Source organism: Azospirillum cavernae (genome assembly GCF_003590795.1).
In the GTDB taxonomy this organism is placed as follows: Bacteria; Pseudomonadota; Alphaproteobacteria; order Azospirillales; family Azospirillaceae; genus Azospirillum; species Azospirillum cavernae.
Genome location: NZ_QYUL01000002.1, coordinates 675,001 through 731,525 on the forward strand (window position 1 = coordinate 675,001; position 56,525 = coordinate 731,525).

Below are 56,525 nucleotides of genomic sequence, written 5' to 3' on the forward strand. Positions count from 1 at the left end.
ATTTCCAGCGCGACCTGCAACCCGGCGACCGTTTTGAGATTCTGTATGAAAAGCTGGTCACGGTGGACGGCAACACGGTCGGTGACGGCGACGTGCTCTACGCGTCCCTGGTGTTGAGCGACGAGGAGATGCCGATCTACCGGCACAAGACCCGCGATGGCCGGATCGACTATTACAACCGCGACGGCGAGAGCATCCGCCGCGCCCTGCTGCGCACCCCCATCGACGGCGCCCGGATCACCTCAGGCTTTGGCATGCGCCAGCACCCGATCTTAGGCTTCAGCAAGATGCACCAGGGCGTCGATTTCGGCGCGCCGAAAGGAACGCCGATCTACGCCGCCGGTCGCGGGGTGATTGAGGAGGCCGGACCGCACGGCGCTTATGGCAATTACATCCGCATCCGCCACAACACCGACACATCCACCGCCTACGCCCATCTCAGCCGTTTCGCCAGCGACACAAGGCGCGGCGCGCGGGTCGATCAAGGCGACATCATCGGTTATGTCGGGGCGACCGGACGCGTCACCGGCGCCCATCTTCATTACGAGGTGTTGAAGGGCGGCCATCAGGTCAACCCGCGCTCGGTCGATCTGCCGACCGGGGAAAAGCTGGATGGCCGCGAACTGCAAGAGTTTGTGCAAACGGTGCGGTCGCTCGACAAGGCTTATGAGGAGACGCGGGGCGGCCTACAACTGGCGCGCAGCCCTGGCGGTCCGCATTCCGGGCTGTCCAGCGACAAGAGCTGCAAGACGACAAGCTGCTGATGGGGAGCGGCTGTCGGCGCAGCGGCCCCGATCAATCCTGGTGCATCATCCGGCGCAGCGCGCCGACGAATTGTTTGCAGTTGGCCTCGTCGTCCAGCATGCGTTGCAGCTTTTCGCGCATCAGCATGGCCTTTGGTTTTTGGTTCATCGCGCGTTCGATGGCGAGTTCGGCCTCGCCCTCTTTCATCGCTTCATTGTCCGACATGGCGCACGCCCTGATTCTTCCTGAACGGATGCTCAGGCCCCATCCTGCGCCAAGCGGCGCGCCGCCGCAATCACCACGCGTTCAGCGGTATTGACCGACGGTTTCCACCGCTTGGCCGCCGGTTCCGAGCTTGAACTCGGTCACGCCCGGCGCGCTGTCCGGGTTGACGCCACCCAGATCCAAACGGCGGACGCCGCGTTCCTTCAGCGCCAGAATGGCCCGCCACAGCACAAAACGCATCGCGCCGCTCTTGCGGCCAGCCTCGTTCGCCCAACTGATCTGGCTGGTGGCCGCCGCCCCATGGCGGAAGAACAAACCGCTGGCCACCGGCGACCGCTTGTCCATCGCCGTCACCATCAACGCGCCGGACTCGGCCCCTCCCGCTTTCACCAGAGCGTTGCGCAGCCGCACCGCCAAGGCGCCGGTCATCGGACGGAATCCCTTGCCCAGCGCTTGGTCATGCTCCTGCTTCATCAGCCACGGGAGGTTGTCGGCCTGCCAATCCGCGTCGATCACCAGGGCGCTTTTCTCGGCCCCCCGCAGACGCTGTCGCCAATCCCGCGCCAGACCGGCGCGCAACGCCTCCTCGCTCATCCCAAGATCGAGCCACACCGTCTGATAGCCCGGACCATGGCGATGAAAGCCGCAGCGCTTCAGCAGGTCTTCGTTCTCCGGCGAGACGGAAAGCTCAGGCAAGACGCTGGCGCGGCTGAGCAGAGAGCGCGGGCAAGCCTTGCGCAACAGGCGGAAAGTGGCTTCCAGCGTTTCCGAATCCGGCTCGATCCCGTCGAGCCAGAGGGGGCCACGATGGAACTGCCGGTCGTGGAAGATCTTCAACAGGCGCCGTTCGAGGATCTGCGCCAGCCCGATGGGAACGCCGTCGCGGCGGATCACCCCCAAGAGGGGCAAATAGCCGTAAGTCCGCCCCATGGCCCGGCCATAGGCGAAGCTTTGCAGCAGGGTCGAATAGGAGGCGCGGGCGAACAGGGAATCCCACTCGCCGACCGTCCCCTCGTTCCAGGCGATGGAGATCTCCGCCATGACGCTGGATCGTTCAATCAGGCGGGCGGCAAGGCGCCGGTCGCCTCTTCCACCTGGGCGAAGGTTGGTCGGTATTCGGGTTCCAGCACGTTTCGGGCGTATTCCACGGAAATCGCCGGAGCGTAGCCGGAGAGATGGGCGATCATCCCGGTTTTCATCGCCTGATAATATTTGCCTTCGGCGTGGTAGATGCTCTTCAGGCCGCTGGCCATCGGGGCGAAAAAGCCATAGGCCACGAGAATGCCGGTGAAGGTGCCGACCAGCGCGCCGCCGATCAGCTTCCCCAGCACTTCCGGTGGTTCGGAAATCGATCCCATGGTGTGAATCACGCCCAGCACCGCCGCGACGATGCCCAGCGCCGGCACCGCGTCGGCCACGGCCTGGATGGCGTCGGACACGCGTTGATGTTCGTGGTGCATGGTTTCGATGTCCTCGTCCATCAGATCGACGAGTTCATGCGGATTGTCAGCCCCCAACGACATCAGCCGCAAATAGGTGCACAGAAACGCGATGGCGTGATGGTCGCTGTAGAATTTTGGGAATTGCTGAAAGAGTGGGGAATCTTCCGGTTTTTCAATGTGCTGTTCCAGCGCCAACAACCCCTTGGTCTTGGCGATCTTGAAGACCTGATACATCATCGTCAGGGCTTCGAGATAATCCTCTTTCTTATATTTTGGCCCTTTGAAGAGATGGCCGATTTCTTTTCCGGTGTGCGATATGACGGATTTTGGGTTTGCGATGAAAAAGGCGCCCGCCGCCGCTCCCAGAATAATCATGAACTCGAACGGCATCCACAGCACGCCCATGTGGCCGCCGCCCATGACATAGCCGCCGAACACGCAGAAGATCACGACGCCGAAACCGATCATCACAAACATGGGGTCTCTTTCCTCCTGAAATCCGGCGCCATCGCCTGCCGACGCCCAGCGTCAACCTGCGCCAATCTTATGGCGGCCTTGTGGCGGGAGACTCCATGCTCGGCCCGAAAATCCCCCAAACGGCCTACCGCTTTCGCAGAAGGCCCGTTTGATCCTAAACGCGCCGGAACCTCCTGTCACGACAGGACTGGCCAATCAGGGTTTGTCGGGGGGCAGCAGCGCTTTGATCCGGTCGCGCAACGGTCCAACCTCGTCCAGCGGCACGGCGAAGTGACAGGCCAGCGTGCGCGGAATCGACAGGGCCGATTGGCGCAGAGCCGTTCCCGCCTCGGTCAAGGCCACGATCACACGGCGTTCGTCCGCCGGGTCGCGGCGGCGCTGGACCAGACCATTCGCCTCCATCCGCTTCAGCAGCGGCGTCAGGGTGCCGGAATCGAGATCCAAGGCATCCCCCAATTCGCCGACCGTGCGGGGAGCGCGCTCCCACAGCACCAGCATCGCCAGATATTGCGGGTAGGTCAGGCCAAGCTTGTCCAGCAAGGGCCGGTACAGCCGGGTGATTCGGTTGCTGGCGGAATAAAGGGCAAAGCAAAGCTGGCGGTCGAGCCGCAACAGCTCGCCGCCAGCCGCGTCATCCGCGTCGGTCACGGTGGGGAGCGGCGCCGCCGCCCCCCGGTCCTGCATTTGGTCCTGCTCGTCGATCATGCCGCCTGTACGGTGAGAGCCACGTCGATGTTGCCGCGCACGGCGTTGGAATAGGGGCAGACGCGGTGCGCGGTGGCAACCAATTCTTCCGCCGCCGCCTGGTCCAGCCCTGACACGGTGACGGCCAGCGCCACGCCCAGATAGAAGCCGCCCTCGGCGTTCTGGAACAGGCTGACGCTGGAGGCGACCGAGGCGTCGGTCACGGGCAGCTTTTGCGTGCGGGCGACGTGACGCACCGCGCTTTCAAAGCAAGCGGCGTAGCCCGAGGCGAAAAGCTGTTCCGGGTTGGTGGCGTCGCCCTTGCCGCCCAGGCTCTTGGGCATGGCGAGCTTGAGGCTGAGCAGACCGTCGTCGGTCTGGACATGGCCATCGCGGCCACCGGCGGTGCGGGCGTGGGCGGTGTAGAGAGCGGTCATTGGGGTGATCCTTATGTGTGGGAGTGTGGGGTGGTTCGTGCTGGGGCTATTGATAGCGTCATATTTAATTGTGTGCAATATAATTGAGCGTCATTGAGGTGCGCGGCGGGAGGATGGCAGGGATGCGCGGGGATCGGGGGGTGGCGTGGTGTCGGCTTGCGATGCCCCCACCCCGACCCTCCCCCGCTGACGCGGGAGAGGGGGCCTGTCACAAAGGCCGCGCCGATTCCCTCCACCTCGAAGAGGGGGAGGGTTAGGGAGGGGGCATCGCAAGCCGACGCCGCGCCACAACGAAAAAGGGGCCGCCTCACGGCAGCCCCCTTCTCAACCCTTACCGCTTGAACCGGCGGATCAGCCGATGCGCCAGACGTCCGGGCTGCTTTCCAGACGCTTCAGCACGGCGACGCGCTGCTGTTCAATCTCGTTCGGCAGACGGTCGCCGAAGCGGTTGAACAGCTCTTCCTGGTCCTTGGCTTCCGCCTCGGCTTCCTTGCGGTCGATGTCCATGATCTTGCGGAACTTGTCTTCCGCGAAATCCAGGCCGCTCCAGTTCAGATCGGCGTAGCGCGGCGAATAGCCGAACGGCGACTCGGCGACGTCCGTGGCCCGACCGCGCGCGCGATCAACGATCCATTTCAGGACGCGCATGTTGTCGCCGAAGCCCGGCCACACGAACTTGCCGTTCTCGTCCTTGCGGAACCAGTTGACGCGGTAGATGCGCGGCAGGCTTTCAACCTTGCCTTCCATCGACAGCCAATGGTTCCAGTAATCGGCCATGTTGTAGCCGCAGAAGGGCAGCATGGCGAACGGGTCGCGGCGGATGGCGGCCTGGCCGACGGCGGCGGCGGTGGCTTCCGACCCCATGGTCGCCGCCCAATAGACGCCTTCGCGCCAGTTGTACGACTCGAACACCAGCGGGAAGGTCTTCGACAGGCGGCCACCGAAGATGAAGGCGCTGATCGGAACGCCGGCGGGATCCTCCCACGCCGGATCGATCGACGGGCATTGCGCCGCCGGGGCGGTGAAGCGCGAGTTGGCGTGCGCGGCCACGCGGCCACAGCCCGGCGTCCAATCCTTGCCCTGCCAGTCGATCAAATGATCGGGCGGGGTGTCGGTCAGCCCTTCCCACCAGATGTCGCCGTCGTCGGTCAACGCGACGTTGGTGAAGATGACGTTGTGGTCGAGTGTCTTCAGGGCGTTCGGGTTCGACTTCACGCTGGTGCCCGGCGCGACGCCGAAGAAGCCAGCCTCCGGGTTGATGGCGCGCAGCGTGCCGTCGGGCTGCGGCTTGATCCAGGCGATGTCGTCGCCGATGGTGCGGACCTTCCAGCCCTCGAACTCCTTGGGCGGAACCAGCATGGCGAAGTTGGTCTTGCCGCAGGCCGACGGGAAGGCGGCGCCGACATAGGTCTTCTCGCCGGTCGGGCTTTCAACGCCCAGGATCAGCATATGCTCGGCCAGCCAACCCTGCTCACGGCCCATCGACGAGGCGATGCGCAGGGCGAAGCACTTCTTGCCAAGCAGCGCGTTCCCGCCATAGCCCGAACCATAGGAGACGATGGAATGCTCTTCGGGGAAATGGACGATGTATTTGTGATCGGCGTTGCACGGCCACGCCACATCGGCCTGACCGGGTTCCAGCGGCGCGCCGACCGAATGCAGGCAGGGCACGAAATCGCTGTCGCCCAGCACGTCCAGCACCTTCTGGCCCATGCGGGTCATGATGCGCATGTTGACGGCGACATAGGGGCTGTCGGAGAGCTGCACGCCGATGTGAGCGATGTCGGACCCCAGCGGACCCATGCTGAACGGCACCACATACAGGGTGCGACCGCGCATGCAGCCGTCAAACATGCCGTCCAGCTTGGCCTTCATCGCGGCCGGGTCCATCCAATTGTTGGTCGGACCGGCTTCCTCCTTGGTCTTGGAGCAGATGTAGGTGCTGTCTTCGACGCGCGCGACGTCGCCCGGATCGGAGCGGCAGAGGAAGGAGTTCTGGCGCTTGGCCTCATTCAGGCGAATGAAGGTCCCGGCCTCGACCATTTCATTGCACAGGCGGTCATATTCCTCCTGCGACCCGTCGCACCAGTGAACCCGCTCCGGCTTGCATTTCAGGGCGATTTCCTCGACCCAAGCCAGGAGCTTCTTGTTCCGCGTCCGCGTGTTTCCAGTCATCGTCGTTCTCATCCGTTGCGCGCCGGTCTCGGTCCATGCCCGCCATCCGTCAACCCGCCTGTTGCGTGCGGCGACGGGTCGCGCCACGCGCTGATTGCGCGTGACGGTGCGGCGGCGGCCGATCCGGCTTTGATCGTTGTGTCCTGTGTGAAAAAGCGGCGTCAGCCGCCGGTTCAGCGGCCCGGCGCGGCGGCGAACCGGAGGAAGCCGAAGCCCCCCGCGATTCCCGCTGGGCCGGAGCCGAGACAAAACGGTGCAAAGGGCGGTCCGAGGGCGAAAGGCCCGGACGGAAAACGGGTCGATCCGTTATGGTCCACTGAAGTGATCTCCTGGTTGCGCTGGTCATGCGCCGCGTTGTTTTTTTTGGTGCGGCGTCTGCTGGTGTCGAACTGGTTTCCGGCTGTGCTTTCTTGTTGTTGGGCGCGGCGCGCCTTCAGACGATCGTTGCGTCGGAAGGCCCGGCGCCGGATCGTCCCGGATCAACCGAAACGACGGGGCCATCGGATGCTGGGCCATCGGATTGGGAGCCGCCTTGGCGGACCCATAGCGGAAGACCAGCCAAAGCCAGTCTAACCGATTCGGAATCATTTACGCTCTGATTGAAATCAATCCGCGCCACCGCCCCGCCGCGACGCAGGTCGCAGCCGTCAGGATCGATTCCGGTCACGGTCCAGGGGCCGCCCGCGCTCGCCCCTTCGGACGCGGCGGCCAGCGCGCCGTTGACCTCGTCGAGAAGCCCGGCTTCGTCCTGCGCCAGCGCGGCGGCCAGCGCGGCAGGATGCTCCGGCAAACCCAACTCGTGGGCGGTCAGCCAATGGATGCGCCCGAACCCGGCGACCAGATGGGCGCGGTCAATGGCGACGCGGTACAGCGCGAAATCGGCGAAGTCGGCGTAAAGGGCGGCGTCGGGGTGGCGGCGCAGGAAGCGCGCGCGATGGCGCGGTTCGTCGGAACGGGCGACGCGACCCAGAACCGACAGGCGGGCGCCGGTCAAGGGTTGGTCAAGCCCGACCGTGCCGTCGAACAGCAGGCCGATCCGAGGGTCGGCGGCCAGATTGCGGGTGTGTTCGGCAAGGGTGGACATCAGCAGCAACGGGCTGCCGTCCAGATCGAAGGCGACAAGGACCAGCGACGGATAAGGCCATCCGGCGGACGGGTCGCCGTCGTCCGCGCCGCGCCGCGCTGTGGCCAGAGTCGCGCGGTCGCAGGCGCGCATCAGGCGGCGCGCCGGATCGGCGTGTGGCTTGGCCGCCCCCATGGGCGACGCGCCGTCCGTCCCGCCTGGGGAGGACGCGCCAAGGGCTTGCGTGAAACTCATGCCAAAAAACGAGTGCGCTCTCCCGCGCGGCGCCGTTGTTCAGCGCCGCATTGCCGCCATATTGGACCAGAAAAATACCCTGGGAAAAGCGAAAACTGCCTTAAGAGGCTCCTGTCTGTCATAATCTGCCGGAATGGCTCCTTCCTTTTTCCGGCGCCCGCCACCCTAGAGAGACTGACCAACGACCATGGCCCACACCGTCGCCTTGGTGGATGACGACCGCAACATCCTGACCTCCGTCTCCATCGCGCTCGAAGCCGAAGGGTTCGAGGTGCGGACCTACACCGACGGGGCCGAGGCCCTGCGCGGCCTGACCCAGCGTTTGCCCGATCTGGCTGTGCTGGACATCAAGATGCCCCGCATGGACGGGATGGAGCTGCTGCGCAACCTGCGCCAGACCTCGCAGATCCCCGTCATCTTCCTGACCAGCAAGGACGACGAGCTGGACGAGCTGATGGGCCTGCGCATGGGCGCCGACGACTACATCAAGAAGCCCTTCTCGCAGCGCCTGCTGGTCGAACGCATCCGCGCCCTGCTGCGGCGCGAGGCGCTGCGCGGCGACAGCGCCGCCGTCGCCGATCCGGGCCAGATCATCACGCGCGGGCCGCTGCTGCTCGACGGGGCGCGGCACGCCTGCTTCTGGAACGACCAGCCCATCGACCTGACCGTGACCGAATTCCTGCTGGTCAAGGCCTTGGCCCAGCGGCCCGGCCATGTGAAGAACCGCGACCAGTTGATGGACGCCGCCTATGGCGAGCATGTCTATGTCGATGACCGCACCATCGACAGCCACATCAAACGGCTTCGCAAGAAGTTCAAGGCGATTGACGCCGATTTCTCGCAGATCGAGACCCTCTATGGCGTCGGCTATCGTTACAAGGAATAGCGCCTCCCCCTCGGCGGCTTCGACCGAGGGCCGCCCCCACCGGCGGCGGCGGATCTCGCCGCTGACGCTGCGCATATTGGCGGTCAACGTCCTGGCGCTGGCGCTGCTGGTGGTTGGCCTGCTCTATCTGGGCCGCTACCAGGACCGGCTGATCCAGGCGGAGATGGAGGCGCTGGCGACGGAGGCCCGCATCTTCGCCTCCGCCCTGGGCGAAGGCGCTGTGAACCGCATCCTGACGCCGCCCGCCCCGGCTGGCGAAAGCGTCGGCGAGGATGTCGGGCGCGAACGCTTCGAGCTGGAACCCGAACTGGCCCGCCCGATGATCCGCCGTCTGGCCGAGGCGACCGCCACCCGCACCCGCCTGTACGACATTGATGGGCGCATGCTGTCCGACAGCCGGGTGCTGACCGGATCGCAGGGGCGGATCGAAATCCGCGAGCTGCCCTCCCCGCCCGCCGGAGACGCGCTCTCGCAGGCGATCAACAGCTTGTACAATCGTCTGATTGACGTGGTTCCCAGCCGCGAGGGATTGCCGGTCCACCGCGAGGAACGGGGCAAGCCCTCCTCCGACGTCGAGCGCGCCCTGACCGGCGAAACCGGGGCGACCGTCTGGCGCGTGGAGTCGGCGACGGGCGATCCCGAACTGCTGCTGACCGTCGCCGTCCCGGTCCAGCGTTACCGCGAGGTCCTGGGGGCGGTGCTGCTGACGCGCGGCGGCGGCGAGATCGACCGGGCCATCCGTTCGGTGCGCTTCGACATTCTGAAGGTGTTCGCCGTGGCCCTGCTGGTGACGGTGGCGCTGTCCGTCTATCTGGCTGGAACCATCGCCCAGCCCATCCGCAAACTGGCGCAAGCCGCCGACCGGCTGCGCACCGGCCATGGCCGCCACACCGAGATTCCCGACTTCACCCACCGGGGCGACGAAATCGGCGAGCTGTCGGGCGTGCTGCGCGACATGACCGCCGCGCTGTGGGCGCGGATGGACGCCATCGAACGCTTCGCCGCCGACGTGGCGCACGAAATCAAGAATCCGCTGACCTCCCTGCGCAGCGCGGTGGAAACCGTGGTCCGCATCGAGGATCCGGGCCGTCGCGCCCGGCTGCTGGCGGTCATCGCCGACGACGTGCAGCGGCTCGACCGGCTCATCAGCGACATCTCCAACGCCTCGCGCCTGGACGCCGAACTGTCGCGGGCGGAGCTGGAGCCGGTGGACATCGGCGCGATGCTGGCGATGCTGGCCGACCTTCAGCGCAGCGTGGAGGAGACGGACGGGGAGAAGACGCCGGAGGACGCGGCCGACCGCGCCCCGCCGCGTCTGGTCATCGACGCCCCCCCAGACGAACGGCTGATCGTGCCGGGTCTGGAAGGACGGCTGACCCAAGTGTTCCAGAACCTGATCGCCAACGCCCTGTCCTTTTCGCCCCCCGGCGGCGAAGTGCGGGTCCGCGCCCGACGGGTCGGGCGGGCGATCGAGGTGGTCGTGTCCGACCATGGCCCCGGCATCCCGGAGGGCAAAGAGCAAGCGATCTTCGAGCGCTTCTACACCGAGCGCCCGGCAGGCGAGAAGTTCGGCACCCACTCCGGTCTTGGTCTCTCCATATCACAACAGATAATCAGTGCCCACAATGGTTCGATACACGCACAGAATAGACGTGTAGCCGATGGTCGCATTGACGGCGCTGACTTTCGCGTCACGCTGCCGTTGCTGTGAATTTTTGCGGAAAAGTTGTAGGCCCTCGCGCTATGCTGTGGACAAAGCCCGAGTATAGGTCAATTCTGTTGACGGTCATTCTTCGTGCACGCTCGTTTCTCGCTTTCGCTTGCGCGCGCCTGACCGTGGCAACTGTGTGAGGTTTCCATGTCCGGATCCGCTCAAGTCATTGATATTCGCCGATATCGCCTCGCAAAGCTCATCAGCGACGCCGGTCGTCAGCAAGGTGAGCTGGCCCGCATGATGCGCGATTCCGCGCAGGAACGGACCCAACTGGCCGAGGCGCTGAACGGCGCGCAAAAGCATCTGGCGCGGATCGCCGACAGCTACAAAGTCCTGCTGGTCCGGTTGAAGCGTGAAAAGGATTTCCGCGACGCCTGCCAGGAGGCCGCCGAACTGGAGGATCTCGACGAAATGATCCGCCGACGCGACGCGCTGGTTCGTGAGTTGGAATCCATCCGCCGCGCCCCCCGCGAATCCACCGGAACCTGACCCGGACGCTGACCCCGGACGCGTTGACCGGCGATCCCGGATCGGATCGCGCGGTCTGCCCTTCGCCCCCCTCCCCACATTCGAGTCCATTGACAGACGACGCGGCACGTCTCACCTTCGATGGATCATGGTGACGATGCACGGCACCTGCGTTCTGATCTCCACCATCGGCGTTTTGCTGAGAGGGGATTCGGGAAGCGGGAAATCCGATCTGGCTTTGCGACTGATCGACGAAGGCGCACGGCTGGTCGCCGACGACCAAGTTTCGGTGCGTGTGGAGGGGGATCGCTTGATCGCCGCCCCACCGCCGTCGTTGGCTGGATATCTGGAGGTGCGGGGCGTTGGAATCATGCCGGTTCCGTCCGTCGCCTCGGCTGAAATCGGCCTGATCGTCGATCTGGTCCCACGCGACCGGATCGAGCGTCTGCCCGATGTGGAACATGAGACGATCCTGAGCGTTGCCCTGCCCCATCTGAACCTGCACCCCTTCGACGCCTCGGCCACGGCCAAGCTGCGTCTTGCCGTCGTCGCCGCGCGCGACGGCGCTCTTGGGAGCGTTCCCGCCAGCATGGCCGCTTTTCCATGACCATGGCGCCCTCCCCCCCTGCCCCCGCCGCCGAACCGCCCGGTCGGGTCGTCCTGGTGACGGGCCTGTCTGGGGCCGGCATGTCGGTGGCGTTGAAGGCGCTGGAGGATCTGGGGTACGAGGCGGTGGACAATCTGCGCCTGTCGCTGGTTCCCGCCCTGCTGCGACAGGCCGACCCCCGCCGCCGCCCGCTGGCCCTGGTGATCGACAGCCGCACCCGCGATTTTTCGGCGCAAGCCTTCCTGGACGAGTTGGAGGATCTGCGCGCCCGCGACGATCTCGACGTCCGGATGGTCTTTCTGGATTGCGGCGACGAGGTGCTGCAACGCCGCTTCACCGAAACCCGCCGTCGTCACCCGCTGGCGGAGGACCGGACGGTGCCGGACGGCATCGCGCGCGAACGCACCCTGCTGTTTCCGCTGAAGGAGCAGGCCGACGTCACCATCGACACAACGCAACTGTCCATTCACGATTTGCGGCGCATGCTGTCGGGGCATTTTCAACGCGACGCGCAGGCGGCCCTTCAGGTGTTCGTGACGTCCTTCTCGTTCCGGCTGGGTTTGCCGCGCGAAGCCGATCTGGTGTTCGACGTGCGGTTCCTGACCAACCCCCATTACGACCCGGCCTTGCGCGCCTTGACCGGGCTTGATCCCGCCGTCGCGGCGCGGGTGGCGGGCGACGCCGATTTCCCGGCCTTTTTCGCCAATCTCACCGGCCTGCTCCGCCCGCTCCTGCCCCGCTTCACCCAGGAGGGCAAAAGCTATTTGACCATCGCCGTCGGCTGCACCGGCGGAAAGCACCGCTCGGTGTTCGTCGCCGAACAATTGGCGGCGTGGCTGACGGAACTGGGCATCAGGGTCAATCTCAGCCACCGCGACCTGAATCGTCAGAACGCCCGGCCCAACGGAACCGGGTGATGCAATTTGCACCTTGACGACCCAGAGCCAACGAACGATCCAGATGATCGAACGATCCACACAAGCGACACAAAATTTCCTGGGGAGGATCCAACCTTGAAGGATGTCCCATGATCGGTATGGTTCTTGTCACTCATGGGCGGCTCGCCGAAGAGTTCATCGCCGCCCTGTTCCATGTGGTCGGCGAACAGGATCAGGTGCGCGCCGTGTGCATCGGTCCCGAAGACGACATGGAGCAGCGGCGCCAGGACATCCTGAACTCGGTCGCCGAGGTGGATGACGGGTCCGGCGTGGTGGTTCTGACCGACATGTTCGGCGGCACCCCGTCCAACCTCGCCATTTCCATCATGGACAAGGCCAAGGTCGAGGTGATCGCCGGCATGAATCTGCCGATGCTCATCAAGCTCGCCAGCGTGCGCAAGACCGAAACGCTGGACAAGTCGGTGATCTCCGCCCGCGACGCCGGGCAGAAATACATCAACGTCGCCTCCTCCCTGCTGTCGGACTGACCCCTGCATGAGCCATTCGGACGACGCCCTGGCCCCTGGCGAGCTTCGCCGCGCCGCCACCATCACCAACCAGCGCGGCCTGCACGCCCGCGCCTCGGCCAAATTCGTCAAGCTGGTCGCCACCTTCGACGCCGAAATCATGGTGCGCCGGGGCGAATCGATGGTCTCGGGCGAGTCGATCATGGGGCTGATGATGCTGGCCGCCGGTCCCGGCACCTGCGTGGAACTGCGCGCGCAAGGCCCGCAGGCCGACGACGCGATGACCGCTTTGCTGGACCTGATCAACCGCAAATTCGATGAAGAGTGATTCCAAGCACGACGGATCGGGAGGCCACGCCGCCACCGGCCCCAACCGTTGCCTGCGTGGTCTGGGCGTGTCGCCCGGCGTCGCCATCGGTCCCGCCCATGTGGTGGAAAGCGGTTCCGTCACCATCCCCGAATACACGCTGGCCCCCGACGCGGTGGACGGCGAGGTCGCGCGCTTCAACGAGGCCGCCGCCAAGGCGCGGCGCCAGATCAAGAAGCTGAAAAGCAAGGCGCTGGTCCTGCCCGACTCGGCGTCGGAGGAGATCGGCTTCCTGCTCGACGCCCATCTGTCGATGGTGACGAACTCCCGCCTGACCCGTGGGGTGGAGCGTCGGATCAAGCAGGACCACATCAACGCCGAGGCGGCGATCCAGGCGGAAATCGCCAGCATCGCCCAGACCTTCGCCGAGATGGACGACGCCTATCTCGCCGCCCGCATCGGCGACATCCGCGAGGTTGGGCGGCGGCTGACCCGCAATCTGCTCAAGCACGAATACCGCGCCTTCTCCACCCTGCCGCCCGGCAGCATCATTCTGGCCGAAGAGCTGACGCCCGCCGACACCGCCCTGCTCGACCCCAAGGCGGTCGGCGGCTTCGCCACCGTGCTGGGCGGGGCGGAGGGCCACACGGCGATTCTGGCCCGCTCGCTGGGGCTGCCCGCCGTGCTGGGGGCCGCCGGGCTGCTGGCCGGGGTGCGCAACGGCGTGACCGTCATCATCGACGGCGTTCAGGGCCGCGTCGTCATCGACCCGGCGCCCGAGGTGCTGGACGAGTACCGCAACCGCCGCGCCGCCCGCGAGCGCGAGCGCGAGCAGTTGAAAAGCCTGCGCAAGCTGCCCGCCGTGACCCGCGACGGCATGGCCATCACGCTGATGGCCAATCTGGAAATGCCGCGCGACCTGGAACACGCGCTGGAGAACGGCGCGCAGGGCATCGGCCTGCTGCGCACCGAATTCCTGTTCATGAACCGCGATCAACTCCCCGACGAGGAGGAGCAATACACCGTGCTCCGCGCGATGGTGGAGGGGATGGGCGGGCGCACCGTCACCGCCCGCACCATGGACGTCGGCGGGGAAAAGCTGGCGGGCTGGATGGCCGGGCGCTATGGCGAACCCGCCAACCCGGCCTTGGGCCTGCGCGCCATCCGCCTCAGCCTGCGCGAGCCGAAGCTGTTGGAAACCCAGCTTGCGGCGATGCTGCGGGCGGGCGCGCACGGGCCGTTGCGCATCCTGCTGCCGATGATCTCATCGGTGTCGGAGGTGCAGCGGGTGCGCGACATCATGGGGCAGGTCGCCCGCCGCCTGCGCCGCCGGGGGGTGGCCATCGCCGATCCCCTGCCGCCGGTCGGCGTGATGATCGAGGTGCCGGGCGCGGCGCTCGCCGCCGACGCGCTGGCCTACGCCGCCGATTTCTTTTCCATCGGCACCAACGATCTGACGCAATACACGTTGGCCATCGACCGCGCCGACGAACAGGTGGCGACGCTGTACGACCCGCTGCACCCGGCGGTGCTGCGCCTGATCCAATTCACCATCGAAGCGGCGCTGCGCTCGCGCATTCCGGTGTCGGTGTGCGGCGAAATCGCCGGGGATCCGCGCTACACCGCCCTGTTGCTGGGGTTGGGCGTGCGGGAGTTGTCGATGTCGCCGCCGTCGGTTCCGGCGGTGAAGAAGCGCATCCGGGGCCTGGATTTGATGGAAGCCAGCCGCCGCGCCCGCGTCATCATGGACCAGAGCGACACCGGACGCATCGCCACCCTGCTGGATGATTTCAACAGCATGGCGTGAGGGGGCTGCGTTCGCCCCCTCCCTAACCCTCCCCCGCTCACGCGGGAGAGGGGACTGCCGCTCTCTTCCCCTCCACCGCCAAGGGCGGGGGAGGGAGGGACCTGCGAAGCGGGAGGGTGGGGGCCGTCGAAGCCGACGCCCCCGCCCCACTCACTCCCCGTCGTGGCTTTGGATGAAGCTGCGGATTTCCGGCAGGATGCTTTCGCGCCAGCGGCGGCCGTTGAAGATGCCGTAATGGCCGACACCCTTCTGGAAATGCGTCTTGCGCATGCTGTCCGGCAGGGACGAGCAGAGACGCTGCGCCGCGATGGTCTGGCCGGGGGCGGAAATGTCGTCCAGCTCGCCTTCCACCGTCATGACCGCCGTCTTGGTGATCGCCGCCGGGTCGATCTTGCGCCCACGCGACACCCAGGTGCCGTTCGGCAGGGCGTGCTTCTGGAACACCGTCTCGATGGTTTGCAGGTAAAATTCCGCCGGCAGATCCATCACCGACAGATATTCGTCGTAGAAACGCCGATGCTGTTCGGCGGAATCGCCGTCGCCGCGCACCAGATGGCGGAACAGGCCGATGTGCTCGCCAATGTGGCGATCAAGATTCATCGACATGAAGCCCGACAGCTGGATGAAGCCGGGATACACGCGGCGGAAGGCGCCCGGATAATAGACCGGCACCGTGGTGATGACGCTGCGCTCGAACCATTTCAGCGGGCGTTCGACCGCCAGCTTGACCGGAGTCGTCGGGTTGGCCATCGGGTCGATCGGGCCGCCCATCAGCGTCATGCTGCGGGCCTGCACCGGCTCGTTCGCCGCCGCCATCAGCGACACCGCCGCCATCACCGGAACGGCGGGCTGGCAGACGGCGACGATGTGGGTGCGTTCGCCCAGAAAGCGGACCAGCCCGGCGACGGTCTCGATGTAATCGTCCAGATCGAAGCGGCCCTTGGCGCCCGGCACCAGACGGGCGTCGATCCAGTCGGTGATGAAGACGTCGTGATCCTGGATCAGCGCCTCGACCGTGCCGCGCAGCAGGGTGGCGTGGTGGCCCGACATCGGGGCGACCAGCAAGACGCGCGGCTGCCGGGGCGTGCCTTCGGGCTTGGCGAAATTCAGCAGATTGCAGAAGGGCGTCGCCGTCACGATCCGTTCGGTGATCGCCACCGTCTGGCCCTGGACCGTCGTTTCCTTCAAACCAAAGCTCGGCTTGGCGAAGCGCCGGGTCGTCCGCTCCATCAGCTCGGCGCCAGCGGCGACCGTGCGGCCCAGCTTGGTGTAGGACAACGGCACCAGCGGATTCTGAAAGGTCTGTTGAGCGGCTTCGGCCCAGAAACGCATCGGCCGCATGGCCGCGTGTTGCATGTCGTACAGGTGGTACAGCAAATCCCGTCCTCGCGTCGTGCTAATCCCGGCGACCTTGGCCCTCTGGGCGTCCGGCTGATGGGGTGGCGTATTGATCGTATGACCAACTGTATCTTGCAGTGCGGTGTTCGTATAGGTCAATAGCCCCTATGATGCGCGCAAGGCTCTGTTGTGCAAAGAACATTGCGAGGCGCCATTTTGCTGTCCTGCACAAGACCTAGGGGCCAGCCCCTATCACCATAGGTCTAAATGACCAAACCATACGGATCGGTCAGGTCAAAGCCAGGGTGGCGCGCACCGGCAGATGGTCCGACGCCCGCCGGGTCAGCGCGGTGCGGACGCTTTCAAAAGCGGGAATTTGCAAGCCTTCGGACACGTAAATCCGATCCAGCCGCAGGGTGGGCAGGCGGGCGTGAAAGCTGCGCGGGTCGGCGACGTCGGCGAAGAACTCCCCCAGCGTCCGCAGCCGGGGCGAGGTCGGCGTCCATTCGTTCAGATCGCCCATGAACAGGGTCGGCAGGTCCGGCTGCGCCGCCACCCGCGACAGAATGACGCTGATTTGCTCGGCCCGCTCCCACGGGTCCAAGCCCAGATGGGCGACGATCACCCGCACCGGACGCCCCTGCGCCTCCACCACCGCGTCGATGGCCCCGCGCGGCTCCCGCCGCCCGATGGACAGATCGACGCCGGTGAAGGAGCGCACCGGCAGCCGGGTCAGCAGGGCGTTGCCGTAATGGGCGCGGTCGTTGTGCTTGGTCGGCGCGGCGTATGCGGTCAGGCCGGTGGCGCGCTCCAGATAGTCGAACTGGTCCAGCCCCGGTTCGCCACGATGGTGCCAGCCGATTTCCTGCAAGCCGATCAGATCGACGTCGAGGTCGCGGATCACCTGGGCGACGCGGTCGGGGGCGAAACGGGCGTCCAACCCGACGCAACTGTGGATGTTCCAGGTCGCCACCGAAAAGCCGACCAGCCCATCGGGAACCGGGTTGAAGCGCCCTTCGGGACGGCGGCCCGGACGGCGCGCGCCAGCGGCGCGCAGGGCGGAGGCGATGCGCTCGACACGCTCACGGCTGAATCGGATCACGGCAGGTCGCTTCCCTTCGTCGTCTTCGTCGCGGCGGCCCGCGCCGCCCAGCGCGCCAGCCACCCGACAATCAGCAGCAGCGCGGCCAGCGCCAGACCATACTCGGCCAGCATACGACCCAACCAGCCTTCAACCATGGTGACGGCGCGCAGAAACCGCGCCAGCCCGACCATGGTCGCGACGCTGTCCTCGTCCCACCCCTCGGCGGCGGTGGGGGCCAGCGCCAGCAGCAAGGTCAAAAACCCCAGCCCCAAAATCAGCCAGCGGTGACGGCGGGGAATGCGCGAGGGCAACACCCGGCGCAGAATGTCCACCGCGTCCACCGGACGTTCGGGGTCGAACACCCGCGCCTCGGCCACCGCCAGGGTCAGCCCGTCCAACTCCGGTTCGACCAGCGGCTCCAGCCGCCGCCCGTCGGGACGGCGCAGCGCCTCGATGGCGGCGATCAGCGAGCCGCGACGGCGGAACTCCCCGGCGACAATATCCGGCGTAACGCCCAGATGCTCGGCGACCAGATCGTCGCGGCTGTGGGCGATGGCCCGGCGCAGAGCGGCGTCCGCCGGATCGTCGGGCCGCGCCTCCAGCGCCAGATCGCATTCGGTGTCCAAGCCCATGGAGCGGTTGTTCAGATTGGCCGAACCGACGCGCAACAGCCGGTCATCGACCACCATCACCTTGGCGTGGACGGTGATGGCGGTTCCGTCGTCGGCGCGCGGGCAATAGAGGGCGAAGCGGCCATGACGGTCCGCCGCGCGCAACGCCTGGGCGATGGTGGCCCGCGCGCCCAGCATCACCGTGTTTTCCAGCCAACTGGTGGAGCGCGCCGGGTTGACCACCACCACCTCCGGCCCGTCGTCCTCCCCCAGCCGCGCCGCCAGCGCGTCGGCCACGGCGGTTGAGGCGAGATATTGGCTTTCCAGATAGATCACCCGGCGGGCCTGGGCGATGGCGGCGAGGAACAGCGCCTCGACCTCCCGCACCTCCGCCCGTCCGTTGCAGGCGGGGTCGGTGCGGCTGAGGCCGACGCGGGCGCCCGTCACCAGCGGGGCCAGACCGGGCGGCCAAGGGTCGGCGGGCGTCCGCCGCAGCAGAAAGCGCCGGTAGGCGAAGCGGCGCGGCGGCGGCAACGGCGCGGCGGGGGGCGTCAGTTCCTCCCCCGTGGCGCGGAGCCAGCGCGCGCGGAACAGATCGCCCAAGGCGCGGGCGGCGTCGCCGTCCACCGCCATCATCACGTCGTGGAACGGCTCATAAGGCGCGCCGTCGGGCTGGCGGCGCAACCGCTCCTGCCCCCGGTGGGCGCGGGTGTCCCAACGGTTGGCGGTCAGATCCAGCCCGCCGCAAAAGGCCAGGGAATCGTCGATCACCAGCAGCTTTTGATGATGGCAGGCCCCGGTCGGGTGGTCGCCGTCCAGCCGGTATTGCAGACGCGGGTGAGTCAGCCAGTTGCGCAACAGAAAGGGATGGGTCCAACGCGCCAGATCGAACAGTTCGGCGTAATCCCATTTCAACACATGGATGCGCAGATCCGGGCGGCTGGTCGCCAACCAGTTCAGCAGATGGCCCAGCCGGTCGGGGCGGTGGGCGCGGCGGCTCTGCGGCGTCAGCCGGATGCGCGCGTCGAAATCCCAGGCCGACAGATACACGCTGCGCCGCGCCCGGCGCAGCGCCGCCTTGGCGTGGAGGAAATACGCCTCGGCGTCGACGATCACCGACAGGCGGTTCGTCCGCTCGATCCGCCAGCAGGTGCGCCCCGGCTCCAGAATCGCCGCCGTCTCCAACGACGACGGCGCGATCCCGGACAGCCCGGCGGCGTCGGGAGGCGGGGCGAGCGAGGAAGGTGGGTCAACGGTCATCCGGGCGGGTCCAGGGCGGCGAGGAACGACATCCTGCCTCATGTGGGGACGCGCGCTCCATCCTGCCGCAGGGCGAGCGGGGAAAATTGCGCGCGCCCGCGTCGCGCCCGCGCCAATTTCGTTGCCCCGCCGGGGTGGGCGCGCTTACGGTTCGGCCTTGAGCAGAGTTGCGCCGGTTTGGCGACGCTTTGCCCCCTCCCTAGCCCTCCCCCGCTTGCCAGCGGGAGAGGGAACTCCGCCGAACGCCGACAAGGCTCCAGGCTCCCTCTCCCGCCACCGGCGGGGGAGGGTCGGGGAGGGGGCAAACAAGGCCGAACCTCCACATCTTTGCCCCGTCCCACCCCCGCCTTTTCCGAAGATCGCCCCGCCCCCGATGCCGCGCACCGTCGCCTCCCGCCTGATCGACACGCTGCCCGCCACCCTTCTGCCCATCGCCGCCGGGACCGCCCTGGCTTCGGCGCTGGCCTGGGCGACGGGCCTGGACGCGCTGGGCGCGGCGCGTGCGCTGTTGGCGGCGCTGGGCCTCTCCTTCCTGCTGATCGCCCCCGCGCTGTTCCTGGGCGCCGCGCTGGGCGCGCTGGCCGGGGCCTGGGCTGGGCTGGCCCCGCAAACGGGAAGCGGTCTGGCGGGCCGCGCCCTGATCGCCGCCGGGCCGCTGCTGCCCGGCTTTCTGTTGGCCGCCTGCGCCGCCTTGGCGGTGCGCGCCGGGGCCGCCGCCGCGCCGCTCGCCTGGGCGGCGCTGGCCCTGCCCGCCGCCTGCCAAGCCGCCCGCCTCGCCCGCCCGGCGATGACGGAGGCGCTGACCAGCGACGCCCTGCGCATGGCCGAAGGCTTCGGGCTGGACGACCGCGCGGTGTTGCGCCACCACGCCCTGCCCGCCGCGCTGGCCCCGGTGCTGGGCGGCTTCGCCAACGCCACGCTGGCGGCGCTGGCCGGAGCGGTGGCGCTGGAAAGCCTGCTCGACCTGCCGGGATTGGGCGCCCGGCTGATCGACGCCGCCCGCGCCGGATCGACCTCCGGCGCCCTGCCCGCCCTGATCGCGCTCGGCGGCTTGACCGGGCTGCTGACCGCGCTGGGAACCGCCCTTGGCGCGTGGCTCCAGCCGCTCGCCGGTTCCGGCGGGAGGGGCCGATGAACCCGCGATCCGACCATCACACGCGCCGCCATGGCCGGGGCGCCGCCGGGCTGGCCCTGCTGGCGGCGCTGGCTCTGGCCTGCACCGTCGCGCCGCTGCTGAGCGACGGCGCCGCCCCGCTGCGCGCCGACAGCGATCCGGTTCTGACCGCGCTGACCGACGGGCGCGGCAGCCTGTCCTTCGCCCTGTTGAGCGGGTTGTTGGGCGCGGGGCTGGGGCTGGGTTGGGCCGTGCTGGCCACCGCGCTGGGGGAACGGACGGAACGCCGCCTGATGGCCGCCGCCGCCCGGTTGGCGGGGCTGCCGCTGGCGCTGCTGGCCCCGCTGGGGGCCGGGTTGATGGGCGGCGGCTTGCCGCTTCTCGCCCTGCTGGTGGCGGTCAGCGCCGCGCCGCTGGTCGCCGGGCTGGCCCATGGCGAGTTGCGCGACCTGCTGCGCCGGGAGTTTCTGATCGCCGCCCGCGCCGCCGGGCTGTCGCAGGGGGCGATCCTGCGCCATCACCTGATTCCCAACGCCGTCCGCCCGCTGCTGGCCGCCGGGGCCGTCGCCCTGCCGCGCGCGCTGGCGGTGGAAAGCTTCGCCAGCCTGCTCGGCCTTGGCCTGCCGTCGCCGGTGGGAAGCTGGGGGGCGACGATCGGCTTGGCCGCGCGGCTGGGCGACGGGCTGGCCTTGATCCCGGCGGCGCTGCTGCTGTCCCTGTCCCTGTGGGCGCTTCACGCCGTGGCGGACGAAGCGCTCAGCCTCGCCGCCGAAGGGCCGCACGGCGGCGCGGCCACGGACGCCCGCGCATGACCACCATCGCCCCCGCCCTCGCCGACCCGCCGACGACCAACCCGCCCGTCGCCGCCGATGGGCTGACCCTGCTGGCGGGCGACCGCGTGCTGATCGACCGCGCCGACTTGCGGCTGGAGGCGGGCGCGGTGCTCGCCCTGACCGGCGGGGCCGGAGCGGGCAAAACCCTGCTGCTGCGCGCCCTGGCCGGGCTGCCGCTGCCCGGCGTGGCGCAGGCCGGACAGGCCCATGTGGATGGTCGCCGCCTGCTGATCGCGCAGGGCGGACGGATGGCTCCGCAACGCCCGCTGGCCTTGCAGGCGGCGGACGTCATCGGCCATCATCTGGGGCTGGACACCAGCGCCGCGCTGCGCCGCATGGCCGACGCGCTCGACCGCATGGGGGTTCCCGCCGCCGCCCGGCGCTTCGACCTGCCGCCCGACCGCCTGCCCGACTCGCTGCGGTGGGCGGCGCTGTTCGCCTTGGCCATCGCCGTCGGCCCGGCGGTTCTGCTGACCGACGCGCCCGCCGCCGGGCTGGATCCCACCGTGCGCCTGCGCCTTCTGCACCGGCTGGCCGATTGGGCGCGCGAGAGCGCCGTCGCGCTGATTGTCGCCGGGCGGCCCGAAGACGGGCTGGACGGCCCCGCCGACCAGCGTTTGGCCCTGCATGGCGGGCGGCTGCTGCCCACCCCCGCCGACCCGACCCCGCTGCCCGCCCCCAACCCAGCGCGCGGGCGGGCGGGAACCGAGGTGATGACCGCGCGCAGCGTCACCGTGTCCTTTCCGCTGGGCGTCAGCCCGACGGGGGAGGAACGGCGCCTGACCGTGGTCCATCCGTTGGATCTCGATCTGGCCGACGGCGAAACCCTGGTCCTGCTGGGCGAAACCGGCAGCGGCAAGGCGATGCTGGCCCGCGCCCTGCTGCACCTGCCGCCGCCCACCAAGGGCCATGTCGCCTGGATGGGCCGCGATCTGGCCAAGGCCGACGCCGCCGGGATGCGGCGGATTCGCCGTGACCTGCAACCGCTGTTTCCCGACCCGGCGGCGGCGCTCGATCCGGCGATGACCGTTGGCGGCCAACTGGCGACGGTTCTGGAATCCCTGCGGCCCGAGATCCCCGCCGACCGCCGCGCCCATCGGGTCGCCGACGCCCTGCGGGCGGTGGGTTTGTCCGCCGACACGGCGACGCGCTGGCCCGCGACCCTGAATCCGCCCGAAGCCGCGCGGGTCGGGCTGGCCCGCGCCCTGATTCCGGAGCCGCGCGCGCTGGTCTGCGACGAGCCTCTCGCCACCCTGTCGGCGGAGGAGCGCGCCGATTTCTGGGACGATCTGCTGACCGCGCGGGACCGGCGGCGGCTGCCCGTCATCCTGACGACGGAGCGGGTGGAAGAGGGCTTGCGCCACGCCGACCGCGCCCTGGTTCTGTTGATGGGCCGGGTGGTTGAAAGCGGCGACGCCGACGCCCTGCTCCACCACGCCCGCCACCCCTACACCCAGGCGATGCTGAGCGCGGCGCGCGGCGAGGCCCCGGCCTTGGACGGCGACGCGCCATCGGCCTTGCGCCCGCCCGACGGCTGCGCGCTGCGCCTGCGCTGCCCCAAGGCGCGAAGCTTTTGCGCCCAGGCCGTCCCGGCTTTGGAACAGGTCGCACCCGGCCATCAGGTCGCCTGCCATTACTGGGACACGCCCTAAACAAGCGGCGGACGTCGCTCCACGCTTTGCCCCCTCCCTAACCCTCCCCCGCTTGTCAGCGGGAGAGGGAACTCCGCCGCGCGCCGACAAGGCTCCAAGCCCCCTCTCCCGCAGCGCGGGGGAGGGTTGGGGAGGGGGCAAACGGCGCCGAACTCGCGCAACGCTGCTGAAGCGCAACACCATCGCATGGCTGTTTTCCCGGCGGCGACGTAGTAGACTGCGCTGACCGCTGGATTGATGGGACGCCGATGGCCTTTCCCCAGATCGAAGACTCCGGGTGTTTGGGTCTCGACCTTTTGGCCGGGCTTGCGGTTCCTTTGTGGCTGGCGCAGCCGGATGGCTTGGTCGTTTGGTTGAACGACTCGGCGCGCGGCTTGCTCGATCTGCCGGACGCCGCCGACGAGTCCGCGATCCGCCTGCGCGCCGACGCCAAGGCCAGCGCCGCTTTGACCTCCTGCCTGACCAACGGACGGGCGACCAACGCCACCATCGCCTTCCAAACCTGCTCGACGGCGCCGCTCTTGGATCTCGACGTCCGCGTCACCCGCGCGCCCGCCAGCCGGTTCGGCACGGCGACGCCGCTGCTGTTGATCGAGGCGACCGCCGACCACGTCGCCCGGCAGGAACTGGCGCGGCTGACCGAGCAGCTTGTGGCGCTGTCTTACGCCTACCCCGATGTGCGGTTCGAGCTGCGGCGCGACGGCTCCATCCTGGATTTCGCCACGGCCAGCCCGGCGGAGTTGAACATTCCGGCGGAGCGCTTTCTCAACGGTCGGGTGCAGGATGTTCTGCCCGACCCGGCGGGCGCCCTGGTGGCTGACGCGTTGGAGCGCCTGTCCGCTGGCGAAACCGTCGTCGGCGTCGAATTCACCCTGCCCGCCCCCTCCCCCCGCCAGAATGACGCCACCTTTGAGGCCCGGTTGGTCGCTTTGATGGATGGCGACCGGGTGCTGTGCAGCGTCCGCAACGTCAGCGAACGGGTCCGCGCCGAACGGGACGCCCGGCAGTCGCACGCCCGACTGCTCGACGCCATCGACAGCGTGCCCGACGGTTTCGTCCTTTACGACGCGCAAGACCGGCTGGTTTTGTGCAACCAGCGTTACCGCGCCCTGTTCGCCACGCACCCGGACCTGCTCGCCCCCGGCACCCCGTTTGAGACAGTCCTGCGCGAAACCGCCCGTCGCGGCGTCTACCGGATGCCGCCCGAGGCGCTGGAATCCTGGATCGCCCAGCGCCTCGCCCTGCACCGCGACGGCGGCCCGCCGGTCGAGGTGGAGTTGCAGGATGGCCGCTGGCTGCGCATTGAGGAACGGCGGACCAGCGACGGCGGCGCCGTCGGCGTGCGCACCGACATCACCGACCTGAAAAACCGCGCCCTGGAGTTGGCCACCGCCCGCGACGAGGCGCAGCGGGCCAACCGCCACAAATCCGATTACGTCCATCATTTGAGCCACGAGCTGCGCACCCCGCTGACCGCCGTGATGGGATTCGCCGAGATCCTGCGGGACGAGGTGATGGGACCGCTGGACAACCCGCGTTACCGCGACGCGGCGGCGCAGATCGCCACCGCTGGCGAGTATATGTTGGAGCTTATCAACAACCTGCTCGACCTCGCCCGGATCGAAGCGGGCAAGATGGAGCTTTATGAGGAGCCGTGCAATTTGCCGCTCATCATCGACGCCACCACCGCAATGCTGGGCGCGCGGGCGCAAGGGGCCGGGCTGGCGCTGAACAGCAGCGTGGCCGATGACCTGCCCTGCCTGTACGGCGACCCGACGCTGATCCGCCAGATGCTGACCAATCTGGTCGGCAACGCGGTGAAATTCACCCCGCCCGGCGGACAAATCGGGGTGGCCGCCCATCTGAACGACGGGGGAAGCCTGAGCCTGTCGGTCAGCGACACCGGGCGCGGCATGGCGCCGGAGCAAATCCCCCTGGCGCTGACCGCCTTTTCGCAGGCGCATGACCGGATGACAACGACCGAGCACGGCTCCGGCCTTGGCCTGCCGCTGACCTGCGCCCTGCTGGCCCTGCACAACGGGCGGCTGGACATCGACAGCGCGCCGGGCCGGGGAACGACCGTGCGCTTGACCTTCCCCGCCGAACGGGTTGGGGTGGAAGAGCGGGTCTGACTCCCCCTAAGCAGGTTTCTCCAGATCGGGCCACACATGGCCCGGCCTGGAGAAACCTGCGGACTCAATGTTTTGCAGGTTTTCCGAGCCTGCCCATGTGTGGGCAGAGTTCGGAAAACCTGCTTAGACGACGACGCGGCTTTATCCCGCCCGCAGCGCCGACAAAAAGCCGTCGACCTCGGCCCGCATGCGGGCGGTGTCGCCCGACACGGTTTCAACCGTGCCGACCATCACCGACGAGGCCTGTTCGGAGGACGCGGCGGCGGCGGTGACGGCGGCGATGTTCCCCGACACGTCGCGGGCGCCGTCGGCGGCGTCGTGGATGTTGGCGGCGATCTCGCCGACGGCGGCGGTTTGCTGCTCCACCGCCGCCGCGACGGCTCCGGCGATCTCGTTCAGCTTGGCGATGGTGCGGGTGACGGCGTCGATGCTGTCCACCGCCGTGCCGGACGCCGTTTGAATCTCGGCGATGCGCGCCTGGATCTCGGCGGTCGCCTTGGCGGTCTGCCCGGCCAGAATCTTCACCTCCGACGCGACCACGGCAAAGCCCTTGCCCGCCTCGCCCGCCCGCGCCGCTTCGATGGTGGCGTTCAGCGCCAACAGATTGGTTTGCCCGGCGATGCCGGAAATCAGATCGACCACCTTGCCGATCTCCGCCGCCGCGTTGGCCAGACTGCCCATCACCACGGTCCCGCGTTCGGCGTCGCGCGTCGCCGTGGCGGCGATGCCCGCCGAATCGCCGACCAACCGGGCGATCTCAGCGAAGGACGCCGACAGCTCCGCCGTCGCCGCCGCCACGCTGTCCACATTGGCGGACGCCCGGCCCGACGCCGCCGACACCGCGTCGGCGTGGGCGGCGGTGTCCGCCGCGCTGGTCGCCATGCCGCTGGCCGCCGTCGCCAAGCTGGCGGTGGAGTCGGCCAGCGCCTCGACCAGCCGCTTCACCGTCGCCTCGAAGCCCTGGGCCAGTCTTTGCAGCTCGCGGCGGCGCTCTTCGGCGGCGGCGGCCTTCAAGCGCTCCTGTTCGGCCTGGAGCCGTTCGGCCTCCAACATGTTGTCCTTGAACACCCGCGCGGCGGCGGCCATCCGGCCAATCTCGTCCCGCCGTCCATCGTCAAAGGACGCCGAGAAATCGCGCGCGGCCAACCGTTCCAGCGCCGACGCCACCGCCAGGATGGGCCGCGACACGCTGCGGACCAGCGCCCAGCCAAAGGCCAGCGACAGCAGCGTGCAGAGCGCCACCACGCCCATCACCTGGGAATGCGCCGCTGTGTAGACCTCGCCCCCCCGGTCGGCGACCGTTCCGGCTTCCTGGATCGCGCCGTCCACCAGAGCGGTCAGGGTTTCCTGAACGCGGGCGAAGGCGACCGCGCTGGGGCGTTTGAAGACGCTGGCGGCGGATTGGCTTTGGTTGTCGCGGACCAGACTGCGCACCCGGTCGGCGGCGGACGCGTAGTTTTTCCACGCCTCGTCAAAGGCGGTCAGCCGCTCCGCCGTGTCGCCGCTGGAAAACAGCGGCCCGGCGGCGGCGCGCAGGCGGGCGACGTTCGCCTCGGCGGCCTTCAGGTTGGTTTCCACCTGATCGATCTGCATGGCGTTGGTGGAGAGCGCGTAAGCCGCCTCGGCGATGCGGTAGCCCTGCGCCGCCGCCGTCAATTGCCCGGCCAACTGGGTGCTGGGCAGCGAGCGGCCCCGCATGGTTTCCGCCGCGCTGTTTAGAATATCAAGTCGATCCAGCGTAAACAGACCAAAACCACCGGCCATCACCACGGTCCCGAGAACCGCGACTATGATTTTCGCGCGAATGGTGAATCGTGAAAATGCCTGCATTTTAGCCATTCTCAAGACTCCTCCGCGCGCCCGTCAGGGCGGTGATTGTGGGAAATATCCGATCATTCGGTGTCTAATTTTCCTACGGGATACGTTTAAAATTATCAACACAGATCTTTCACGCAAACGCAAAACGACCGCCGCGCCCGGGGCGCGGCGGTCGTTCAGCAACCGCAGATGTCAGATGGCGTGAAGCGGTCAGGCCGCCGCGCGCAGAGCGGCGGATTCGCCGAACAGCTTGACCACCGCCTCAACGAACTCGGCGAGCTGGTCCTGGCCCAGCGCGCTGACGGTGATCTCATCGACCACCAGAGCCTCGTCGCTGATCTTGCCGCCAGCGGCGATCAAATTGGCGCGGTAGGCTTCCGGGGCGGCCAGCAGACGGCCACGCAGCTTGCCGGGGATGGCGAGCAGTTGGATTCCGTGGTCGATCGCGGCGATCGGCTTCCCGGCGTCCAGGAAATGGCCGACGATGCGGCGGGTGTGGGCCGATTGCTGGAGCTTGGCGACGCTGCGCTCGCCACCCGGCAGCAGCAGCATGTCGAAATCGGCGCCCAGCGCCTCGCCCAGCTGCTTGTCGACCGGGAAGTAGTGGCCCCAGGATTTGCCGTGCCAGCCGTTCACCAGACCCGTCTCGGTCGAAATCGTGCGCAGGGTCGCGCCGGTCTTCAGCAGAGCGCGTTGGGGTTCGGTCATCTCCGCTTCTTCAAAGCCGTTGGAGACGAGAATAGCAATGGTCTTTCCTGTGAGCGAATAATCCATACTGCACTGTCCTTTCATCATGTCGATCAAAAGCGCCGAGGCCGGAGGCGACGGGGCGGCAATCACCGGGGTGAACATCCACGCGGAAAGACGCGGGGGCGAAGTCGACCGTCACGGCGCGACAGGCGTCGCGCAGAGGCGGGACCCGCCGCCGGACTCCGCGTTGGGCGCCCGGCGTGGAGGGACCGTTACGTCCCGGATCGGTTTGTTTTCAGCATGCGATGTAAGTGGTCTTGAAGCGTTCTCAAGTCAACAGGGGATTCCGCGCCGCAGCGGAAGAGATACGGACGGAACAACAACACCAAATCGGCGTTTTCCCGTGCTGTTCAAGACTTTCGGCCCAGTTTACCGACGACCCTGAATTGAGGCCGCGCAAGGCAGCCATACCAGGGGGGCGGGGCTATGACGGCGAACGGCGAGCGTTTGTCACAAAAAAGCGGCCGGAGGTTTCCCTCCGGCCGTTGAAAAGTCAAAGCATCAGCCGTTCAAAACGATCCGGCTCGCACACCGGATCACGGACCAACTCCCGATCAATGGAACTGGTCAGCCTCGGTGGAGTCCTTGTACGCGGTGGTCGAGGAGGTGCCGCCCGAGATCGCCGTGGCGACCGCGTCGAAGTAGCCGGTGCCGACTTCGCGCTGGTGCTTGGTGGCGGTGTAGCCGTCCTTCTCGGCCGCGAACTCGGCCTGTTGCAGTTCGGAGTAAGCGGCCATGCCGCGCTCGGCGTAGCCCTTGGCGAGCGTGAAGGCCGAGTAGTTCAAGGAGTGGAAGCCCGCCAGCGTGACGAACTGGAACTTGTAGCCCATGGCGCCCAGCTCGCGCTGGTACTTCGCGATGGTCGCGTCGTCCAGGTTGGCCTTCCAGTTGAAGGACGGCGAGCAGTTGTAAGCCAGCATCTTGCCGGGGAATTCCTTGTGGATCGCCTCGGCGAAACGACGGGCGTCGTCCAGGTTCGGCTTGGAGGTTTCCCACCACATCAGATCGGAATACGGCGCGTAGGACAGGCCGCGAGCGATGCAATGCTCGACGCCCAGGCCCTTCTTCAGGCGGTGGAAGCCCTCGGTGGTGCGGCCCGACTCGAAGTCGATGAAGGGATGATCGCGCTCGTCGATGTCCGAGGTGATGAGCTGCGCCGACTCAGCGTCGGTGCGGGCGATCACCAGGGTCGAGGTGCCGCAGACGTCGGCGGCCAGACGGGCGGCGTTCAGGGTGCGGATGTGCTGCTGCGTCGGGATCAGAACCTTGCCGCCGAGATGGCCGCACTTCTTTTCCGAGGCGAGCTGGTCTTCCCAGTGCACGCCCGCCGCGCCAGCCTTAATCATGGCCTTCATCAGCTCGAACGCGTTCAGCGGGCCGCCGAAACCGGCTTCGGCGTCGGCGATGATCGGCGCGAACCAATAGGTGTCGCCCTTGCCTTCGGAGGTCTGGATCTCGTCAGCGCGCTTGAACGCGTTGTTGATGCGCTCGACGACCGCCGGGACCGAGTTGACCGGGTACAGGCTCTGGTCGGGGTACATCTGACCGGCGCTGTTGGCGTCGCCGGCGACCTGCCAGCCCGACAGGTAGATGGCCTTCAGGCCGGCCTTGACCGCCTGCATCGCCTGGTTGCCGGTCAGCGCGCCCAGCGTGTTGATGTACGGCTCGGTCTTCAGCAGTTCCCACAGGCGTTGCGCGCCGAGTTCGGCCAGCGTGTGCTCGATACGGACCGAGCCGCTCAGACGCTTGACGTCCTCCTCGGTGTAGTCGCGGCGGATGCCTTCGTAGCGGGCGGCGCGGAGGGCGGTCTTGGTCTTTTCGTCGAGCGACATGGTCGGTGTCCTTCTGTCCGTAAGCCCCGGTTCAGGGGGCAAGTCAAGAATTCTCGGGGCGGGCCTTGTTCGGTCCCAACGCTCGTTGTCCAGATTTTGTCTGGGCCGAGCCTTTTGTCTGGCGCCGTTGGCTTTACAGCGCGGCCATGGACAGAGTGTTACGCCGGGCTTCTGTGCGTTGCAATAAGCCCTTGTTTGTAAAAAGGTCGGTTTGTAAACTGTCGTCGGAAAAACTCTGTAAATCGGTAAAGTTTGTAAAGTTTACAGGCGCCGGGACGCCGGGGCCGGGCGGTCGAGGGCAAGGGCATGGACAAGAAGGCGATGCTGGGGCCGAAGGTGCGGCGGCTGCGCCGCGACCAGGGGCTGACCCAGGCGCAGATGGCCGACCAGTTGGGCATTTCCCCCAGCTATCTGAACCTGATCGAGCACAACCAGCGCCCGGTGACGGTGCCGCTGCTGCTGAAGCTGGGGCAGAATTTCGGCGTCGATCTCCAGGCCTTCGCCGAAGATGAGGAAAGCCGTCTGGTCGCCGGCCTGCGCGAGGTGTTCGCCGATCCGCTGTTCAACGGATCCGACATCAAGAACCAGGATTTCCGCGAATTGGCCGCCGTCGCCCCCACCTTGGGGCAGGCTGTGGTCGCGCTCTATCGCGGCTTTCGCGGCGCGCGCGACGATCTGCAAGCCCTGTCGGAACGGGTGGCCGACCGGGAAAAGCTGCATCTGGTGCAAAGCAGCGGCTTTCCCCAGGACGAGGTGCGCGACCTGTTCCAGGCCCATTCCAACCATTTCCCGGAGTTGGAGGACGCCGCCGACGCGCTGTGGAAGGACGGCAATCTCGAAAAGGGCGATCTCTATCGCGGGCTGGTCGATTGGCTGAACACGCAGCACAGCGTCCGCGTCCGCCTGTTGCCGTCGGAGGTCATGGGCTACGCCGTTCGCCGCTTCGACCGCCACAGCCGCCGGGTGCTGCTGTCGGAGATGCTGGCCCCGTCGGGCCGCAATTTTCAGCTCGCCTGCCAAATCGCCCTGCTGCGCCACCGCGAGCTGCTGAACCGCATCGTCGAGGCCGCCAACCTGTCCGACGACGAGGCGCGGCGGCTGGCCCGCATCGGGCTGGCCAACTATTTCGCCGCCGCCGTGCTGATGCCCTACCAGCGCTTCCACGAGGCCGCCACTCAGGTTCGTTACGACATCGAAATATTACGGAGGCGGTTCGATGCTTCGTTTGAGCAGGTGTGCCAACGTCTGACCACCCTGCACCGCAGCGGGGCCAAGGGGGTTCCCTTCTTCTTCATGCGGGTGGACAGCGCGGGCAACGTGTCCAAACGCTTCTCCGGCGCCGGATTCCACTTCGCCCGCTTCGGCGGCGGTTGTCCGCGCTGGATCGTTTACGAAGCGTTCCGAACGCCGGGCAAGGTTCACAGCCAAGTCGCGCAGATGCCCGACGGGACCACCTGGTTCTCCATCGCCCGCACCGTGGTCAAGGCGGGGGGCGGCCACCGCAGCCCGCCGCAGCAATTCGCCATCGCGCTGGGCTGCGACGCCCACCACGCGGCGCACGTCACCTATGCGGACGGCTTTGATCTGGGCAACACCGAAGCGGCGACGCCAATCGGCGTGAATTGTCGGCTCTGCCCCCGGCTGGATTGTTCGCAACGGGCGTTTCCGCCGCTGAATCATCGGCTTATCGTCGATGAAAATCTGCGCGGCCTGTCGCCCTATCTCTTCGCCCCGCCCAGCGCCGAGTGAGCAGCCATTGATCTGCGTCAATGTTCTACTTTGATTTTTGTGTTGTTTGTCCGCAGACTCGTCAGATGGACTGGTATAAAGCCATGGCCTTCTGACGGAATTGTTGCTAGGTTTTCGACCGTCGCGCGGCGGCAGCCTGTTCACAGCCACCTGAACGCGCCCCGAACCCGAAAGCCGGCTCTGGCATTGCTACTGTCTTTGGAATCTCCATGAGCAACCTCATTCAGGAGCGCGTTCTGCGCGTTCACCACTGGACCGACACGCTGTTCACCTTCACCACCACGCGTGACCCGTCCTTCCGCTTTCTGCCGGGCCAGTTCACGATGATCGGGCTTGAGGTGAACGGGCGCCCGCTGCTGCGCGCCTACAGCCTCGTCAGCGCGCATTACGAAGAGACGCTCGAGTTCTTCAGCATCAAGGTGCCGGACGGCCCGTTGACCTCCCGCCTTCAGCATCTGAAGGAAGGCGACACGGTTCTGGTCAACCGCAAGGCGACCGGCACGCTGATTTCCGACAATCTGCTGCCGGGCCGGAACCTCTATCTGCTCAGCACCGGAACGGGTCTGGCCCCCTTCCTCAGCATCATCAAGGATCCCGAACTGTACGAGAAGTACGAGCGGGTGATCCTGACCCACGGCACGCGCACGGTCGCCGAACTCGCCTACGACGATTTGATCCAGCACGAGCTGCCGGAGAATGAGTTCTTTGGCGAACAGGTGAAGGAAAAGCTGCTCTATTACCCCACCGTGACGCGCGAGCCGTTCCGCAACAGCGGGCGTCTGACCACGCTGATGGAAAATGGCAAGCTCTACAGCGACCTTGGCCTGCCGGAGCTGGATCCGGCGCACGACCGCGTGATGATCTGCGGCAGCCCGGCGATGCTGACCGAAACCACCAATATGATGGACCGCAAGGGCTTCGTCATGGGGACGAACGGCGAGCCGGGCAATTACGTGATCGAAAAGGCGTTCGTCGAACGCTGATGGAATAATGCGGCGCCCGCCGCTGTTTGATCGGGGAAACCATCCTCAACCTTGCGACAGGCGCGTTTTCCATGATGGGGAACGCGCCTTTCTTTTGGTCAACCGTCGCCCTTGGCCCCCTCCCCGACCCTCCCCCGCTCACGCGGGAGAGGGAGACGATGGTCGGCCCGCACCCGTCCCCTCTCCCGCTGACAAGCGGGGGAGGGTTAGGGAGGGGGCAACGCGAATCACCAACCCCGTTCAACCCGCCCCGCCTTTGGTGTAGACATCCCGCCCATGCGCCTGATCCCGATCCTCGCCGCGATTCTCGTCGTCGGCCTTGCGAACCTCGCCGTGTGGTCCTTGCCGAACCGGCCGGTTCCCCTTGAACCGCCGCCCGGCGGCAAGCTGCGAAGCGTGTCCTTCGCCCCCTTCCGCGACGGGCAAAGCCCGTTGACGCAGATCTTCCCCAGCCCGGCGGAGATTGAGGAGGATTTGGCGGCGCTCGCCCCGCAGGTCGCCGGAATCCGCACCTACACGTCGCTGGAAGGCTTGCAGATCGTGCCGGAACTGGCGCGCAAGCATGGGCTTCAGGTGACGATGGGGGCGTGGCTGTCGTCGAAGTCGGAGAAGAACGAGGCGGAAATCGCCTCGCTGATCGATCTGGCCAACCGCTTTCCCGACACCATCACCCGCGTCATCGTCGGCAACGAGGTGCTGCTGCGCCGCGAGCTGACGCCCGATCAGGTCGCCGGTTACATCGACCGGGTCAAGGCGGCGGTGAAACAGCCGGTGTCCTACGCCGACGTCTGGGAATGGTGGCTGAAATACCCGCAGATCGCCGACCATGTCGATTACCTGACCATCCATCTGCTGCCCTATTGGGAGGACGTCCCCGCCGGGGTCGCGGGCGCGACGGAGCGCATCCGCTCCTCCTACCACGTCATCGCCCAGCGCTTTCCGGGCAAGCCGATCCTGGTCGGCGAAACCGGCTGGCCGACGGCGGGCCGCTCGCGCGGGGCCGCCGTTCCGGGGCTGGTCAACAAGGCGACCTTCGTCAACGGCTTCGTGCGCATGGCCGCGCAGGAGGGCTTTGACTACAACATCATCGAAGCCTTCGATCAGGATTGGAAAGCCAAGCTGGAAGGCACCGTCGGCGGTCATTGGGGGCTGTATGGCGCCGACCGCGTGGCGAAATTCTCCCTGGCCGGGCCAGTGGTGGAGAATCGCGACTGGCCGCGCCTCTACGCCGTCTCCGGCGGCCTCGCCCTGCTTCTGCTGGCCGGGCTGGCGCTGCGCGGCGGGCGGCTGACCAACGGCGGGTGGACCGGCGTGATCCTGTTGACGCAAGCGCTGTCCACCTTGTTCGTCCAGGCCGTTCACGCGGCGTTTCACGGGAAACATTATTGGCACGACACCGCCTTGGCGGGCATCATGCTGGCGTTGACGGCGGCGCTGTCGCTGGCCGTTCTGCTGACCGCGCAACGGACGCTGGCGGGCGGCGGGCTGGCGCGGGAGCCGCTGGCGGGCCTGCGGGTCAACCGTCCGTCCCTGTCCGCCGTCGAGTCGGTTGGCCGCTGGTCGGCGCTGGCCCTGACCGGGCTGACCCTGGCGTGGGCGGTCTTGATCGTCTGGGATGGCCGTTACCGCGACTTCCCCAACCCCTATGTCATCATCCCCGTCGTCGGGCTGTTGGGGCTGGGGCTGGTCCGCGCCGCCCGCCGCCCCGTCGGCGCCACGCGGGGTGCGGCCAGCGCCATCGCCGGTCTGTTCCGTCCGGCGGTGCCGATGACCGACGCGCCCGCCCGCTGCCTGTGCGGGGCCGCCCGCCGCCTGCCCGTCGAGTCGCTGCTCGCCGCCGGGCTGCTGTTGACCGCCCTGCTGACCGTTCTGGCCGAGGGCTTCGTGCCGCTGGAATCGCTGATTTACGGCCAACTTCCCGTCCGCGAGGCCCTGCACGAGGTCGATTGGACCCTGCCGAACTGGGAGGCGCTGGGCTGGGCCGCCCTGCAAGCTCTGCTCGCCCTTCCCTACGCCGCCGGAGTGCTCAGCGCGCGACGTTGACAAACTCTCATTATTAATCCGAAAATTGTATCGGTTGCGGCGCAACACACGCCGATGGATCCGATGTGATCCGCCGACAAGAAACAATCTGACCGGCGGGGGCCGAACTCATGACAGGGGCGGTGGAAACGACGGGCGAGATCATCAGCGACGATCTGCTGTTCGCTGATGAAAGCACCGACGAAGCCGCTCTGGCCGCCCTGCGCAACCCGCCTTGGCTGGTCCTGATCGTCGATGACGACCACGAGGTCCACGCCATCACCCGCGTGGTGTTGGGCGACGCCAGTTTCGAGAAGCGCCATCTGCGCTTTCTGTCGGCCTATTCGGCCAAGCAGGCCCGCGCCCTGCTGGCCGAGCATCGGGACATCGCCGTCATCCTGCTCGACGTCGTGATGGAAACCGACGACGCCGGGTTGACCCTGGTCCGTCATATCCGCGAAACGCTGGGCAACCAACAGGTGCGCATCATCCTGCGCACCGGCCAGCCGGGACAGGCCCCCGAACGCGCGATCATCGCCACCTACGACATCAACGACTACAAGGCCAAGAGCGAGCTGACCGCGCAAAAGCTGTTCACCGCGACCGTCGCCGCCCTGCGCTCCTACCAGCACATCACGCTGATCGAGCGTGGACGCTTGGGGGTGGAGGCGGTGATGGACGCCGCTGACCATTTGTTTGAACAGGCGAGTCGCGCCGATTTTCTCCGCGCCCTGCCCGAACGGATGGCGGCCTTGCTGCCCGTCGCCGGGTCGGTCCTGCTCTGCGTCGGCGCGCCCGATGGCGCACCAGATGGCGCGCCGCGTGTGCTGTCCGCCGCCAGCGCGGGTGGCGAACCGCTGGACGCGCCCCTGCCCGACGCGGTGATGCGGGACGTCCGCGCGGCGTTGGCCGATGGCCGCTCCCGCTGGGGCGACCGGCACGGCGTCGCCCTGCTGCGCAGCCGCAGCCAAGCGCCGCACGCGCTGTGCGTTCTCGCCGACGCGTCGTTGCCCGAGGTGGAACAGCGCCTGATCGAGCTGTTTTGCGCCAAGGCCGGGACCGGATTCGACAATCTTCATCTGGTCGAACGGCTGCAAGAGGCGCAGGTGGCGACCGTCCACGCGCTGGGCAAGCTGGCCGAATACAAGGACGAAGTCACCGGCGACCATGTGAAGCGGCTGGGCCGCTGGGCCACCGCCATCGCCCATGAGCTGCGCGCCCGCGACCTGTTCCCCGATGAGTTGGACGAAGAGTTTTGCGGCATGATCGGGCTGGCCAGCGTCCTGCACGACGTCGGCAAGGTCGCCATCCCCGACGCCATTCTGCGCAAGCCGGGGCGGCTGGACGCGGAGGAAATGCGCCACATGCGCGAACACGCCGCCATCGGCGGCGCCATCCTGCGCGACGCCGGGGGCGACGGGCCGCGCAACTGCCTGTCGATGGGCGCGGAAATCGCCGAAAGCCATCATGAGAGGTTCGACGGCGGCGGCTACCCCCACGGCTTGAGCGGCGACGCCATCCCGCTGTCGGGCCGCATCGTCGCCGTCGCCGACGTCTTCGACGCCCTGCTCCACCGCCGCCCCTACAAGAAGGCGTGGGAGATCGAGGAGGTGTTGGACCTGCTGCGCGCCGAGTCGGGCCAACATTTCGACCCGCGCGTGATCGACGCCTTCCTGGCCGTTCTGGCGCGCGACGGGTTGCCGCTGGTCGCCTGACCGTCAACTGTTCCTATGCGGAGGTCGGAGGTTGGTCGGCGTTTTGCCCCCTCCCTAGCCCTCCCCCGCCTGTGGCGGGAGAGGGAACTCCGCCGCAAGCTGAGCCACAAGCTGACAAAGGTCCGGCCCCCTCTCCCGCAAAGCGGGGGAGGGATGGGGAGGGGGCCAGCAGCGCCGAACCAGCGCGACACGGCTTGGAAATGGTTACAGCCCCAGCACGTCCTTCATGCTGTAGAGGCCCGGCGTCTTGTCACGCGCCCACAACGCGGCGCGCACGGCGCCCTTGGCGTAGATCTGACGACCGGATCCCTTGTGGGTCAGCTCGATCCGCTCGCCGTCGCCCGCGAACATGACGACATGGTCGCCGATGACGTCGCCGCCGCGCAGGGTGGCGAAGCCGATCTCGCCGCGCGGACGGGCGCCGGTGATGCCGTCGCGGGTCTTTTGCCAGACATCCTCCAGCGCGACGCCGCGACCCGCCGCCGCCGCGCGGCCCAACCCCAGCGCGGTGCCGGACGGCGCGTCCACCTTGTTGCGGTGGTGCATCTCCAGGATTTCGATGTCGTAGCCGTCATCCAGCGAGCGGGCGACCTGCTCGACCAGCGCCAACAGAAGATTGACGCCCAACGACATGTTGGGCGATTGCAGGATCGCCGTGTGGGTCGCCGCCTGGGCGATGGCCGCCTGTTGCGACGGGTTCAGGCCGGTCGTGCCGATGACCAGAACGGTTTCCGCCTGGGCGGCCAGCGCGGCGTGACGCTCCGTCGCTTCGGGGTTGGAGAAGTCGATCACCGCGTCGGCCTGGGCGAAGAGCGCCACCGGATCGTCGATGGCGACGACGCCCAGCGCGTCCAGCCCGGCCAGCAGCCCCAGATCCTTGCCGATGGCCTCGCCGCCGACCTTGTCGGTGCCGCCGATCAGCGTGCAACCCGCCGTCGCCGTGATTTCCCGCACCAACATCTGGCCCATGCGCCCCGCGCAGCCGATGACACCGATCTTCATGACGCCTCACTCCCTGACCAAACAGCCGGACATTCCCGTCAAGCCTTTAGCACAGGGACAGGCTTCGCTTAAGCGCCAAGACACGCGCGCAGCGAGGCCGCCAGATTGCGCATCAGGGTCGGGTAGAGCGCCGGGCCTTCGGCCAAATCCGCGCCTTCGGGATCCAACACGCCGGTCTTGGCCTTGGTTCCTTCGGCCACCGTGCGGACCAGGGCCGGTTCAAACTGCGGTTCGGCGAAGACGCAGGCCGCTTCCAACCCGGCGATCTTGGCGCGGATCGCCGACAGGCGCTTGGCTGAGGGGCGACGATCCGGGCTGACGGTGATCGAGCCGACCGCCGACAGGTTGTAACGGTCCTCGAAATACTGGTAGGCGTCGTGGAAGACGACGAAGGGCTTGCCCGCCACCGGAACCAGCGCCGCTTTCAGCTCCGCGTCGAGCGCGTCGATGGACCCAAGCGTCTTGTCGGCGTTGGTCCGGTAGGCTTCGGCGTTGGCCGGATCCTTGGCGGTCAGCGCCTCGGCGGTCAGGGTGACGATGCGCCGGGCGTTGGCCGGGTCGAGCCAGATGTGGGTGTTCACCTCGTCATGGTCATGCTCGTCGCCATGATCGTGCTTGGCGTCGTGGCCCTTGGCCTCATGCTTATGCTCGCCGCCTTTGTGCTCATGCCCATGGTCATGGCTTTCCCAGGCCCCGCCCTCGCGCGCGTCCAGCAGGTGGAGGCCCTGGGCGTCCATCAGCGTCAGGATTTTCGCCTTGCGGGCGTTGCTGGAGAGCGGCTTTTCCAAAAAGCCTTCCATCTCCGGCCCGACCCAGACCACCAGATCGGCGGTGGACAGGCTTTTCGCGTCCGACGGCTTCAGCGTGTAGGTGTGGGGCGAGGCGCCGCCGCGCACCAGCAACGCCGGTTCGCCAACCCCCTGCATCACCGACGCCACCAGGGAATGGATCGGCTTGATCGACACGACCACCTTCGGCGCGTCGGCCAAGGCCGGAGCCGCCGCCAACATCAGGGTGACGGCGGCCGCCGGGAAACACGCGATACGGCGCATGGGTGCAATCCTCTTTGTCATTCTGGACAGGATGAAGCTTTGAGAGCATACGGATGAACCGGCCCTCATTTGTCACGTTATAACATAACATGTCAATCACCCACCCACACGCTCCCACCACGTCCCCCGCCCCCGATCCGCTGGTGTGGACGGAGAATCTCTCTGTGCGTCTCGGCGGGCGGCTGGTGCTGAGCGGCGTCACCATGGCCGTCAACCCTGGCGAGGTGGTGACGCTGATTGGCCCCAACGGGGCGGGAAAGACCACGCTCGCCCGCGCCGTTCTGGGGCTGGTCCGCCCGTCGGACGGGCGCGTGACACGACGTCCGGGTCTGCGCGTCGGCTACATGCCGCAAAAATTGACGGTGGACGCCACCCTGCCGCTGACCGTCCGCCGCTTTCTAACGTTGTGGCGCCCAACCACGCCCGAGCGGATCACAACAGCCCTGGAGGAGGCGGGCGTCACCCGGCTGGCCGACGCGGCGGTGCAAACCCTGTCGGGCGGTGAGATGCAGCGGGTGCTGCTGGCCCGCGCCCTGCTGAGCGATCCCGATCTGCTGGTGCTGGACGAACCCGACCAGGCGGTGGACGTCCATGGTCAAGCCGAACTGTTCGCCCGCATCGAGCATGTCCGCCGTCATCGCCGCTGCGGCATCCTGCTGGTCAGCCATGATCTGCACACGGTGATGGCGCGGACCGACCGGGTGATCTGCCTGAACGGCCATGTCTGTTGCCACGGGCGGCCCGAGGACGTCAGCCGCCACCCGGAATACCACGCGCTGTTTGGCCGCCACGCGGCGGAACTGGCGGTCTATCTGCACCATCACGACCACGCGCACGACCCGGAGCGCGGCGTGGTCAGCGGCCAGGACGGGGGTTGCTGCCATGGATGATTTTTTGATCCGCGCGCTGGCCGCCGGTTGCGGCATCGCCGTGCTGGCCGGGCCGCTGGGATCCTTCGTGGTCTGGCGGCGCATGGCCTATTTCGGCGACACCCTGTCCCATTCGGCCCTGCTGGGGGTGACGCTGGGCTTTCTGCTGGGCGTCAACCCGATGATCGGGGTGATGGTCGTCTGCGTCGCGCTGGCGCTGGCGCTGGTCGGGCTGCAACGGCGGCGCACGCTGGCCGCCGACACGGTGCTGGGCATCCTGTCGCACGGCTCGCTGTCGCTGGGGCTGGTGGCGCTGGCCTTTTTGGAAACGCTGCGCGTCGATCTTATGGCCTATCTGTTCGGCGACATCCTGTCGGTGACGGCCAATGATCTGGTCTGGATCTACAGCGGCGGCACGGTGGCGCTGACCGGGCTGGCCCTGCTGTGGCGGCGTCTGCTGGCTGTGACGGTGGATGAGGATCTGGCGCGGGTGGAGGGCATGCCGGTGGACGCCCTGCGTCTGGCCTTCATGCTGCTGATCGCGCTGGTGATCGCCATCGCCATGAAGATCGTCGGCATCCTGCTGATTACATCGCTGCTCATCATCCCGGCGGCGGCGGCCCGCCGTTTCACCCGCACGCCCGAAAGCATGGCGGCCTTGGCCTCGGTCTTTGGCGTGGTCGCTGTGGTCGCCGGGCTGCTGGCCTCGCTGACCTGGGATCTGCCGGGCGGCCCCAGCGTGGTCGTGGCGGCGGCGAGCCTGTTCCTGGTTGGATCGCTCATCCCCATGCGGGGGTGACGCGCGCGGGCGACACCCGCCGGTGGAACACAATTGTATTTTTGCGCGCTTTTGTCAGAATCACCCGGCGGACGCGATGGCGGACTGGCCGCCATCGCCGCCGCACTACCGGGAGGTGCTGAGGATGGAAAAGATCCTCGCTCTCCTGATCCTGGTGCTGGAGATCGTCAAGCGGTTGCTTGACCTTCTGCACTAAGATCGGGCGGGCGGACAGGGGCCTTCATCCCCTGTCCGCCTACCCCCAATATTGGTGAGCGGACCGGCGGCTGTCAATCCACGCTCCGACGAATCACTCGTCGATGTTGCGGGCGAGAACCTCGCGCTTGCCGGAATGGTTGGGTTTGCTGACCACGCCCTCCGTCTCCATCCGCTCGATCAGGCGGGCGGCGGAGTTATAGCCGATGCGCAGTTGGCGTTGGATGAAGCTGGTGGACGCCTTGCGCTCGCGGCAGACCACGGCGACCGCCTTGTCGTACAGATCATCGCCCGACCCGCCGCCGTTGGCGGCCAGCGCCCCGCCCTCGTCAAAGCTGGTGTCGCCGTCCTCATCCTCGGTGATCGAGTCGACGTAATTCGGTTCGCCCTGCGACTTCAGGAAACGAACGATTTGCTCGACCTCATGGTCAGAGACGAAGGGGCCATGAACGCGGGTGATGCGTCCGCCGCCCGCCATGTAGAGCATGTCGCCCTGCCCCAAAAGCTGCTCGGCCCCCTGCTCGCCCAGAATGGTCCGGCTGTCGATTTTGCTCGTGACCTGGAAGCTGATGCGGGTGGGGAAATTCGCCTTGATGGTGCCGGTGATGACGTCCACCGAGGGGCGTTGCGTCGCCATAATCAAATGGATGCCCGCCGCGCGCGCCATCTGGGCCAGGCGTTGGATCGCCGCCTCGATGTCCTTGCCGGCCACCAGCATCAGATCGGCCATCTCATCGACGATGACGACGATGTAGGGCAGTTCGGTGAGGTCGAGCGGCTGTTCCTCGAACAGCGGCTTGCCGGTATCGGGGTCGAAGCCGGTCTGCACCCGGCGGGTCAGCGACTCGCCATCCTCGCGGGCTTCGCGCAGGCGGGCGTTGTAGCCCTCGATGTTGCGGACGCCCAGCTTGGACATGTTGCGGTAACGGTCTTCCATCTCGCGCACCGCCCATTTCAGGGCGACCACCGCCTTTTTCGGGTCGGTGACGACCGGCGTCAGCAGATGCGGGATGCCTTCATAGACCGACAGCTCCAGCATCTTGGGATCGACCATGATGAAGCGGCAGCGTTCCGGCGGCAGACGGTAGAGCAGCGACAGGATCATCGTGTTGATCGCCACCGACTTGCCCGACCCGGTGGTTCCGGCGACCAGCAGATGGGGGAAGCGGGCCAGATCGGCGACCACCGGATGCCCGCCAATGTCCTTGCCCAGCGCCAGCGCCAGCTTGGCCCCGCTCTTGTCGAAGCTGTCGGACGCCATCAGTTCGCGCAGCAGCACGGTTTCGCGCCGGGCGTTGGGCAGCTCGATGCCGATGACGTTGCGCCCGGACACCACGGCGACGCGCACCGACACCGCGCTCATCGAGCGGGCGATGTCGTCGGCCAGTCCGATGACGCGGGATGATTTGGTGCCGGGGGCGGGTTCCAACTCATACAGGGTGACGACCGGGCCGGGATGGACCTTCTGCACCTCGCCACGCACGCCGAAATCGCCGAAGACGCCTTCCAACTGGGCGGCGTTGCGCTGCAACTGGCCTTCATCGACCTGCTCGCCGCGCGCGCCCTGCGGCGGCGCTTGCAGCAAATCGAGCGGCGGCAGCTCGTAACTCTCCTCTTCGTCCTCCTCCTCGATCATCTCCAGCGGCAGAGCGCGTTGGGCGGGGAGCGCCGCGTCCTCGTCCGGCTTGCGGGCGACGACCGGAATCGGGCGCGGCGGTTTGGCCTCCGCCGCGCCGTGGGGCGGGTGATGGAGGATCGGCGCGGCGTCCAGCCCGGCGGGGTGGACCTGCGAGGGGCCATGCGCGCCCGAGTCGAAACGCGGCGCGTCGTCAAAGCTCGGCACGGCGCGGCCCCGGCGGTCGATGCCCGGCGTCCGGCGCAACAGCGCGTCGTCCACCGCGCCGCTGGCGGTCTGGGCGGCGGCTTGCGCGGCGTTGCGGGCGGCGATGACGCCGCGACGGCCCAACGTGTTGACGGCGTAATGACCGCCGCGAACGGCGAAGCGCGTCGCCGTGACGGTGCCCGACCCCAACGCCTTGAAGCCCGTGACCCATTCGGCGATGGACAGACCGGCGGCGAGGAACAGAACGAAACCGCCGGAAAAGGCGGCGACCGTCGCCACCATCGGCGTGCCGCCGAACAGGTTGCTGACGCCGTGCAGCATGACGTCGCCGACGCTGCCGCCGGGCAACGCCGCCAGCGGGTCCGACGATTCGGTGGTCAGCCCGGCCAGCGCCATCGCCACCAGGATCACCCCCCACAGCGCCAGCACGGTGCGGAACATTGGGTTGCCCAGGCCGCGCTGAGCGCCCAGACGCCAGCCCCAGAACATCGGCACCAGCGCGATGACGAAGGACGCCCAGCCCAAGGACTGGATCAACACGTCGGCGAGGTAGGCGCCGGGAACCCCGAACAGATTGTGCGTCTTGCCGACGCTGGCCGGAACCGAGTTCCAAGAGGGATCCGCCGGGTCGTAGCTGCCCAGCAGCACCATCAGCATCAAACCAAACAGACCAAGAACGAACCCCATGGCCTCGCGCGCGCGGGCCACCACCAAGCGCCGCGTGGCGGGGGAGAAGAAGGGCGGTTTTTCCTGGCGGGCGGTGGGCGGACGGACCCGGTCCTTGCCCGTGTCCTTGCCGGTGATCTTTTCCTCGCGCGCGCCAAGGCGCGCGGTGGCCGTCCGTCCCAGACTGGGCCGGGGGCGCGCGGAAGGAGGACCGGCGGGTCGGGCCATGGGTCGAAACCTCGTTCTCGGTCCACCCCGGAAGCGGGGCGGAGGCGGCGGTCAGAAAAGCTCAGCCAAGAATGCGGACGATGGCGGCGCAGGCCTGGCCGACGGTTTCGGCGTCCTGCACCAGCGCCACCCGGATGAAGGCGGCGCCGGGGTTGGGTTCCCCCGGCACGGAATGGGCCAGATAGCCGCCGGGCAGCACGCGCACGGCGCCCTCCGCCCACAGGCGCTTGGCCGCCTCCTCGCCGTCGCCGACCTCCAGCCACAGGAAGAAACCGCCGTCCGGGCGGTAATAGCCGTAACGGCCCTGCAACTCGGCCTCGGCGGCGGCGAATTTGGCGCGGTAGAGGCGGCGGTTTTCCTCGACATGCGCCTCGTCCCGCCACAGCGCCGTGCTGGCCGCGACCACCGGCAGCGGCATGCCCGCGTTGGCGTAGCTGCGCAGCCGCGAAAAGCGCCCGATCAGCGCCGGATCCCCGGCGACGAAGCCCGACCGCAAGCCCGCCGCGCTCGACCGCTTGGACAGGGAATGGAAGACCAGCAGATTGGACCAAGGCGCATCGCCGTGCGGCAGGGAGGCCGCGACCTCAAGCGCGCCGATGGGCGGGCGGTCCAGGTAAATTTCGGCGTAGCATTCATCGACCGCCAGCACGAAGCCATACTCCCGCGCCAATCCGATGGCCTTGGCCAGATAGGCGGCGGACGCGGCGGCCCCCTGCGGGTTGGCCGGGGTGCAGAGGTAGAACAGCGCCGTGCGCTCCAGCAGCTCCGGCGTCAGCGCGTCCAGATCGGGCAGGAAGCCGGTGGCGCGCGTGCCGGGCAGGAAGACCGGCTCCGCCCCCGCCATCACCGCCGCCCCCTCGTATGGCGCGTAAAAGGGGTTGGGCATCAGCACGGCGGGTTGCTTGCCCGCCTTCTGCGGCGGAACCGCCAGCAGGGCCAGCATGAACAGCGCCTCCCGCGTGCCCGACACCGGCAGCAGCGAGGAGTCGGCGTGCAGCAGCCCGGCGGGCAACCCATAGCGGCGGGTCAGCCAGTCACCGGCGGCGGCGCGGAATTCCGGGGTTCCGCCGACCGGCGGGTATTTGCCCCACCCGGCGGTGTTGGCGCGCAACGTCTCGTCGATCAGGGCGGGGGGCGTGTGCTGCGGCTCGCCGACCGTCAGCACGACGGGCGCGACGTTGGCGCGCGGCGTGACGCCCGCCAGCAAATTGGCCAATCGTGTGAATGGGTAATCGCTGAGCCGGTCAAGCCGGTCGTTGCCAATCGCCGCGCTGAACGCGGCGCCGGAATGAACGCTGAAATCGGCAGACACCATAACGCCGCGCACCTTCCCCAGTAAGCGCCCCAATCGCTGCGCAGCCTCCCGATTATCGAGACAACCGCATCCGCAAGAACGCGGACGATCCTATCGGCGGAATCGGAAGGCGACAAGCATGGACCACGCTAGCAGGCAGTCATCTGTACGCGTAGGTTAAATTACACCTTAGAGCTAGCCGCTTGAGTTATATTTTTAACAACCTCAACAACTTTAGCACCACCTTCAATAGATACATCATTGCTATCAAGATAACCACTGGGCGTTATAGCAAAGATTGAACGCGTTGTTTCCATAAGAATTGCTTCGCGTATTGGCTCTGTCCCCGCCGCTTGAACAAAAGCCTGAAACGTTTTCAAGGCATTTGCACGATGGCGATTAGTGGCTTCTTGGTGCTTGGCAGCTTTATAAAGGCGACCGCACCATATCGTCGCCGCAAGGAAAAGCCCAAGAAAAACAAGTTTTGATGAAATTCTATTAATGAAAAATGCAACAGATGCATCGTGAGAAATTTCTATGAAAAAAGACAAAAACGCAAATATTGCAGTCAAACAAGCAATTATCCCTGTAGCAATCAACCAATTTTTAGCGGCATTTCCGTGCATTTCAGCAGCATCGTTAAAATCATGCGTAAAATGTGCTACACCGGCCTTGACCGAAGCTTCACGCGCCGCCGCCACAATATTATCAATTTCTGATCTTTTAATATCAAAATCAGACCTAGCCTCAGATACTATTTTATTTCCTTTTTCAACAGAACGAACCAATTCTTCAATATTGCGCTGAACGTCAGCCCGAGCATACGCCATAAAAGGAATATGTGGCGTTATAATGGGATAGGCATTGTCAATTTGCACTTCTATTTCATGACATATATTATCACGATTACTAGTTGGGCTGTCATTGACAATTGAAAAATTTCTAATTCTATTGATTGAACTTTGAAGCCCCTGAAGATGAGGCAACATTCCTTCCGCCACCCTCTGGGGAAGAATATCCAAAGGAAGAACTTTCAGAGGAGCAACTAGAGATTGCAATCTCTCAAGACTCTGTATTGCTTTTTCAAAGTCAATTTTTCCCCATTCTGGATTGTGAACAAGATTTTCAATTTTATCAGAAATAATATCACTAGCACATTCCTGTATTTTTTCGACTATTTCTTTGTTTGCCATTGGGAAATCCTTTTACATTATAATTTTATCTATTTTAATCAAACCACAATTACAATAATGCTCGAAATTTCCTTGACTTTCCCCATATCAATTCAAGTGAACAGATGTATTTAAAAACTTTTTGGTAAACTTCTGCAAGAAAAAATTAACTCAAGCGCCGTCCGGGTCCGTCCCCCGCAGAGACGAACCCGGACCAAGGCCGGAACCGCCCGCCCGGACGAACCGGGAGGGGCGGCTGTCAGAGCGCCTCGCCGTTGGTCTCGCCGGTGCGGATGCGCACGGCTTGGGCAATCTCCAGAACGAAGATCTTGCCGTCGCCGATGCGGCCGGTGTTGGCGGCCTTCTGGATCGCCTCGACCACCTGCTCGAACTGGTCGTCGGACACGGCGACCTCGACCTTCACCTTGGGAAGGAAGCTCACCGAATATTCGGCGCCGCGATAGATTTCCGTCTGGCCCTTCTGCCGACCGAAACCCTTGACCTCGCTGACGGTCAAGCCCTGAATCCCAAGCGACGTCAGCGCCTCGCGCACTTCGTCCAGCTTGAACGGCTTGATGATGGCCATAACCAGTTTCATGTGGCTTCCCCTAAAAAGCGTTGTTCCGGTCTTGGCCGATCAGATCGACCCTTCGCGGTTCTTCCCCGTCGCCGGGTTGGCGACGGCGATCCCGTTCAGGTGCAAGCCTGTTCGTCTCGACCGCAAAAATCAATGACTTCAAGAATCGTGCCGGTTGATTTCTACCGCAACCGCGAGGGTATGCCTGCGGATTGGGCGCTTAAAACGGCAGCATGTGCCTATTAATTGTTCAGCGACAATCTGTCCGTCGCCGAAGCGGCGCGGCGGCACTGGACATCGGCCCGGCGGAGGACAATTGTCCATCGCGACCCCGGCGGCGGCGACCCGTCGCCGGGCAGGATTGCGAAGCGAAGGACAGCGCATCATGGCCGAATCGGGCAACCCGACCGCGAACACGCCCCCCTCCCCCACCGCTGACGGCGGCGACCTCGCCGCCGAGGTGGTGATCCTGGGCGGCGGTCTGGCCGGACTTTCCATGGCGGCGGCGCTGGCGACGGCGGGCGTCCCCGTGGTCTGCATCGACCAGGACAGCCCCGACCGGCAGGCCGACGACGGATTCGACATCCGCACCACCGCCATCGCCTACGCCTCGATGAAGGTGCTGGAGGGGGCCGGGGTGTGGAAGCACATGGTGGACAAGGCCGGGCCGATGCTTGACATCCGCATCGCCGACCAGTTTTCCCCGCTGTTCGTCCATTACGACCACACCGAATTGGCGGTGGACGGCCAGCACCGGCCCTTCGGCTGGATCCTCGACAACAAGGACATGCGCCGCGCCCTGTTCGCCCGCGTGGCCGAGCTGCCCGGCCTGATCCATCTGGCCCCGGCCAAGGCCACCGCCATCACCCGCAACCGCAGCGGCGCGTCGGTGAAGCTGGCCGACGGGCGGGTGGTGCGGGCGAAGCTGGTGATCGGCGCCGATGGCCGCAAGTCGCTGGCGCGCGAAGGCGCGGGCATCAAGGTGCGGCGCTGGTCCTACGACCAGAGCGCCATCATCTGCACGATCCACCATTCCGAACCGAACAAGGGAATCGCGGTCGAGCATTTCATGCCGAACGGCCCCTTCGCCGTCCTGCCGATGACCGAGAACCGCTGTTCCATCATCTGGAGCGAAAAGCGGTCTCTGGTGCAAACCTACCTGGATTTGCCCGACGACCAGTTCATCGAAGAGCTGTCCCGGCGGTCGGGCGGCTATCTGGGCGAAATCACGCTGGCCACCCGGCGCGAGGCGTGGCCGCTGTCGGTGCTGCTGGCCGAACGCTTCATCGCCGAACGCCTCGCCTTGATCGGCGAGGCCGCCCACGCCATCCACCCCATCGCCGGGCAGGGCCTGAATCTGGGGCTGCGCGACGTCGCCGCGCTGGCCGAGGTGATTGTGGACGCCCACCGTCTGGGGCTGGACGTCGGCGGGCCGGAGGTGCTGGCCCGCTTCCAACGCTGGCGCCGCTTCGACACCGTGCTGTTGGCGGCGGTGTGCGACGGGTTGGTCCATCTGTTCTCCAACAACATCCCGCCGATCCGCCTGGCCCGCGATCTGGGCATGGGCTTGGTCAACCGCCTGCCGCCGGTCAAACGCTTTTTCATGAAGCACGCCATGGGCATCGTCGGCGATTTGCCCCGGATGATTCGCGGGCAACCGCTGTAAGGCGGGCGGGATCGGACGAGAGCGGGGCAAGGGCGCGCCACGCCCCGCTTTCCCCCTTGGATTTCCCCCTTGGATTTTCTGGGCATCCGCCTTATGTCCGCCACAACGCCCGGTTATGACGGTCGGGTTCACGCTGTCCAGGGATGACCGCCCGTGCTTGCCCGCTTCTTCGCCGCCCTTCCGCTGACCGCCGCCGCTCTGGCCGCCGCGCTGACCATCGCCCCGCCGAACGCCAGCGCGGCGCCCGCCACCGCGACGCTGTCGGCGCAGGACAAGGCCACCATCGCCCAGGTCGAGCAGTATCTGAACGGCGTGCAGAGCCTTCAGTCGAAATTCATCCAGGTGGCCCCCGACGGGCGGCAAGCGTCCGGCACCTTCTATCTGTCGCGCCCCGGCAAGATGCGGCTGGAGTATGACAAGCCGATCAAGGATTTCGTCGTCGCCGACGGCAGTTTCATCTTTTACTGGGATGGCGAGATGCGCCAGCAGTCGAGCGCGCCCATCGGCACGACGCTGGCTGACGTCATCCTGCGCAAGACCATCCACCTGTCGGGCGACGTGACCGTCACCAACCTGTTCCAGACCCCCGGCGTCGTCGAGGTCAGTCTGGTCGAAACCAAGGAAGCGGGCAAAGGCACGATGACCCTGGTGTTCGAGGATCACCCCTTTCAACTGCGCAAATGGCGCGTGCTGGACGCCCAAGGGCTGACGACCGAAGTCGCTCTCCTCAACCCGCGCACCGACGTGACGTTCGACTCAAACCTGTTCTATTTCAAAGAACCCAAGACCGGGTCGGATTACGGCAAGAACAACTGATCCGCCCCGCCCCCACCCTCTGGGCAAGAGCTGGGCGAGCGCGCAGAATGGCGGCGGGTCCGCGCACCGGAGGACATCCATGACGCAAAAGCCGCTGATCGGCATTCCCGCCTGCACCCGCCTCATCGGCGAGCACCCGTTTCACGTCTGCGGCGACAAATATGTCCGCGCCGTGTCTGACGGGGCGGGCGGCGTGCCGCTGCTGATTCCGGCGTTGGGTGGAACCCTCGACATTGATGATCTGATTGGGCGACTCGACGGCCTGCTCATCACCGGCAGCCCGTCCAACGTCGAGCCGCAGCGTTACGGCGGCGAACCAAGCGAACCGGGAACCCTGCACGATCCCGCCCGCGACGCCACCACCCTGCCGATGATCCTCGCCGCGCTGGACATGGGGGTGCCGCTGCTCGGCATCTGCCGGGGGTTTCAGGAGTTGAACGTCGCGCTGGGCGGGTCGCTGCACCAGCGGGTGCACGAGATCCCCGGCTACACCAACCACCGCGAGGACAAATCCGCGCCGCTGACCGTCCAGTACGGCCCATCGCACCGCGTCCATCTAACGCCGGGCGGAATTCTCGCCGGGTTGGCCAACGGCGCCGACTCGGTGGCGGTCAACTCGCTGCACGCCCAGGGGCTGGACCGACTGGCCGACGGCCTGACCGTGGAGGCGCGGGCCGAGGATGGCTTGGTGGAAGCCGTGCGGGTGACGGCGGCCCCGGCCTTCGCGCTCGCCGTCCAATGGCACCCGGAATGGCGATTCTGGGACGATCCGCTGTCGGCGGCCCTGCTGCACAGCTTTGGCGCCGCCGCCGCCGCGCACGCGCGACGCCGCCTGCGCTGAGGCCCACACGCAAACAGGGGACCGCGCGCGTCGCACGGTCCCCTGTTCACGAAACTCTTCAAGCCCAGACCAATCGGCCTTACTTCGCGCGGGAAACCCGGCGGAGGAAGTCGATGAACTGGCCCTGCTCTTCCGGAGTCAGATCCTTGACCATGCCTTGATCGTGCGCCTGAACGCGGGGGATCAGGTCATCCATCATGGCTTGGCCTTCCGGCGACAGGCGCAGGGCGTAGGACCGGCGGTCGTTCGGCGAGGGGGCGCGAACCACCAAGCCACGCGACTCCAGACGGTCGATCACCGCGACCATGGTCGAACGGTCGATGCCGACCGCCGTGCCCAGATCGGATTGCGACAGCCCTTCGTTTTCCCGGATCATGATGAGGACGCCGAACTGGCCGGGCGTCACATCCTGCGGGGAAACCGCGTTTTGGAAGCTCTGGAACAGCGCAACCTGAGCCTTGCGCAGGTTGTAACCCACGAGGTCGGGAAGAGGGCCAAGGGCGAGCTTGCCGTTTTTGCCAGGACGCAGGCGCGAACGCCGGTCGGCGGGGGTGGAACGCTCGTTGTCAGTCACCGCGAATGCCGTAGTTGAATGAGACTGTGGGATGAACGGATAAAATGGGGCCGAAGAGTCGCTTTGTCAGCAAGAACCGTACGGCCCACAGCGAATGCATACCAATCATGCGTTTTTTACATTGGTTGTGCATCAAACAAACGCCACCTTGATGAATCAAGAAGCGATCGCCCCCGGTTTCGGCAATGATCGCCCGCCCAGCGGTTTCCCCTGCCGCCTGCGGGTTCCGGAAACGGAGCTTCCGACGCCCGGTTCCCCCAGACCGGGCGTCTTCGTGTCCGCCTTGCCTCTACCGAGTCGGCGTTCCGGCGCGCGGGTTGGGGGCTTGGTCGGGCGGGCGCTTTCGGGTACCTGTGGGTGACGCATTCCCCACCGCAAGAGCCGCCCCATCATGGCCTACGCCGTTCCCCTGTGGTCCCAGCCGACCGTTCCCGTGACGGGCGGCGATCCGTTTCCCGTCCGCCGCATCTATTGCGTGGGCCGCAACTACGCCGCCCACGCCCGCGAGATGGGGGCCGACCCGACCCGCGAGCCGCCGTTTTTCTTCATGAAGCCCGCCGACGCGGTGGTTCCCGACGGCGCGACCATCCCCTACCCGCCCAAGACCGCCAACCTGCACCACGAGATCGAGCTGGTGGTGGCCATCGGCGGCGGCGGGCGGGACATCCCAGTGGATCAGGCGTTGGGGCATGTGTTCGGCTACGCCGTCGGCCTCGACATGACCCGCCGCGACCTGCAAAACGCCGCCAAGAAGGACGGCAAGCCCTGGGACATGGGCAAGGGCTTTGACCAGTCGGCCCCCTGCGGGGCCATCCGCAAAGCCGCCGACATCGGCCACCCCGACAAGGGCGCGATCACCGTCGCGGTGAACGGCGCGTTGCGGCAGAGCGGCGACCTGTCCGATTTGATCTGGTCGGTGGCCGAAACGATTTCCTACCTGTCCGGTCTGGTCGAGCTGCGACCCGGCGATTTGATCTACACCGGCACGCCCGAAGGCGTCGGCCCGGTGGTCAGCGGCGACGTGCTGACCGGCGCGGTCGAGGGCGTCGGCGCCCTGACCATCACCATAGCCCCCTTGACCAAAACGTGAGCGGCGGCACGATGCGCATCGCAACCTGGAACATCAATTCGGTCCGCATGCGTCTGGACCTCCTCCTCCGCCTGATCGCGGAGGAGCAGCCGGACGTGATTTGCCTTCAGGAAACCAAGGTGGTGGACGCCGATTTCCCGCTGGCCCCGCTGGTCGCGCAGGGCTACGTCCACACCCACATCCACGGGATGAAGAGCTACAACGGCGTCGCCATCCTGTCGCGCCTGCCCTTCGCCGCGCAGGACGTTCAGCATTGGTGCGGCAAGGAAGACCGCCGCCACGCGCACGCCACGCTGGCGAACGGGATCGAGCTGCATTGCGTCTACATCCCGGCGGGCGGCGACATTCCCGACCCGGCGGTGAACGACAAATTCGCCCACAAGCTCCAGTTCCTCGACGAGATGACGGCGTGGCTGGGCGGCCAGCGCGCGGCGGATCAAAAGATGGTGCTGGTCGGCGACCTGAACATCGCCCCGCTGGAACAGGATGTGTGGAGCCATAAGGAGTTGCTCTCCGTCGTCTCCCACACGCCCATCGAGGTGGAAAAGCTGCTCGCCATGCAGGCGTCGCTGGGTTGGGTGGACGCCATGCGCCATTTCGTGCCAGCGGACGAAAAGCTTTACACGTGGTGGAGCTACCGGGCCAAGGATTGGGCGGCGTCAAACCGGGGCCGCCGCCTGGATCATGTCTGGGTCACGCCGCCGTTGAAGGACGCCTTGCGCGGCCATCGCGTGCTGCGCGACGTCCGGGGCTGGGAGCCGAAACCGTCCGACCATGTGCCGGTTCTGGTCGATCTGGACGCGTGATTTTAGGAATGGGGGGAGCGGCGGCGACGGCGTTCCCCTGCCCTTACGGCTGCGGCTTCTTCTTCGCCGGCGCAGGTCCGGGCTGTTCCTTCAGTTGGGCGAGCACCGCCCGCACCTGGACCAGATCGGGCGGAACCGGGGCCTTGGCGACCGCCCGCTTGTTGAGTCCTGGTTTTGTCCCCACCGTCTCCTTGACCGGAACAGCCCGCGCCGGGGTCGGCTCCGGCGCCAGAATGCCGGGCGGCAGGACAATCGGGCCGGTGGGCAACGGACGGTGTGGAACCGGCGCCGCGTCGGCCATTACGATCCGCTCCGGCGCCCGGTCCGGCGCCTTCGGCGGCGCGCGTTCCGGCGCTCTGGCCTCTTGCAGAACCGGGGCGCCGCGCGGTTCCCCGCCGCCGCCCTTCGGCGTCCAGGTGCGGAAGGGGCCGGTGTCCACATGGACGTGCCCGGTGCTGGGGTACATCGCGTAGCCGCCGCGCCGCATCGTCGCCGCCTCCTCGGCCAAACGGGCCGGGGAAACGCCGGGAATCGAGAAATCCGCCGCCTGACCGCGCATGTGATAGGAGTTGTCGGCCACATTCGCGTTGCTCCGCGCCAACAGCGCGTTGCTGGCGGGCGAACGATAGCCGGAGGTCAGACGGATCGGCGCTTCGGGCGGCGCGCCCGTCCGTTGACGCAACTCGACCAGCATATCGACCAGCGCCGGATCGACCGGGATGACCTCGCCGCTGCGACGGTCGCGGAACAGCATGGAGATCTCACGCAGCGCGTCGGCGTCATACCCGCCGCCGGGCCGCCAATAGGTGACGGCGACGGTTTCGCCGCTGGGATGGTTCAGCACGACGGAGCGCGGCCCGTCCCCCAAACCCATCGGTTGGGAGGCGCAGCCCGCCAGACCGGCGGCGACCAGCAGAAGCGGCGCACACACCCGAACGGCACAAGCACGCTTCACAGCGGCACGCAGCATCATCCGCATCGCTTCCCCCGGAGCGCCGCCGCGCGGCCCCACCCGCATCATTCCGCACGGACTTGATTGGAGTCGTTTCTACCAGAATTGTCACAGCCTGAAACTGTGACATCGACTCCCGTTTGGGGGGAAATGAGCAGAAAGACGACGGCTGTGGCCCCGCCGGTTCGCTCAGACCGTCAGCTCCATGCCTTCGCGGGCGACCAGGGAGCCGGGCCGCATCGCCTCAGCCTCGGCGGCGATGACGTCCAGTTCGGCGTCGGTGCGGGCCGGGTCATGGTGGAAGATCACCGCGCGGCCAACTCCGGCGGCCTCGGCCAGCCGCAGGCACTCCTGCCACGTTGAATGCCCCCAGCCGACGCGGGCCGGGTATTCGGCGTCGGTGTAGGTGCTGTCGTAGATCATCAGATCGGCGCCGCGCAGCAGCTCCAGAATGATCGGGTCGCGGCCCTGCGCCGGGTGTTCGGTGTCGGTCAGAACGCACAGGCTGCGCCCGCCGAACTCGACCCGATAGCCGGTGGCCCCGTCGGGGTGGTTCAGCGGGGCGGTGCGGACGATCACGCCAGGTTTTGGCTCCAGCGTTTCCCCGGCGGCGAAATCGCGGAAGGAGCAATCGGCGCGGAAAATCTCGACCGGCACCGGAAACAGCGGCGCGCTCATCATGCCCGACAGCACGGTGCGGAAGGGCCGCTCCGGCGGCAAATGCCCGGCCCAAAAACGCAGCCGACTGTCCGGGTGAAAGGCCGGGGCGAAAAAGGGCAGCCCGCAAATATGGTCGAGATGGCTGTGGGTCAGCAGCAGGTCGATGTCCACCGGCCCACCGCGCGCCAACAGCTCGCCCAACGGGCGAATGCCGGTGCCGCAATCAAAGACGATGTGGCAATCGCCGCAACGCACCTCGATGCAGGCGGTGTTGCCGCCATAGCGCACCGTGTCGGGACCAGGGGACGCAATGCTGCCCCGAACGCCCCAGAACCGGACGGTGAAGGGCGCGGGGGCCTGGGCGGGGAAGGGCGCGGTTCCGGCGGTCATGGTTCGGTCATGGTGGCGACGCCAGCCGCCCAAGTCGAGCAATTTTCCACCACCCGCCCCGCCCGGCTTCGGCGGATTGCCGGGCTTCCCCCAATGATGGGAATGTGGTGAAGCCTATAAGATGTGGTAGCGTGCCGCACATCGCGCACAGCGCGGCCTCCCCTTCGCAACCACCCTTGCGGCGGCGGGGTCGGCGGACCTGACGACGGACCTGACGACGGATGGATCCAGACAAACTCGCCAAAGTCCTGGCCATGGCCGAGTCGGAGCATCAGGGAGAGGCGCTGTCCGCCCTGCGCGCCGCCCGAATCATGCTGTCGCGCGCCGGTCTGACCTTCCGCGATCTGGCCGAACGGGCGCGGAACGACCAGCCGTCGCCCGAACCGCCGCCCACCATCGTCACCCCGACCACCCCCGCCCAACCGCCGCCGCCCGACGAGCTGGTCCACGGCCTGCGCCGTCAAGTGAGGGATCTGGAACTGGAGCTGGCGACCCTGCGCCGCCAGCTCGACAAGACCACCAACGATCTGGACCGCCACAAGGACGAGGCGGAACGCTGGCGCACCCTGGCGCGCGAGACGGCGGAAAAGCTGTGGGACGTCGGCAAGGCGCTGGAACGCAAACACTCCCGTCACACCGACATCGACAAGCGGCGCGCCGCGCTCGACCTGTTGCAGGATCCGGCCAGCGCCCTGCTGTCGGATCAGGAGATCGCCCGGCGGATCGGCCTGTCCGCCCACATCGTCACCCATTGGCGGCGGCGTCTGGCCATCGTCGGGCGCAAGCTGCGTCTGTTGCCGGTGGTGGCGCGCGGGCGGGGGCTGTGGGGGTTGCCGGGCAAGAAGCCGCTGGCGCTCGACCGCGCGCGGCAACGCTGGCCCGCCGTCACCGCCCAAATCACCATCGCCGGGGGCGGCGGCCAAACCAGCGCCCGCAGCGGCGGATCGCCTTACGGCACCAAACGGTAGCCGCCGGGTTCCGTCACCAGGATTTCGGCGCTGGACGGGTCGCTTTCGATCTTCTGGCGCAGCCGATAAACGTGGGTTTCCAGCGTGTGGGTGGTGACGTCGGCGTTGTAGCCCCACACCTCGCCCAGCAGAATGTCGCGCCCGACCACCTGGTCGCCCGCCCGGTAGAGATATTTCAAGATCGCCGTTTCCTTCTCGGTCAGGCGGATCTTGCGGTTCTTCACCTCGTCCAGCAGCAGCTTGGCGGCGGGGCGGAAGCTGTAGGGACCGATGGCGAACACCGCGTCCTCGGTCTGCTCGAACTGGCGGAGCTGCGCGCGCAGCCGGGCCAGCAGCACCCCCAAGCGGAACGGCTTGGCGACATAGTCGTTCGCCCCGGATTCCAGACCCAAGATCGTGTCGGAATCGGTGGCCGACGCCGTCAGCATGATGATCGGGCAGCGCACGCCGTCGCGGCGCAGCAGCTTGCAGACGTCGCGCCCGTCCATGTCGGGCAGCCCGACATCCAGCAGGATGGCGGAAAAACCGCCCTCGCGCGCCAACGCCAGCGCCCCGGCCCCGTCGTCCGCCTCCGCCGTTTCGAACTCCTCCAACAAACGGAGTTGCTCGGCCAGCGATTGACGCAAGGCGGTGTCGTCATCGACCAGAAGAATGCGTTTGAACGACGTCATGAGCGGACGAAACCATGCCGGGAAAATCGCCCGGACCTTACCATGGGCCGCGACTCCTTGTCGTCGGCCCCGTTACAGAGGCGGCGTCAAAGCGGCGCCGCCTCTTCCGCCGCCAACCACCCGACGCGGTCGGCAAGCCGGGCGAGCAGAGCGCGCGCGCCCGTTTCATCCGCCGTCGCAATCAGCACGACGTCCGCCGCCACCCCCAGCGCGACGACGTCGGCGGCGACGGCGGCGGTTGGCGCGACGATGACCCGCATCAGGGCCAACACCCCCTGTTCCAGATGGCGGCGCGCCGCCGCTTCCTCCGCGCCCACCCCCGGCTCGGTCCAGCGCAGCCGCTCCACCAGAGCGACGGGACGCAAACGGCGGTCGTCGAGCGACAGGGCGGCGGCCAGATTGAGCAGCGTCGCGCCGTCGATCAGCGTCACCGCCCCGTCGGGCAGCCGCGACACCAGCAGTTCGGCGGCGAAGATGGCCGAGGGGGCGACCTCCGGGTGCGGGCCGGGCAGCCGGTGCAGGGTCGCCGCCGCCCCCGTCACGCGATCCAGCGCCGCGATCATCCGCAAGGCGTAGGACAAGGCGGGCGAAACGTTGGCGACCACGGCGTGAAGGGACACGAAACAGGCTCCTTGGCTGATGTTTCACTATTTTAGCTGGTTGCGCCGCAACATGCCCCCTGCCCTTTGGTCGAAGGCTCTGCGGACCGTTGCGGCCACCGCAACGGTCTGACGCGCGGGAAACGCTGGACAGGGGCGCGCCACCTGCGCTTTGCTTCGCCCGCCCCGCGCACCATCTTCCGCTTTTGCCACGAAGTATTCCGACGATGCACGCCGAACGCCGCCCTGACAGCATTCCCCCGATCAACGAAGCCGCCGTGCGCGCCGTGGACCGCGCGCTCGCCGCGCTGCGCCGGGGCGAGGTGGTCGCCATCGAGAACACCGACGGCTCCATCGGCGCCGCCGTGTCGGTGGAATCCGTGGCGCTCGACGCCGTGCAGCGGCTGAAAAGTCTGACCGGCGGCACCCCCAGCCTGGCCGTCACCCGCCGCCGCGCCATCGTCCTTGGCCTGCTGGCCGAGGGGGAGGATGATTCCCCCGCCCTGTCCGGCAGCGTCGTCGCGCTGGGCTGCGTCGGCGGCCTGACCGCCGATCAGGCGCACGCCCTGGCCGATCCGGAGCAGCGTGGCGAGGTCGTCGCCTTGCCCCCCGGCCTGACCGCCACCCTGATGGACGCCCACACGCGCGACGCGGCGGCGGTCGATCTCGCCCGTTTGGCGCGCCTGCTGCCCGCCGCGATCACGGCGGCGGTGGCGGACACCAACCGCAGCGCCGCCGATTGGGCCGCCGAGCATGATCTGTTGCTGGTGCGCGCCCGCGACGTGGCCGATTACCGGGTGCATGTGGTGCGCACGCTGCGCCGCGTCGCCGACGCGCGGGTGCCGCTGAGCGGCGCCGAGAACACGCGGATTTTCGCCTTTCGCCCCGCCGACGGCGGGCCGGAGCATCTGGCCATCGTCATCGGCGATCCCGACCCCGCCCAGCCGGTGCTGGCCCGCCTGCATTCGGAATGCTTCACCGGCGATCTGCTGGGATCGCTGCGCTGCGATTGCGGCGACCAGTTGCGCGGGGCCATCGCCGAAATCGCCCGCCTGGGCAGCGGCGTTCTGCTGTATCTGGCCCAGGAAGGGCGCGGCATCGGGCTGGTCAACAAGCTGCGCGCCTACCGCATCCAGGACCAGGGATTCGACACGGTGGACGCCAACGAGATCTTGGGGTTCGAGGCGGACGAGCGGGTTTATCTGC

General features: G+C 67.0%; 51 protein-coding genes (2 of these 51 only partly in view). 27 read left to right on the plus strand and 24 right to left on the minus strand.

What is annotated here, in order from left to right; genetic code table 11:
- On the plus strand, positions 1 to 764 hold the 3' portion of the coding sequence (locus D3877_RS14405) for a M23 family metallopeptidase (RefSeq protein WP_119832453.1). The gene continues 586 nt to the left of window position 1, outside the view; 764 of the gene's 1,350 nt are visible here — the last part of the coding sequence; its start codon lies beyond the left edge, outside the window; its stop codon occupies positions 762 to 764.
- Between the two features lie 31 nt (positions 765 to 795).
- Here D3877_RS14405 and D3877_RS29875 read toward each other — a convergent pair whose 3' ends face one another.
- The 7 genes from D3877_RS29875 to D3877_RS14435 form a co-directional block, all read right to left on the minus strand.
- Positions 796 to 969, minus strand: coding sequence for a hypothetical protein (locus tag D3877_RS29875; protein WP_158599922.1), 174 nt, complete (start codon positions 967 to 969; stop codon positions 796 to 798).
- An 81-nt stretch (positions 970 to 1,050) separates the two neighbouring features.
- Positions 1,051 to 2,010, minus strand: a complete 960-nt coding sequence (locus D3877_RS14410; RefSeq protein WP_119831453.1) for a lipid II:glycine glycyltransferase FemX — start codon at positions 2,008 to 2,010, stop codon at positions 1,051 to 1,053.
- Positions 2,011 to 2,027: 17 nt separating this feature from the next.
- Entirely contained in the window at positions 2,028 to 2,888 is an 861-nt protein-coding gene (gene motA / locus D3877_RS14415; protein WP_119831454.1) for a flagellar motor stator protein MotA, read from the minus strand.
- 195 nt (positions 2,889 to 3,083) lie between these two features.
- Positions 3,084 to 3,593 (minus strand): MarR family winged helix-turn-helix transcriptional regulator, encoded by a 510-nt coding sequence (locus D3877_RS14420; protein WP_274379633.1) that lies wholly within the window; start codon positions 3,591 to 3,593, stop codon positions 3,084 to 3,086.
- A complete protein-coding gene (locus D3877_RS14425) occupies positions 3,590 to 4,009 on the minus strand; it encodes an organic hydroperoxide resistance protein (protein WP_119831455.1) in 420 nt (139 codons plus the stop codon). Before D3877_RS14425 ends, D3877_RS14420 begins: the two co-directional genes overlap by 4 nt.
- A 351-nt stretch (positions 4,010 to 4,360) precedes the next feature.
- The gene (locus D3877_RS14430) at positions 4,361 to 6,184 is read right to left on the minus strand and encodes a phosphoenolpyruvate carboxykinase (GTP) (protein WP_119831456.1); all 1,824 of its coding nucleotides are present in this window, start codon (positions 6,182 to 6,184) and stop codon (positions 4,361 to 4,363) included.
- Between the two features lie 433 nt (positions 6,185 to 6,617).
- Positions 6,618 to 7,502 (minus strand): HugZ family pyridoxamine 5'-phosphate oxidase, encoded by an 885-nt coding sequence (locus D3877_RS14435; RefSeq protein WP_119831457.1) that lies wholly within the window; start codon positions 7,500 to 7,502, stop codon positions 6,618 to 6,620.
- Between the two features lie 187 nt (positions 7,503 to 7,689).
- On the opposite strand from D3877_RS14435, the gene D3877_RS14440 reads away from it, so the two are divergent.
- The 8 genes from D3877_RS14440 (at position 7,690) to ptsP (ending at position 14,696) form a co-directional block, all read left to right on the plus strand.
- Positions 7,690 to 8,388, plus strand: a complete 699-nt coding sequence (locus D3877_RS14440; RefSeq protein ID WP_119831458.1) for a response regulator transcription factor — start codon at positions 7,690 to 7,692, stop codon at positions 8,386 to 8,388.
- The gene (locus D3877_RS14445) at positions 8,360 to 10,099 is read left to right on the plus strand and encodes a stimulus-sensing domain-containing protein (protein WP_119831459.1); all 1,740 of its coding nucleotides are present in this window, start codon (positions 8,360 to 8,362) and stop codon (positions 10,097 to 10,099) included. Before D3877_RS14440 ends, D3877_RS14445 begins: the two co-directional genes overlap by 29 nt.
- 240 nt (positions 10,100 to 10,339) lie before the next feature.
- Positions 10,340 to 10,591: a hypothetical protein gene (locus tag D3877_RS14450; protein WP_238474889.1), complete on the plus strand. Its 252-nt coding sequence runs from the start codon at positions 10,340 to 10,342 to the stop codon at positions 10,589 to 10,591.
- A 127-nt stretch (positions 10,592 to 10,718) separates the two neighbouring features.
- Positions 10,719 to 11,177: an HPr kinase/phosphorylase gene (locus tag D3877_RS14455; RefSeq protein WP_119831460.1), complete on the plus strand. Its 459-nt coding sequence runs from the start codon at positions 10,719 to 10,721 to the stop codon at positions 11,175 to 11,177.
- On the plus strand, positions 11,174 to 12,094 hold the full coding sequence (gene rapZ, locus D3877_RS14460; RefSeq protein WP_119831461.1) for an RNase adapter RapZ: 921 nt from the start codon (positions 11,174 to 11,176) through the stop codon (positions 12,092 to 12,094). The genes D3877_RS14455 and rapZ overlap by 4 nt, the downstream gene beginning before the upstream one ends.
- Before the next feature lie 110 nt (positions 12,095 to 12,204).
- Positions 12,205 to 12,603, plus strand: a complete 399-nt coding sequence (locus D3877_RS14465) for a PTS sugar transporter subunit IIA (RefSeq protein WP_119831462.1) — start codon at positions 12,205 to 12,207, stop codon at positions 12,601 to 12,603.
- 7 nt (positions 12,604 to 12,610) lie between these two features.
- A complete protein-coding gene (locus D3877_RS14470) occupies positions 12,611 to 12,910 on the plus strand; it encodes an HPr family phosphocarrier protein (protein ID WP_119831463.1) in 300 nt (99 codons plus the stop codon).
- Positions 12,900 to 14,696 (plus strand): phosphoenolpyruvate--protein phosphotransferase, encoded by a 1,797-nt coding sequence (gene ptsP / locus D3877_RS14475; protein ID WP_119831464.1) that lies wholly within the window; start codon positions 12,900 to 12,902, stop codon positions 14,694 to 14,696. The genes D3877_RS14470 and ptsP overlap by 11 nt, the downstream gene beginning before the upstream one ends.
- Positions 14,697 to 14,846: 150 nt before the next feature.
- Here the strand turns inward: ptsP and D3877_RS14480 are convergent, their stop codons facing one another.
- From D3877_RS14480 to D3877_RS14490, 3 genes are all read right to left on the minus strand, one after another.
- Positions 14,847 to 16,073, minus strand: a complete 1,227-nt coding sequence (locus D3877_RS14480) for a polyhydroxyalkanoate depolymerase (RefSeq protein WP_119831465.1) — start codon at positions 16,071 to 16,073, stop codon at positions 14,847 to 14,849.
- 250 nt (positions 16,074 to 16,323) lie between these two features.
- A complete protein-coding gene (locus D3877_RS14485) occupies positions 16,324 to 17,136 on the minus strand; it encodes an endonuclease/exonuclease/phosphatase family protein (protein WP_119832455.1) in 813 nt (270 codons plus the stop codon).
- Positions 17,133 to 18,989: a phospholipase D-like domain-containing protein gene (locus tag D3877_RS14490; RefSeq protein ID WP_119831466.1), complete on the minus strand. Its 1,857-nt coding sequence runs from the start codon at positions 18,987 to 18,989 to the stop codon at positions 17,133 to 17,135. Before D3877_RS14490 ends, D3877_RS14485 begins: the two co-directional genes overlap by 4 nt.
- A 373-nt stretch (positions 18,990 to 19,362) precedes the next feature.
- Here D3877_RS14490 and D3877_RS14495 point away from each other — a divergent pair, with 373 nt between their 5' ends.
- The 4 genes from D3877_RS14495 (at position 19,363) to D3877_RS14510 (ending at position 24,720) form a co-directional block, all read left to right on the plus strand.
- A complete protein-coding gene (locus tag D3877_RS14495) occupies positions 19,363 to 20,124 on the plus strand; it encodes an ABC transporter permease subunit (protein WP_119831467.1) in 762 nt (253 codons plus the stop codon).
- Entirely contained in the window at positions 20,121 to 20,915 is a 795-nt protein-coding gene (locus D3877_RS14500) for an ABC transporter permease subunit (RefSeq protein WP_119831468.1), read from the plus strand. The genes D3877_RS14495 and D3877_RS14500 overlap by 4 nt, the downstream gene beginning before the upstream one ends.
- Positions 20,912 to 22,588, plus strand: coding sequence for an ABC transporter ATP-binding protein (locus tag D3877_RS14505; RefSeq protein ID WP_119831469.1), 1,677 nt, complete (start codon positions 20,912 to 20,914; stop codon positions 22,586 to 22,588). The genes D3877_RS14500 and D3877_RS14505 overlap by 4 nt, the downstream gene beginning before the upstream one ends.
- A gap of 248 nt (positions 22,589 to 22,836) precedes the next feature.
- On the plus strand, positions 22,837 to 24,720 hold the full coding sequence (locus D3877_RS14510) for a sensor histidine kinase (protein WP_119831470.1): 1,884 nt from the start codon (positions 22,837 to 22,839) through the stop codon (positions 24,718 to 24,720).
- A gap of 141 nt (positions 24,721 to 24,861) precedes the next feature.
- Here D3877_RS14510 and D3877_RS14515 read toward each other — a convergent pair whose 3' ends face one another.
- From D3877_RS14515 to aceA, 3 genes are all read right to left on the minus strand, one after another.
- Positions 24,862 to 26,559 carry a methyl-accepting chemotaxis protein gene (locus D3877_RS14515; protein ID WP_119831471.1) on the minus strand — a complete coding sequence of 566 codons (1,698 nt, stop codon included), beginning with the start codon at positions 26,557 to 26,559 and terminating at the stop codon, positions 24,862 to 24,864.
- Positions 26,560 to 26,748: 189 nt separating this feature from the next.
- Entirely contained in the window at positions 26,749 to 27,312 is a 564-nt protein-coding gene (locus D3877_RS14520; protein ID WP_119831472.1) for a DJ-1/PfpI family protein, read from the minus strand.
- A gap of 530 nt (positions 27,313 to 27,842) precedes the next feature.
- Positions 27,843 to 29,120 carry an isocitrate lyase gene (gene aceA / locus D3877_RS14525; protein WP_119831473.1) on the minus strand — a complete coding sequence of 426 codons (1,278 nt, stop codon included), beginning with the start codon at positions 29,118 to 29,120 and terminating at the stop codon, positions 27,843 to 27,845.
- A 306-nt stretch (positions 29,121 to 29,426) separates the two neighbouring features.
- Here aceA and D3877_RS14530 point away from each other — a divergent pair, with 306 nt between their 5' ends.
- From D3877_RS14530 to D3877_RS14545, 4 genes are all read left to right on the plus strand, one after another.
- Complete coding sequence (locus tag D3877_RS14530; RefSeq protein ID WP_119831474.1) at positions 29,427 to 30,869, plus strand: helix-turn-helix domain-containing protein; 1,443 nt, start codon at positions 29,427 to 29,429, stop codon at positions 30,867 to 30,869.
- Positions 30,870 to 31,078: 209 nt separating this feature from the next.
- On the plus strand, positions 31,079 to 31,852 hold the full coding sequence (locus tag D3877_RS14535) for a ferredoxin--NADP reductase (RefSeq protein ID WP_119831475.1): 774 nt from the start codon (positions 31,079 to 31,081) through the stop codon (positions 31,850 to 31,852).
- Positions 31,853 to 32,128: 276 nt separating this feature from the next.
- Positions 32,129 to 33,895, plus strand: a complete 1,767-nt coding sequence (locus D3877_RS14540; protein WP_119831476.1) for a glycoside hydrolase family 17 protein — start codon at positions 32,129 to 32,131, stop codon at positions 33,893 to 33,895.
- Positions 33,896 to 34,005: 110 nt separating this feature from the next.
- Positions 34,006 to 35,589, plus strand: coding sequence for a response regulator (locus tag D3877_RS14545; RefSeq protein ID WP_119831477.1), 1,584 nt, complete (start codon positions 34,006 to 34,008; stop codon positions 35,587 to 35,589).
- 204 nt (positions 35,590 to 35,793) lie between these two features.
- Here the strand turns inward: D3877_RS14545 and dapB are convergent, their stop codons facing one another.
- Both dapB and znuA read right to left on the minus strand, forming a co-directional pair.
- Complete coding sequence (gene dapB, locus D3877_RS14550; protein ID WP_119831478.1) at positions 35,794 to 36,591, minus strand: 4-hydroxy-tetrahydrodipicolinate reductase; 798 nt, start codon at positions 36,589 to 36,591, stop codon at positions 35,794 to 35,796.
- Positions 36,592 to 36,659: 68 nt separating this feature from the next.
- The gene (znuA, locus tag D3877_RS14555; RefSeq protein WP_119831479.1) at positions 36,660 to 37,643 is read right to left on the minus strand and encodes a zinc ABC transporter substrate-binding protein ZnuA; all 984 of its coding nucleotides are present in this window, start codon (positions 37,641 to 37,643) and stop codon (positions 36,660 to 36,662) included.
- 89 nt (positions 37,644 to 37,732) lie between these two features.
- Here znuA and znuC point away from each other — a divergent pair, with 89 nt between their 5' ends.
- The 3 genes from znuC to D3877_RS29880 are packed head-to-tail and all read left to right on the plus strand — an operon-like array spanning position 37,733 to position 39,507.
- Positions 37,733 to 38,533 carry a zinc ABC transporter ATP-binding protein ZnuC gene (gene znuC / locus D3877_RS14560; RefSeq protein ID WP_119831480.1) on the plus strand — a complete coding sequence of 267 codons (801 nt, stop codon included), beginning with the start codon at positions 37,733 to 37,735 and terminating at the stop codon, positions 38,531 to 38,533.
- Positions 38,526 to 39,311: a zinc ABC transporter permease subunit ZnuB gene (znuB, locus tag D3877_RS14565; protein WP_119831481.1), complete on the plus strand. Its 786-nt coding sequence runs from the start codon at positions 38,526 to 38,528 to the stop codon at positions 39,309 to 39,311. The genes znuC and znuB overlap by 8 nt, the downstream gene beginning before the upstream one ends.
- Positions 39,312 to 39,333: 22 nt before the next feature.
- The gene (locus D3877_RS29880; protein ID WP_158599923.1) at positions 39,334 to 39,507 is read left to right on the plus strand and encodes a hypothetical protein; all 174 of its coding nucleotides are present in this window, start codon (positions 39,334 to 39,336) and stop codon (positions 39,505 to 39,507) included.
- 93 nt (positions 39,508 to 39,600) lie between these two features.
- On the opposite strand, the gene D3877_RS14570 is transcribed toward D3877_RS29880, so the two are convergent.
- The 4 genes from D3877_RS14570 to glnK form a co-directional block, all read right to left on the minus strand.
- Positions 39,601 to 42,243, minus strand: a complete 2,643-nt coding sequence (locus tag D3877_RS14570; protein WP_119831482.1) for a DNA translocase FtsK — start codon at positions 42,241 to 42,243, stop codon at positions 39,601 to 39,603.
- A gap of 61 nt (positions 42,244 to 42,304) precedes the next feature.
- Positions 42,305 to 43,558 carry an aminotransferase class I/II-fold pyridoxal phosphate-dependent enzyme gene (locus D3877_RS14575; RefSeq protein ID WP_119831483.1) on the minus strand — a complete coding sequence of 418 codons (1,254 nt, stop codon included), beginning with the start codon at positions 43,556 to 43,558 and terminating at the stop codon, positions 42,305 to 42,307.
- Positions 43,559 to 43,719: 161 nt separating this feature from the next.
- Positions 43,720 to 44,730, minus strand: coding sequence for a hypothetical protein (locus D3877_RS29435; protein WP_147395196.1), 1,011 nt, complete (start codon positions 44,728 to 44,730; stop codon positions 43,720 to 43,722).
- 238 nt (positions 44,731 to 44,968) lie between these two features.
- The gene (glnK, locus tag D3877_RS14580; protein WP_119831484.1) at positions 44,969 to 45,307 is read right to left on the minus strand and encodes a P-II family nitrogen regulator; all 339 of its coding nucleotides are present in this window, start codon (positions 45,305 to 45,307) and stop codon (positions 44,969 to 44,971) included.
- A gap of 364 nt (positions 45,308 to 45,671) precedes the next feature.
- Between glnK and D3877_RS14585 the strand changes: the two genes are divergently transcribed.
- The 3 genes from D3877_RS14585 (at position 45,672) to D3877_RS14595 (ending at position 48,609) form a co-directional block, all read left to right on the plus strand.
- Entirely contained in the window at positions 45,672 to 46,952 is a 1,281-nt protein-coding gene (locus tag D3877_RS14585) for a UbiH/UbiF/VisC/COQ6 family ubiquinone biosynthesis hydroxylase (protein WP_119831485.1), read from the plus strand.
- Positions 46,953 to 47,105: 153 nt separating this feature from the next.
- On the plus strand, positions 47,106 to 47,768 hold the full coding sequence (locus D3877_RS14590; RefSeq protein ID WP_119831486.1) for a LolA family protein: 663 nt from the start codon (positions 47,106 to 47,108) through the stop codon (positions 47,766 to 47,768).
- 79 nt (positions 47,769 to 47,847) lie between these two features.
- The gene (locus tag D3877_RS14595) at positions 47,848 to 48,609 is read left to right on the plus strand and encodes a gamma-glutamyl-gamma-aminobutyrate hydrolase family protein (RefSeq protein ID WP_119831487.1); all 762 of its coding nucleotides are present in this window, start codon (positions 47,848 to 47,850) and stop codon (positions 48,607 to 48,609) included.
- Between the two features lie 79 nt (positions 48,610 to 48,688).
- Here the strand turns inward: D3877_RS14595 and D3877_RS14600 are convergent, their stop codons facing one another.
- Positions 48,689 to 49,183, minus strand: coding sequence for a MarR family winged helix-turn-helix transcriptional regulator (locus D3877_RS14600; RefSeq protein ID WP_119831488.1), 495 nt, complete (start codon positions 49,181 to 49,183; stop codon positions 48,689 to 48,691).
- A gap of 391 nt (positions 49,184 to 49,574) precedes the next feature.
- Here D3877_RS14600 and D3877_RS14605 point away from each other — a divergent pair, with 391 nt between their 5' ends.
- Both D3877_RS14605 and xth read left to right on the plus strand, forming a co-directional pair.
- Positions 49,575 to 50,273, plus strand: coding sequence for a fumarylacetoacetate hydrolase family protein (locus tag D3877_RS14605; RefSeq protein ID WP_119831489.1), 699 nt, complete (start codon positions 49,575 to 49,577; stop codon positions 50,271 to 50,273).
- Between the two features lie 11 nt (positions 50,274 to 50,284).
- A complete protein-coding gene (gene xth / locus D3877_RS14610) occupies positions 50,285 to 51,079 on the plus strand; it encodes an exodeoxyribonuclease III (RefSeq protein WP_119832456.1) in 795 nt (264 codons plus the stop codon).
- Positions 51,080 to 51,122: 43 nt separating this feature from the next.
- Here xth and D3877_RS14615 read toward each other — a convergent pair whose 3' ends face one another.
- Together D3877_RS14615 and D3877_RS14620 are read right to left on the minus strand one after the other, a co-directional pair.
- On the minus strand, positions 51,123 to 52,010 hold the full coding sequence (locus D3877_RS14615; protein WP_238474891.1) for a YcbK family protein: 888 nt from the start codon (positions 52,008 to 52,010) through the stop codon (positions 51,123 to 51,125).
- Between the two features lie 210 nt (positions 52,011 to 52,220).
- Complete coding sequence (locus D3877_RS14620) at positions 52,221 to 53,081, minus strand: MBL fold metallo-hydrolase (RefSeq protein WP_119831490.1); 861 nt, start codon at positions 53,079 to 53,081, stop codon at positions 52,221 to 52,223.
- 221 nt (positions 53,082 to 53,302) lie between these two features.
- Between D3877_RS14620 and D3877_RS14625 the strand changes: the two genes are divergently transcribed.
- The gene (locus D3877_RS14625; protein WP_119831491.1) at positions 53,303 to 54,049 is read left to right on the plus strand and encodes a hypothetical protein; all 747 of its coding nucleotides are present in this window, start codon (positions 53,303 to 53,305) and stop codon (positions 54,047 to 54,049) included.
- On the opposite strand, the gene D3877_RS14630 is transcribed toward D3877_RS14625, so the two are convergent.
- Together D3877_RS14630 and D3877_RS14635 are read right to left on the minus strand one after the other, a co-directional pair.
- On the minus strand, positions 54,031 to 54,720 hold the full coding sequence (locus D3877_RS14630) for a response regulator transcription factor (RefSeq protein ID WP_119831492.1): 690 nt from the start codon (positions 54,718 to 54,720) through the stop codon (positions 54,031 to 54,033). The two genes, D3877_RS14625 and D3877_RS14630, sit on opposite strands and share 19 nt — an antisense overlap.
- An 86-nt stretch (positions 54,721 to 54,806) precedes the next feature.
- Complete coding sequence (locus D3877_RS14635) at positions 54,807 to 55,340, minus strand: glycosyl transferase (RefSeq protein WP_238474892.1); 534 nt, start codon at positions 55,338 to 55,340, stop codon at positions 54,807 to 54,809.
- A 206-nt stretch (positions 55,341 to 55,546) separates the two neighbouring features.
- On the opposite strand from D3877_RS14635, the gene ribA reads away from it, so the two are divergent.
- On the plus strand, positions 55,547 to 56,525 hold the 5' portion of the coding sequence (gene ribA / locus D3877_RS14640) for a GTP cyclohydrolase II (RefSeq protein WP_119831494.1). The gene runs 191 nt beyond the window's last position; 979 of the gene's 1,170 nt are visible here — the first part of the coding sequence; its start codon is at positions 55,547 to 55,549; its stop codon lies off the right edge, out of view.

Excerpts from the sequence above, each read along its gene's own strand:
- D3877_RS29875 (WP_158599922.1), bottom strand. The coding sequence starts at position 969 with ATGTCGGACAATGAAGCGATGAAAGAGGGCGAGGCCGAACTCGCCATC.
- D3877_RS14410 (WP_119831453.1), bottom strand. The coding sequence starts at position 2,010 with ATGGCGGAGATCTCCATCGCCTGGAACGAGGGGACGGTCGGCGAGTGG.
- motA (WP_119831454.1), bottom strand. The coding sequence starts at position 2,888 with ATGTTTGTGATGATCGGTTTCGGCGTCGTGATCTTCTGCGTGTTCGGC.
- D3877_RS14420 (WP_274379633.1), bottom strand. The coding sequence starts at position 3,593 with ATGATCGACGAGCAGGACCAAATGCAGGACCGGGGGGCGGCGGCGCCG.
- D3877_RS14425 (WP_119831455.1), bottom strand. The coding sequence starts at position 4,009 with ATGACCGCTCTCTACACCGCCCACGCCCGCACCGCCGGTGGCCGCGAT.
- D3877_RS14430 (WP_119831456.1), bottom strand. The coding sequence starts at position 6,184 with ATGACTGGAAACACGCGGACGCGGAACAAGAAGCTCCTGGCTTGGGTC.
- D3877_RS14435 (WP_119831457.1), bottom strand. The coding sequence starts at position 7,502 with ATGAGTTTCACGCAAGCCCTTGGCGCGTCCTCCCCAGGCGGGACGGAC.
- D3877_RS14440 (WP_119831458.1), top strand. The coding sequence starts at position 7,690 with ATGGCCCACACCGTCGCCTTGGTGGATGACGACCGCAACATCCTGACC.
- D3877_RS14445 (WP_119831459.1), top strand. The coding sequence starts at position 8,360 with ATGGCGTCGGCTATCGTTACAAGGAATAGCGCCTCCCCCTCGGCGGCT.
- D3877_RS14450 (WP_238474889.1), top strand. The coding sequence starts at position 10,340 with ATGATGCGCGATTCCGCGCAGGAACGGACCCAACTGGCCGAGGCGCTG.
- D3877_RS14455 (WP_119831460.1), top strand. The coding sequence starts at position 10,719 with ATGGTGACGATGCACGGCACCTGCGTTCTGATCTCCACCATCGGCGTT.
- rapZ (WP_119831461.1), top strand. The coding sequence starts at position 11,174 with ATGACCATGGCGCCCTCCCCCCCTGCCCCCGCCGCCGAACCGCCCGGT.
- D3877_RS14465 (WP_119831462.1), top strand. The coding sequence starts at position 12,205 with ATGATCGGTATGGTTCTTGTCACTCATGGGCGGCTCGCCGAAGAGTTC.
- D3877_RS14470 (WP_119831463.1), top strand. The coding sequence starts at position 12,611 with ATGAGCCATTCGGACGACGCCCTGGCCCCTGGCGAGCTTCGCCGCGCC.
- ptsP (WP_119831464.1), top strand. The coding sequence starts at position 12,900 with ATGAAGAGTGATTCCAAGCACGACGGATCGGGAGGCCACGCCGCCACC.
- D3877_RS14490 (WP_119831466.1), bottom strand. The coding sequence starts at position 18,989 with ATGACCGTTGACCCACCTTCCTCGCTCGCCCCGCCTCCCGACGCCGCC.
- D3877_RS14495 (WP_119831467.1), top strand. The coding sequence starts at position 19,363 with ATGCCGCGCACCGTCGCCTCCCGCCTGATCGACACGCTGCCCGCCACC.
- D3877_RS14500 (WP_119831468.1), top strand. The coding sequence starts at position 20,121 with ATGAACCCGCGATCCGACCATCACACGCGCCGCCATGGCCGGGGCGCC.
- D3877_RS14505 (WP_119831469.1), top strand. The coding sequence starts at position 20,912 with ATGACCACCATCGCCCCCGCCCTCGCCGACCCGCCGACGACCAACCCG.
- D3877_RS14510 (WP_119831470.1), top strand. The coding sequence starts at position 22,837 with ATGGCCTTTCCCCAGATCGAAGACTCCGGGTGTTTGGGTCTCGACCTT.
- D3877_RS14515 (WP_119831471.1), bottom strand. The coding sequence starts at position 26,559 with ATGGCTAAAATGCAGGCATTTTCACGATTCACCATTCGCGCGAAAATC.
- D3877_RS14520 (WP_119831472.1), bottom strand. The coding sequence starts at position 27,312 with ATGGATTATTCGCTCACAGGAAAGACCATTGCTATTCTCGTCTCCAAC.
- aceA (WP_119831473.1), bottom strand. The coding sequence starts at position 29,120 with ATGTCGCTCGACGAAAAGACCAAGACCGCCCTCCGCGCCGCCCGCTAC.
- D3877_RS14530 (WP_119831474.1), top strand. The coding sequence starts at position 29,427 with ATGGACAAGAAGGCGATGCTGGGGCCGAAGGTGCGGCGGCTGCGCCGC.
- D3877_RS14535 (WP_119831475.1), top strand. The coding sequence starts at position 31,079 with ATGAGCAACCTCATTCAGGAGCGCGTTCTGCGCGTTCACCACTGGACC.
- D3877_RS14540 (WP_119831476.1), top strand. The coding sequence starts at position 32,129 with ATGCGCCTGATCCCGATCCTCGCCGCGATTCTCGTCGTCGGCCTTGCG.
- D3877_RS14545 (WP_119831477.1), top strand. The coding sequence starts at position 34,006 with ATGACAGGGGCGGTGGAAACGACGGGCGAGATCATCAGCGACGATCTG.
- dapB (WP_119831478.1), bottom strand. The coding sequence starts at position 36,591 with ATGAAGATCGGTGTCATCGGCTGCGCGGGGCGCATGGGCCAGATGTTG.
- znuA (WP_119831479.1), bottom strand. The coding sequence starts at position 37,643 with ATGCGCCGTATCGCGTGTTTCCCGGCGGCCGCCGTCACCCTGATGTTG.
- znuC (WP_119831480.1), top strand. The coding sequence starts at position 37,733 with ATGTCAATCACCCACCCACACGCTCCCACCACGTCCCCCGCCCCCGAT.
- znuB (WP_119831481.1), top strand. The coding sequence starts at position 38,526 with ATGGATGATTTTTTGATCCGCGCGCTGGCCGCCGGTTGCGGCATCGCC.
- D3877_RS14570 (WP_119831482.1), bottom strand. The coding sequence starts at position 42,243 with ATGGCCCGACCCGCCGGTCCTCCTTCCGCGCGCCCCCGGCCCAGTCTG.
- D3877_RS14575 (WP_119831483.1), bottom strand. The coding sequence starts at position 43,558 with ATGGTGTCTGCCGATTTCAGCGTTCATTCCGGCGCCGCGTTCAGCGCG.
- D3877_RS29435 (WP_147395196.1), bottom strand. The coding sequence starts at position 44,730 with ATGGCAAACAAAGAAATAGTCGAAAAAATACAGGAATGTGCTAGTGAT.
- glnK (WP_119831484.1), bottom strand. The coding sequence starts at position 45,307 with ATGAAACTGGTTATGGCCATCATCAAGCCGTTCAAGCTGGACGAAGTG.
- D3877_RS14585 (WP_119831485.1), top strand. The coding sequence starts at position 45,672 with ATGGCCGAATCGGGCAACCCGACCGCGAACACGCCCCCCTCCCCCACC.
- D3877_RS14595 (WP_119831487.1), top strand. The coding sequence starts at position 47,848 with ATGACGCAAAAGCCGCTGATCGGCATTCCCGCCTGCACCCGCCTCATC.
- D3877_RS14605 (WP_119831489.1), top strand. The coding sequence starts at position 49,575 with ATGGCCTACGCCGTTCCCCTGTGGTCCCAGCCGACCGTTCCCGTGACG.
- xth (WP_119832456.1), top strand. The coding sequence starts at position 50,285 with ATGCGCATCGCAACCTGGAACATCAATTCGGTCCGCATGCGTCTGGAC.
- D3877_RS14620 (WP_119831490.1), bottom strand. The coding sequence starts at position 53,081 with ATGACCGCCGGAACCGCGCCCTTCCCCGCCCAGGCCCCCGCGCCCTTC.
- D3877_RS14625 (WP_119831491.1), top strand. The coding sequence starts at position 53,303 with ATGGATCCAGACAAACTCGCCAAAGTCCTGGCCATGGCCGAGTCGGAG.
- D3877_RS14630 (WP_119831492.1), bottom strand. The coding sequence starts at position 54,720 with ATGACGTCGTTCAAACGCATTCTTCTGGTCGATGACGACACCGCCTTG.